Genomic DNA, 53297 nt, shown 5'->3' with positions numbered 1-53297 from the left:
CGCGGGCAAAGCCCGCGCTGCCGGGCCCAAGGCCGCTCAGGGATATCGGCGACAGCCGATGGGCCGTGGCGGGCGCGGTAGAATTTCGGGGAGGGTTTGCGTTAGTCCTCTTCGAACGGATCCCACTCGTCTTCGACCTCGGGCAGGGCTTCGGTTTCGACCTTCGCGGCCCGCTGCTCCGGGGTTTCGATGCTTTTGATCCGGGCTTTGGGAAACTGCATGAGCACAGCCTGAACCAGAGGGTGCTGCTCGGCCTGAGCTTTCAATGCCAAATCGGCTGCATCCCGCACTTCGGCGATGGTTGCGGCATCTCCGTCGGCGACGATTGACACCGCCCAGCGGTTTCCGGTCCATCGTTGTAGCGCCGTGCCGAGCCTTTGGGACAGATCCGTCGGTGCGTTGTCCGTTGGTGTGAACTCGATCCGACCGGGCGAATAGGACACGAGGCGCACGCCATTCTCAACCTCGACCAGCAGTTTCACGTCGCGGTTCGTTCGGATCAGTTCGACGACATGGTCAAAGCTGGGATACCGCGCAAGGGCTACCTGAGTGTCCTGAGCCAGTGCGGCTGTTGGCGCTCCGGCCGGGCCGCGTGCGGTCGAGGTATAGGCAGGCGGCGCAGGTTGAGCGGGAGCGTGCGACGGTACGGCCATGCCACCGCCGGGACCTCCGTTCGGTGGTGGAGGCGGCGCATCCTGCAACCGTTTGATCAGTTCCTCCGGGCTGGGCAGGTCGGCCACGTGGGTCAGACGGATCACCGCCATTTCGGCAGCCATCATGGCGTTTGGCGCGGCCGAGACCTCTTCCAGCGCTTTCAGCAGCATCTGCCACATCCGGGTCAGCACCCGCATTGGCAGGGCCTCGGCCATCTGCACGCCGCGGGCGCGCTCGTCTGGCGAAACGGTCGGGTCTTCGGCTGCATCCGGCGTGATCTTTACGACCGAGACCCAGTGGGTGATCTCGGCCAGATCGCGCAGCACGGCCAGCGGGTCGGCTCCCTCGGCATATTGCGCGCTCAGTTCGGTCAGGGCGCCCGCCGCGTCGCCGCGCAGGATCATGTCCATCAGGTCCAGCACCCGGCCGCGATCGGCCAGACCCAGCATCGCGCGCACCTGATCGGCACTGGTTTCCCCGGCCCCGTGCGAGATCGCCTGATCCAGCAGAGAGGTCGCATCACGCGCCGACCCTTCGGCTGCGCGGGTGATCAGCGCCAGCGCGTCATCCGCGATCTGGGCATTTTCGGCCGCTGCGATCTTGCTGAGCAGGCCGATCATATCCTCGGGCTCAATCCGGCGCAGGTCAAAGCGCTGACAGCGTGACAGCACCGTCACCGGTACTTTGCGAATCTCGGTTGTGGCAAAGATGAACTTCACATGCTCGGGCGGTTCCTCAAGCGTCTTGAGCAGCGCGTTGAAGGCGCTGGTCGAGAGCATGTGAACCTCGTCGATGATGTAGATCTTGTAGCGCGCACTAGCCGCGCGATAGCGGACGCTGTCGATGATCTCGCGAATATCGTTGACACCGGTGCGGCTTGCGGCGTCCATCTCCATCACGTCGACGTGGCGGCCCTCCATGATGGCCACGCAATGCTCGCACTGGCCGCAGGGTTCGGTGGTCGGCTTGCCCTCGCCATCGGGGCCGATGCAGTTCATGCCCTTGGCGATGATCCGCGCCGTGGTGGTTTTGCCGGTGCCGCGAATGCCGGTCATGATGAAGGCCTGCGCGATCCGGTCGGCCTCGAACGCGTTTTTCAGCGTGCGCACCATCGCATCCTGACCCACAAGGTCAGCAAAGGTTTCGGGGCGGTATTTGCGGGCAAGAACCTGATAGGCGGGGCTGGGCGTGTCGTTCATGTCTGCTCTGTCGGATTCGGGTTCCGATGCAGCGTAGAGACCCCCGCCGCCCGCGTCCACATCCCGCTTGGCGAATTTCCGTTTGCGTCGCAGTTTATGTACCATAGACGCGTAGGCAGGAGGGTTATCACTTGAGACTGTTCGCAATTCACGCCGTGCAGGTGGGCAACGGCACGGTTGCTCTGTCGCCATTGCCAGGGCGAGCGGGCAACTATCGGCAGGATTTTCACATCATCCGCGACTGGCAGCCCGATCTGGTGATTTCCATGACCACTGAAGGTGAGATGCTGCAGGAGGGTGCCGCCGGATTCGGCGACGATCTGCGCGCCGCGGCAATCGGCTGGGCGCATCTGCCGGTCGCGGATTTTGGCGCGCCACCGCCAGAGGTTCAGGCCGCATGGCCCGAGGTCAGCGCGGCGGCGGCACAGGTTCTGGCCCGCGGAGGGCGGGTGTTAGTACATTGCCGGGGCGGTTGCGGGCGGTCTGGGATGATCGCCCTGCGCCTTATGGTCGAACACGGCGAACGCCCCGAGGCAGCGCTGAAACGCCTGCGCGCCGTACGGCCCTGCGCCGTCGAGACCGACGGCCAGTTGGACTGGGCCGCACAGGCGCCCAGCACCCGGCCTTACCACTAGTTCAGAGCGCCGCGTGCCGTTCCGGCTGCACGACCGGGCTTTGCGCGATGATCGAGGCCTCGAGCATCGCGCAGGGCGGTGTCGGCAACAGCTTGGCCGGGCGTGTGGTGAATTCTAGGCCGAACATCATATCTGCATAGTCGTCCAGCGTTTCGATCGCGGTGTCGACATCGGTGCCGCAAAACACACGAACCTGATCTGCCTGCGCGCGAAACCGTGCGAAACAGCCCTGAGCGCAATGGGCCAGTTCGCTGCTGCCTTCGAGTTCGAAATCCGGGGTGCTCGCAGGGACAGCGGCCTCCATCGCCTGCACGACGGCACGGGCCATCTGTGCCAGGGCCGGACAGGTCTTGCCGGTTTTCTGGCACACGGTTGCGGTGAATTGATGTGTCTTTGTCTTCCAGATCATGGTGCGCCCTCCGCGCGCAAGACGGGGCGTAGATCAGGTGTGACAGCGTGCTGACGACCTGCCCGGACACCCCGCCCGAGTTTCGGTTTTGCTTCGATGGCAGGTCTCCTGACTTGCGGGTCATCGCTTTGCCGACCTTCCCAGCCTTTCGGCCAGTGGTGTTTCGGCATTGCTCACCGCTTACAGTTGCGGGGGCAGTCGCGGCCTTGGTTCGTTCCGGCATCACCGGGCAGAACCGCACCGTGTTCCCTTTTCATCCCGCCCCGAGATCGGGGTCGAGAACCATCAAGCCATCGCTAACGGGTGCGGGCGACCCGAGTCAAGCGGGCAATTTGCGCGGCCAGGTGGACGTATGGTCATAGTTGACTTGCGGACGGAAACACGGCGGACTGGAGAAAGTGAACCAATCGGTTCAAAAATCCCGGAGGCCGCACCATGCTGGACGCAACACAGACTGTTTCGACCGAGGATTTCCAGTTTCCATCAGGCGCGGGCACCTTATCCGCGCGCCTGTATCTGCCGGCGTCGGCGCCTCGGGTGGCGGTGGTCATTCATGGCGCAACCGGCGTGCCGAGGGCTTACTATCAGCACTTTGCCCGCTGGCTGGCCGAGGCGCAGGGGGTGGCCTGTCTAACTTATGATTACAGTGATTTCGGCCATTCGTTGAACGGGCCGTTGAAGGCATCGCGGGTCATGATGGCCGATTGGGCCCTGATCGACATGCCAGCCGCACGGGCTGAAATGCGACGCAGATTCCCTGACGCGCAGCAGTGGAGCATCGGGCATTCCGTCGGCGGGATGCTGGGGCCAATACAACCTGATATCGATCAGATCGACCGCATGATCTGCGTTTGCTCCGGCCCGGTGACGGTGTCGGACCATCCCTGGCCCTATCGGGCGCTGGCATTGCTGTTCTGGTACGGCCACGCGCCGCTGGCGGTGAAAGCTCTGGGCTATCTTCCGGGCAAGGCGCTGGGATTCGGGGCCGATCTGCCCGCAAGCGTCTATTGGCAGTGGCGGAGGTGGTGCACCGCGCCGCACAACTACCTGCCCGAGATCGGGATCACTCTGCCCGAGGCGCGTTGGGCGCAGTCGGAGACGCCTGTGGATCTGTTCACCTTCGAGGATGACGATGTGGTGCCGCCGAACGCGGTGTGGCGGCTGGCCGATCTGTACGGGCCGCACGCGCGCCGCCATCTGTTGTCACCTGCTGAATTCGGCCTGTCGGAGGTGGGGCATATCGGTGCCTTCGCGCGCCGCAACGCCGCCGTCTGGCCGCGACTGATCGCTTGAATTTGTTATTCAGTTTTCGGCGGGAACTAAAGTGAGAGGTTGGACATCGACCCAAGCGGGGCTCGTTGTGGCTGCTTCCTTCCGGACCTGACCAGGTTGGCGAGGCGCTCGCCCGCGCCAACCTCTCATCGGTCGATATAGGCAACGGGCGTGGAAAAGACAACCCGTCAGAGCGTCAAACGGATCAGCAAAAAGCCGTCATCGTCTTCTCCGAGCAGCTGTGGGTTGTATTTCTCAAGCTCGGCAATGTGATCGCGGGCCTTTGGGCCGGTCCGGAGCAAGGTTGTCGCCCCGGATAATGGCGCAAATCGAAAGGCGTGGGGCGCGTGTTCCAGTGGGTCGCGCGGCAGGGCACCCGAGAAATAATCTTTCAGGATGCGCTGGACGGGTTGAGCCGGCACCGGAATCGGTTCGGCCCGGTCGACAAAGGGGAAATGTCCCCCTCCGTTGGCGCGGTAATTGTTCAGTGCCACGACGAAGCGCTGGTCCGGGGTCACGGGGTGCCCTTCGAACTGGATGTCGTGAATCCGGCGATGCGCGGGGTCGGTCAGGCGACCGGCGGCGTCAAAGCGCGATGGGTGCGACAGGTCGATCTGACAGCTCAGCCCCTGCAGAACATCGAAGTTATGCCCGGCGCGGCTGGGGTCGACCAGATCGGTTTCACGGCCCGGTGTGACCTGATTGAACACCCCCGCTGACATTTCCAGCCAGTCGCCAATCTGCGCTCCGTTGACGACAACCGCCTGCAATTCGTTGGGGAACACATACAGATCGTTGATATGGCGCAGGAAAACCTGTCCCGGTGGCACATCCGTATAAAATCGCGGCCCGGCGCGCCCTCCGAATTTAGAAGGGGCCACCGCGGACAGGACAGGCAGTTTTGCAAAGGGTGTCCCCTGCAGATGCGGACGCAGGGCTGCCGCCTGCGCCGCTGCGGCCAATGCAAGCCCCCTGTCCGGGGCGCAAAAGCTGAAATAACTGTGCAGATGTTGGTCGGTCCGGCCCACCGGCTGCGCCGTGTGACGGCGTGTTTCCGAATGACCCTTGGCGAAGAGGCGCAGCAAATCGGGATCTTCTTCAACGGGCTGGGCCTCGCTGTCAGGCACCGCCGGGTAGATCGGGCGCAATTCGGTGCTGTGGTCCTGAATCACCCACCCGCCGTCCTTGACCCTGTGCAGCTTCAGATCAATCACCCCCAGATTTGATCCGGCCGGACCCGGCATGACCACCGGTTTTCCGTGAACCCGCCCTTGGACTGCATCGACATGATCCAACCCCTCATGCGCGGGGCCGGGCAGCGTCAGGTGGGAATGCCCGGCGATCACGGCGTCGATGCCGTCGATGGCGGCCATCGGGATGACAGCGTTTTCCATATCGGGTTCCGCAATGGGCGACCCCAGCCCGGTATGCGCCAGCGCAAGGATCAGATCGCAACCCTCTGCCTGCAGGTCCCGCACCTTGGAGCGGGCGCAGGTCAGGATATCGTCCAGAGTGACCCGGTCCTTTAGCCGATGGGCCTCCCATTTTGCGGTTTGTGGGGGAAGTACCGAAAACAGGCCGATCTTCAGCGCAACCTGCTGGCCCTGGTACTGGGCCGTGCGCGTCAGGATGGCATGGCTTTGCCACAGAGGATCGGCGTCCTTCCGGTGCACGCTGCTGCATACCACCGGGCAGGGGGCATCAGCCAGAACGCGATCCAGAACCTCCAGCCCAAAGCTGAAATCATGATTGCCCAGCCCGATGGCGTCATAGGCCAGATCACCAAAGGCCCGCATCAGGATATGCGGCGCATTGGCCGGTTCCGCAGCCCAGTCCCCGATCGGAGTGCCCTGTAGCGAATCTCCGTTGTCGAACAACAGAACCAACGCGCCAGCCGCCATCGCCTCATACCGCGCGGCCCGGATCAGGCTGGCGGTCCGTGTGAGCCCGATCGTGGGTTCCGGGGCGTCCGAGTAATAGTCGAAGCCGCTCAGGTTCATATGCAGATCGGATGTCGCCAAAATCCGTATCTTCAGTGTGGGGCTTGGCAGAGGAATGGAGCGTGACAAATTTCTACTTTTGGCAGTTATATGTTAAGCATTTTCCCCAAAAAGTATAATAGGTGCAACATATAACGCGTGACTGCGATCATTTGACGGCCTTCGGTTTCCGGGTGTTTGGAATTGCCATTGCAACGCTGCTGCAGCCGTGGCAGCCCTGTGCCAACGACCCAAAGGAACACTCATGAAACACGCGGAACTTGTGACGTTTGGCGGCTCGGGCCTGGAGCGTGCGGCGCATATCCGGGGGAATGCGGAACAGCTGGCACAGACGCGCGCCCATCCGCAGGCGTCGTGCGTGCTGCTTTGGCGCGGCAAACCGCTGGTTCAGGGCGAGGCGCTGGATCGGCTGGGCCTGATCCCGATGACCCATGATCTGGTCGCAAACGGGCCGGGCGGCAGCGTTGAGGAACCGGTGTTTCTGGGCGTCTCGGACGAGTCTCCAGTTTTTGCGCTCGATATCTCGAACTGGTCCCCCGAAGGTTTGGACATGTCGCAGTTGGGGGCGTTTGTCGATCGGACCGAGCAACAGCATCCGGACCTGCCGCAAGGATATGTCTTTGCTGAACTGCGCCGGATCATGACCCGCCTGTCCACCCGCGATGCGGAATTGGCCGCGGCGGCCAAGGCAGTGATCGGTTGGCATGAAACCCATCGGTTTTGCGCCCGCTGCGGCGTCGCCAGCGAAATCACACAGGCCGGGTGGCAGCGCAGTTGCCCGTCCTGCGGCGGGCAGCATTTCCCGCGCACCGATCCTGTGGTCATCATGTTGATCACGCATGGGGATTCGGTGCTGATGGGGCGGTCGCCGGGCTGGCCCGAGGGAATGTATTCCCTGCTGGCCGGTTTCGTCGAACCCGGAGAAACGCTTGAGGCTGCGGTCCGGCGCGAGGTGATGGAAGAGGCCGGGGTACCGGTCGGTGCGGTCAGCTATCTGTCCAGCCAGCCCTGGCCGTTTCCGGCCTCATTGATGTTCGGCTGCGCAGGTGAGGCGCTGTCGCGTGAGATTACCATCGATCCGGTGGAAATCGAGGATGCAATGTGGGTCAGCAAGCCCGAGATGATGCAGGCCTTTGCCGGAGAGCATCCGAAGCTGTTGCCGGCCCGCAAAGGGGCCATTGCACATTTCCTGCTGCAAAACTGGCTTGCGGATACGCTGGACTGACAGATACTGAGCCTATAGCGAAGAGAACCACGAAACGTCATGCAGTTTACAGCGCGCGAAGACATCGAAGCCCCCATCAATGCGGTGTTCGAAATGGTCGCCGATTTTGAGCGGTTCGAGCGCATGGCCATGCGTCGCGGAATCGAAGTGCGGCGCCTGTCGGGCCATATGGGGGTGGTGCCGGGCACGCAATGGGAAACCGAGTTCAAGCTGCGCGGCAAGCCCCGCCAAGTTGCAATCGAGATGGCCGAGTGCGACCCGCCGTTCTTGTTACGGTTCGACGCTATCAGCAAAGGCATGAACGGGGTGACAATCATTGAATTCCTGGCCCTGTCGCAGCGCCGCACCCGCCTGAGCGTCGACATGTCGCTTGCCGCCCGATCTCTGCCCGCGCGGCTGTTGCTGCAATCGCTGAGGCTGGGTCAGGCACGGTTCCGGCGGCAGTTTCAGCTGCGCCTGAACGAATTTGCCCGTGAAATCGAAGAGCGCTACCTGCATGGCGCTTGAGGGGGCGAGCAATGGGTGATCTGATTATCCGGCAAGCAGGGCTGGACGATGCAGAAGGAATTTCCGAGGTTCTGCAAGAGATCGCGGCCGCCGGTAAGCGCAGCCGGCCCAGTGATTTGAGTTTTGCGACCGCGAACTACCTGACCCACCCGGATCAGCTGCGGTGTACCGTGGCGGTTCGGGGCGGCTGCGTTCTGGGGTTCCAATCCATAAAGATTGCGGTCGAAGGCAACCCCTACGGTGCGCCGGTGGGCTGGGGCGTTATTGGCACGCATATCCGCCCCTCGGCCGCACGTCAGGGCGTGGGGCGGGCTTTGTTTCGTGCAACATTGGAGGTTGCGAAAGCGCGGGAACTGGCTGCGATTGACGCGACTGTTTCGCGCAACAACGCCGAAGGTTTGGCTTATTACTCAGCCATGGGCTTTGTTGATTACAGGTCGCACCACGGCGCCGTGTGCAAATCCTATACCGTCGATTGAGCCTGCTGGCTTACCCGCGCGGCTGCGCGGCCGGGTAGACGCCCAGCACTTCGACATTGGTGGTGAAATGCTCCAGCTCTTCCATGGCCAACTGCACGTTGCGGTCGTCCGGATGGCCGACGATATCGGCATAGAACTGAGTCGCGGTGAATGACCCGTCGACCATGTAGCTTTCCAGCTTGGTCATGTTGATGCCGTTGGTGGCAAAGCCCCCCATCGCCTTGTACAGCGCCGCCGGGATGTTTCGCACCTGAAAGACGAAACTGGTGATCATGCCGTGCGGGCCGCGCCGGGACTGGTCTGCCTCTGGGGACATGATCAAGAAACGGGTGGTGTTGTTGTCGTGGTCCTCGATGTGGCGGGCCAGAACGTTCAAACCGTAGATTTCCCCGGCCAATTCGCTGGCCAGTGCCGCCGAATGCAGATCGCCCTGTTCCGAGACCTCACGCGCGGCGCGGGCGTTGTCGGGGCTGACGCGGCCGCGGATGTTGTGTTCCTTCAGAAACCCGGCGCATTGCGGCAGCAGGACCAGATGCGAATGCGCCTCGGTGACATCGGTCAGAGTCGCGCCGGGCACCGCCAGCAGATTGATGTGCACGCGCACGAAGGCCTCATCAATGATATGCAGCCCGCTGTGCGGCAGAAGGCGGTGAATATCGGCCACCCGGCCATAGGTGGTGTTCTCGACCGGCAGCATCGCCAGATCGGCGTCGCCGGACCGAACCGATTCGATCACATCTTCGAACGTGCGGCAGGGCAGGGCCTCCATATCGGGGCGCGCATTGCGGCAGGCCTCGTGGCTATAGGCACCGGGTTCCCCCTGAAATGCGATACGATTGGTCATTTGATCGATTCCGTGCAACAAGTTCCAGAATTGGGCGTTTAGTCGCGGTGTCTATACCTTGCCTCTTGCGAGGGGAACCCTTAGACACCCCGCAGACAGCTGAAATGGACACGCGATCAATGTTCGACACGATGACAGTTACCAAGGCCGCCGCAGGCCTGTTTGGCACCTTCCTGGTGCTGCTTCTGGCAAAATGGGGCGCCGAGGCGCTGTACCATGCCGATGGGCATGGCGAGACGGCCTCTTATATCATCGAAACCGAAAGCGCGGGTGAAAGCGCCGACGGCGAAGAGGTGGTATTCGAAGACATGCTGGCCGCCGCCGATGCGGAAAAGGGCGCGCGCGTCTTCCGCAAATGCTCGGCGTGCCACAAGCTTGAAGATGGCGCCAACGGAACCGGCCCCTACCTGTACGGCGTCGTGGATCGTCCTGTCGCCTCGGCGAATGGCTTCGGCGGCTATTCGCCTTCGATGCAGGCCCATGGCGGCAACTGGACACCGGAAGCACTGGATGCATTCCTGACGAACCCGAAAAGCTATATCTCGGGCACTTCCATGAGCTTTGCTGGCCTGAAAAAACCGCAGGACCGCGCCGATCTGATTGCTTATCTGCAGACCATCGGCAACTGATCCTGTGATCAGCCGCACTGAATTTCAAAGCCGCTGCCCCGCGCAGCGGCTTTATTTTTGCCTAACGACATCTTCACAAAGCGTTCACGCATTCTAAACTTGAACCTGACAGTGCTGGTCATTTAGCTGGCACGCATAAGATTAATGGCAGAGGCCAAGCAGGGGATGAGCAAGATGAGATCCAACAGAGTATCCGTTCAGGCGCGCGCATTGGATTTCAGGGGTTGGGCTTATACGTCAATGCTGGGGTTGTTTCTGGTTCTGTTGGCGGCAACTCAACTGTTTGCCGAAGAAAAAAACATCAAAAGCCACGGTTTTTCCGAATTCGGCGACCTGAAATACCCCGAAGGCTTTGCCCATTTCGATTATGTGAACCCGAACGCTCCGCGGGGCGGAGAGCTGTCCTATGCCGCGCAGGGTACCTTCGACAGCTTCAACCCGTTCACGCGAAAGGGGCGTGCAGGTGCACGGTCGGCGGACCAATACGAATCCTTGATGATTCCGTCTTATGACGAGCCCGCATCGTATTACGGCCTGCTGGCAGAAAGTCTGGAGTATCCGGAAAGCCAGGAATGGGTCATCTTCAACATACGGCCCGAGGCGCGGTTCTCTGACGGTACTCCTGTGACGGCTGAGGATGTGGCGTTTTCGCATAACCTTCTGCTGGAGCAAGGGCTTAAGTCCTATGCCGATGCAGTGCGCAAACGTATCCCCCGCGTCGAAGCGCTGAGCGAGCACAGGGTCAAATTCTACTTTGCGCCGGATATCCCGAGACGTTCCTTGATCTCGGTTGCGGGGAACGTTCCGGTCTACTCGAAGGCATGGTTCGAGGCGGATCCCGAGAACAGGCGGTTGGACGAGCCTCGTTTGGTTCAGGGAATCGGATCTGCCCCGTATGTGCTGGACAGCTATGACATCAACCGGCGCATTATTTACAAGCGCAATCCGGACTATTGGGGCGATCACGTCAACGTAAACGTGGGCCGCAACAACTATGACGCCATCCGCATCGAGTATTTCAGCGACTCGATTGCCGCGATGGAAGGGTTCAAGGCCGGAACATTCACGCTGCGGCAGGAAAACAACTCGAAAAGCTGGGCGACCGCTTATGATTTCCCGGCGATTGCGAATGGCTCGATTGTCCGGGCCGAGTTGGAGGATGGGAACGTTCCCTCTGCGACCGGATTTGTCATGAACCTCGACCGCCCGCAGTTTCAGGACCCCCGTGTGCGCGAGGCGGTTCAGCTTGCCTATAACTTCGAATGGACCAATGAAAGCCTGCAATACGGGCTGTTCCAACAACGGCATTCATTCTGGGAAGGCACGCATCTTGAAGCCACTGGCCTGCCCGAAGGGCGCGAGCTTGAGGTGTTGCAATCCCTTGGCGACGCGGTGGACCCGGCGGTTCTGACCGAGGAACCGGTCACGGCGCATGAATCCCGCCCGGCCCGTCCGAATGACCGCCGCAACCTGCGCGCGGCGATGAAACTGTTGGATGAGGCCGGTTGGCTGGTTGGTGACGACGGCATCCGCCGCAACGCAAATGGCCAGGTGCTGTCGATCGAGTTCCTGTCGGATCAACCGACCTTGGACCGGATTATTCAGCCATTCGTCGACAACCTGCGCGCCTTGGGTGTGGATGCGAAGTACAACCGCGTCGACAACGCCCAATTCACCCTGCGCCGCAGGGACCGGGATTTTGACATGATCGTTGGCGGCTATCCCACGTCGCTGCAGCCTTCGACCGGCCTCTATCAGCAATTCGGGACCGAGGCGGCCTCGTATTCCGTGTTCAACCCATCGGGCGCGCATGGCCCCGACATCGAACCGCTGATTGACAACATCGTGGCCGCAACCGAAAGCGAGGAGCTTTTTGCCAATGTCCGCGCGCTGGACCGTGTGCTGCGCGCCAAGCGGATCATGGTGCCGACATGGTATCTGGGCAAATACTGGGTGGCTTATTGGAACATGTACGAATATCCGGAAAACCTGCCGCCCTATGACTTAGGCGTCCAGGACCTGTGGTGGATCAACGCCGAGAAAGAAGCCGAGTTGAAGTCCTCGGGCGCGTTGAGGTAATCCGCCCTCATGGGAGCATATATTCTAAGACGCCTGTTGCTGGTCATTCCAACCCTGCTTGGGATCATGATCGTCAACTTCACGCTGGTTCAGTTCGTCCCCGGCGGCCCGATTGAACAGATCATCGCCCAGATGGAGGGCGGTGGTGACGTGTTCGAAGGCATTGCCGGAGGCGGCAGTGATATCGAGCAACAGACCGGCGGCGTCAATGACCGCTATGTTGGTGCACGCGGCCTGCCGCCGGAATTTATCGAAGAGCTTGAGAAAGAGTTCGGCTTCGACAAACCTCCGGTCGAGCGGTTCCTTGATATGATGGGCAACTATCTGACGCTGGACTTTGGTGAGAGCTATTTCCGCTCGATCAGCGTGATTGATCTGGTGCTGGAAAAGATGCCGGTGTCGATTTCTCTGGGCCTGTGGTCGACGCTGATTGCCTATCTGGTGTCGATCCCCTTGGGCATTCGCAAGGCGGTCAAGGACGGATCGCGGTTCGACACCTGGACCAGCGGTATGATCATCGTGGCTTATGCCATCCCCGGTTTCCTTTTCGCGATCCTTCTGCTGGTGCTGTTTGCCGGTGGGTCTTACTGGCAGATTTTCCCGCTGAGGGGGCTGACCTCGGACAATTGGGACAGCCTCAGCCTGTTCGGCAAAATCGCCGACTATTTCTGGCACATCACTCTGCCGGTCATTGCCCTGACGATTTCCGCCTTTGCGACGCTCACGCTGCTGACCAAGAACTCGTTTCTGGATGAGATCAAAAAGCAATACGTCATGACCGCCCGCGCCAAGGGTTTGAGCGAGGGTAAGGTGCTGTACGGCCATGTCTTCCGCAACGCCATGCTGATCGTCATTGCGGGCTTCCCGGCCGTGTTCATTGGGGTGTTTTTCAGCGGCTCGATCATCATCGAAACCATCTTCTCGCTGGACGGTCTGGGCCGTCTGGGGTTCGAGGCCGCCGTGGCGCGGGATTACCCGGTGATTTTCGGGACGCTGTTTATCTTCGGCCTGATGAGCCTTGTCGTCGGTATCATCAGCGACCTGATGTATGTGCTGGTCGACCCGCGCATCGATTTCGAAAAGCGGGAGGGGTAAATGGCACTTTCCCCACTCAACCAGCGCCGCTGGCGCAACTTCCGCCGCAATGGCCGGGCGTTCTGGTCGCTGATCATATTTTCTGTGCTGTTCGGCCTTTCGTTGTTCGCCGAGTTCATCGCCAATGACAAACCAATTCTGGTGAAATACCGGGGTGAGTTCTACACGCCGATCTTCAATTTCTACCCGGAAACCGAGTTCGGCGGCGATTTCCAGACCGAAGCGATCTATCGCGACCCCGAGGTGCAGTGCCTGATCGACAGCGGCGGAATCGAAGACTGTTTTGATGACCCCGAAGGCATCATTGATGAGATCAAGGCCGGGACTTATCAAGCCGATGGGTTCGAACGCGGCTGGGCGATCTGGCCGCTGATCCCCTATTCCTTCAACACCAGTGTCGATCGCCCCGGGGCTGCGCCTCTGCCGCCCAACAGGCAGAACCTGCTGGGTACGGATGACACCAAACGCGATGTGCTGGCGCGGGTGATCTATGGTTTCCGCCTGTCGATCCTGTTCACGCTGATGGTCACGGGGGCGGCCAGTATCGTAGGCATCTTCGCCGGGGCCATTCAGGGCTTTTTCGGCGGCTGGCTGGACCTCGTGTTCCAACGCATCATCGAAATCTGGTCGGCCACGCCGTCGCTTTATGTGATCATCATCATGTTCGCCATTCTGGGGCGCAGTTTCTGGCTGCTGGTGGCGTTGATGATCCTGTTCAGCTGGACCGGATTGGTCGGCGTTGTGCGGGCTGAATTCCTGCGGGCGCGGAACCTTGAATATGTGCGGGCCGCGCGGGCGCTGGGCGTGGGCAACATGACCATCATGTTCCGCCACATGCTGCCCAACGCGATGGTGGCGACGCTGACCTTCATGCCGTTCATCGTGACCGGCACCATCGCAGGTCTGGCCTCATTGGACTTCCTCGGCTTTGGCCTGCCATCCTCGGCCCCGTCGCTGGGCGAGCTGACCTTGCAGGCGAAACAGAACCTGCAGGCACCGTGGCTGGCCTTCACCGCGTTCTTCACCTTTGCCATCATGCTGTCGCTGCTGGTCTTCATTTTTGAGGGCGTGCGCGACGCGTTTGATCCCAGAAAGACCTTCTCATGAGCCTGGTGGAAGTGAACAACCTCAAGGTCTCGTTCCGGCAGGACGGACAGATCAGCGCGGCGGTCAAAGGCGTGTCCTTCACCGTGGATCGCGGGGAAACCGTGGCTTTGGTGGGCGAATCCGGTTCGGGCAAGTCCGTCACCGCCCTGTCCACCGTTTCCTTGCTGGGCGAAAGCGCCATTGTCGAGGGTTCGGTCAAATACGATGGCGACGAGATGATCGGCGCCTCGCAGGATAAGCTGATGGATGTGCGCGGCAACGATATCAGTTTCATCTTTCAGGAGCCGATGACCTCGCTGAACCCGCTGCACACGATCCAGAAACAGATGGCGGAATCGCTTGCGCTGCACCAAGGGCTGACCGGTGATGCGGCGCGGGACCGGATTGTGGAACTGCTGACCAAAGTCGGCATCCGTGACCCGCAGGAACGGCTGGACAGCTACCCGCACCAGCTTTCTGGTGGGCAGAGGCAGCGGGTGATGATCGCCATGGCGTTGGCCAACAAGCCGGACATCCTGATCGCGGATGAGCCGACAACGGCGCTGGACGTCACCATTCAGGCGCAGATTCTTGAATTGCTGGCTGAACTGCAGAAATCCGAGAATATGGGGATGCTGTTCATCACACACGACCTTGGTATCGTGCGCCGCATCGCCGATCGGGTCTGTGTGATGAAGGATGGCGAGATCGTCGAGACCGGTGTGACCTCTGAGATTTTCGACAACCCGCAGCATCCCTATACGCGCAAACTACTTGGCGCCGAGCCCTCGGGCCATCCCGATCCGGTCGCTCAGGATGCCGAAGAGGTCGCCCGGACAAACCACCTGAAGGTCTGGTTCCCGATCCAGCGCGGGTTCCTGAAACGAACCGTGGGCTATGTGAAGGCGGTCAACGACGCCACGCTGAACGTCCGCGCGGGCGAGACATTGGGTATTGTCGGCGAAAGCGGCTCGGGCAAGACCACGCTGGCGCTGGCGATCATGCGGCTGATCGCGTCCGAGGGCGGGATCACCTTCCGCGATCAGGACGTGCGCCGCTGGTCCACGCGACAGCTGCGGCGGCTGCGCAAGGATATGCAGATCGTGTTTCAGGACCCGTTCGGCAGCCTCAGCCCGCGGATGACCTGCCAGCAGATCATCGCCGAGGGGCTGGCGATCCACAAGGTCGACCCACACCGTGCCCCGCGTGAACTGGTCGCCGAGGTGATGACCGAAGTGGGCCTCGACCCGGCGGCGATGGACCGCTACCCGCATGAGTTTTCGGGCGGGCAGCGCCAGCGCATCGCCATCGCGCGCGCCATGGTGCTGCGGCCCAAATTGCTGGTGCTGGACGAACCCACCAGCGCGTTGGACATGACGGTTCAGGTGCAGATCGTCGACCTGCTGCGTGATCTGCAGCGGAAATACGGGTTGGCCTATCTGTTCATCAGCCATGACCTCAAGGTCGTGCGCGCCATGTCCCACAAGGTGATCGTCATGCGGAATGGGGATGTTGTCGAAATGGGCACGGCCGAGGACTTGTTCGAAAACGCCCAGACAGACTACACCCGCGAGTTGATTGCGGCGGCCGGGTAGCATGAGGGAGCAAGGAAATGACTACATTGGGAAGGCGTTCTTTATTGGCGTCTCTTGCTTAGTTGCGTTCACAAGCGAAGAATTCTGGGATTCCCTAAAGGCTCAAATAGGTCTCTGCGTCGCAATTTTTGTGGTGTTGTTTGGCAAAACCTCTTGGGAGTGGTTCAAAACCAAACTCTAGAGGTGTAAAGGCAGAGGCGATGGCGCGTTTGGCGCCTTCGACCTCCTCAAGCTTGTTGGGCAAAGCAAATTTGCTCAAGCGCTGGCTTTCTCCTTTGCGGCCGATTTCGGCACCGGCCCGCGCAGTTCTTCATAGTGATCAAAGCTCAGCTTGACCCAGCCGGTGCCGCGCGTGGCACTGGCGAGGGTGCGGTGCAACTCATCCTCGGCCACGGCGGGAAGCTGGGCGTTGAAAATCTCCCAGCCCGAGGCGTTGGGATTGCCTTCAAAGCCCAGAACCTGACCCTGCAGTGAGCTGATGGTTGGAACCAGATCGCCGACGAAATCCGAGGGCAGGTGAATCTCGGCATTCAGAATCGGTTGCAGGACCACAGGTTTGGCCTGTGGCAAGGCCTCGCGCACGGCGTTCTTGCCCGCAGTCCGGAAGGCGTAATCCGAACTGTCTACATTGTGATGCTTGCCATCGCTGAGCGTGACCTTCACATCGACCACCGGGAAACCTTCAGGCCCTTGCGCCAGCGCGTCCTTGGCGCCGTGTTCGACCGACGGGATATAGTTCTTGGGCACCGCGCCGCCTTTGACGATCTCTTCGAACTGGAAACCCGCCCCGCGTGGCATCGGCGCGACCGAGATCACCACATCGGCAAACTGCCCAGCGCCACCGGATTGCTTGCGGTGACGGTGGCGATGTTCGACGGGTGCACGGATGGTTTCGCGATAGGCGGTTTCGACCTGTTCGGCCGCGATTTCGATGCCAAAATCCTCGGCCAGCTTGGCGGTGACGCGCCGCATGTGCTGCGGCCCTTGCGAGCCCAGAATGGCGTGGCCGCTCAGTTCGTCCTGTTCCAGATGCAGGCCGGGGTCGATCTCGACTAGACGGGTCAGGGCGTTCGACAGGCGCACATCGTCGCGTTCATGCGCTGGGGACACGATTTGGCGGAAGGCAATGGGATGGGACGAGGCCCATTCCGGCAGCGGTGCCGCCTCGGTACTGTCATAGAGGTTGCCGGGGTTCAGGTGGTCGGATTTGACCGCCAGCCCGATTTGCCCGGCAGGCAGGTCCGCGATCTGCGTCTTGGCGTCCAGCGTGGTCAGGTTGCCGACGGTTTCACCGCCCAGATTCTCATGCGCTTTGACGCCATCACCCAATCCGCGCAGCACGACGATCTTGCCGATATGTTTCTTCACATCTGCAAACCCGGCAATGGCGCGGGCGTTCTCGGCGGCCTCGTCGCGGTTGGCGGCGATATCGAACTCGGGTGCCTCATGACGCAACGCCTTCATCAGGCGGGTCAGGCCGTTGCCATGGCTGGCCGCGCCCAGACAGGCCGGGATCAGCTGGTGGTTTTGCAGCACCTGCGCGGCCAGGTCATAGACCTCGTCGCTGGGGGGCTGCTTGTCCTCGATCAGTTGTTCCAACAGATGGTCGTCGAAATCCGACAGGGTTTCCAGCAACTCGGTGCGGGCCTCCTGTTCGCGGTCCTCAACCGATTGCGGCAGTTCGATCAGGGCTGAGGGCTGCCCCTCCTGGTATTTCCACGCCCGTTCCGAGATCAGATCGACCGCGCCGATGATCGTGTCTCCCTCGCGGATCGGCACCTGGCGCAGGGCGATGTGGTGGGTGCAATAGGTCTGCAACGCCGCGATAATGTCCCGGATGCGGCCATTGGGATGATCCATGCGGTTGATGAACAGGAAACAGGGAATGCCCGCCTCTTCGACCAGCCGAAGGTAGGGGGCGCACAGGACGGCCGCGTTCGGGTCTGGCGGGACGACCACCACGGCGGCGTCCGAGATTGCCATGGCCGGGCCGACATAAGCCAGATTGTCGCCGCCGCCATCCACGTCGATCGCGCACCAGGGCTCGTCCAAGTAAGAAAAACCGTGCAAATGCACGGTTCCGGAAACGTCGAATGTTGTGGGCCGGTCGTCGAGGCGGCTGATGGCCTCGACCAGGGTTGTTTTGCCCGATTGGCTGGGGCCGAGGACGGTGAAAACGCGCATAGGTGCTGTCCCTCTTTCAAATTGCAGATCGACTGCACGAAAAAGGTAGCCTCACGCGAATGCGTCGGCGCAATTGTCTGTTACTCGGCCTGCCCCAGGTGCGGGCGAGACGTTCGCCCGCCCTGCAAGTGTGTGAAAAACCGACCCGCCGCGTCAAGCCCTGACCTCTTGACGGGTCAGATTGCTGAGCTGTGGCCGGCTTTGCTCAGATCATAGGCGTCAAAGCTGCGCGCGATCATGCGGGTCAGCGGGCGCGCCTCGGGCGGGATGAACAGCCCGTCCTCGGTGATGCGCAGCAACCCGTCAAAGGCGCTGTTGGCATCCTGATACATGCGCTGCAACTCGGCGGCTGTGATGTCGTGGTCGCGCAGAATCTCGGCGCTGTCGATCTGGAAGTCGCACATCAGTGCCTCGATCAGCCGCGAACGCAAGATGTCCTGCCCTTTGAACAGGTGCCCGCGCGAGGTCGAGAACCGCCCTTCGCGGATCGCCTTGGTATGAGCAGACGTTGCGGGCGCGTTCTGCGCATAGCCCTGCGGGAAGCGCGAGATCGAGCTGGCACCGACGCCGATCAGAACCTCGGCCTGATCGTCGGTATAGCCCTGGAAGTTCCGCTTCAGCCGTCCGGCTTTCAGTGCATGGGTCAGGCCGTCGTCCTGCGTGGCAAAGTGGTCGATGCCGATTTCGGCATAATTGTCCCACATGAACAGGCGGCGGGCGGTGTCGAACAGGTCCAGCCGCTCTTCGGGGGTGGGCAGGGCGTCCGAGGGAATCAGCTGTTGCCGCTTGGCCATCCACGGGACATGCGCATAGCCATAAAGCGCCACCCGGTCCGGGCTGAGCGACAGCAGTTTCTGTACGCTCTCCGTCATGCGGGTCTTGGTTTGATGGGGCAGGCCATACAGGATGTCGGCATTCAGGCTGTTGATCCCGCGGGCACGGATCATGTCCACCGCTTCGCGGGTGGTGTCATAGCTTTGGATGCGTCCGATGGTCTTTTGAATCTCATCGTCGAAATCCTGCACCCCGATCGAGGCGCGGTTCATACCGGCCTCGGCCAGCGCGTCCAGACGGCCTTCGTCGATCTCGTTCGGATCGATCTCGACCGAAAACTCGGCGTTCGGTCCCAGCGGCACCACGTCCAGAATCCGCGCTGCCAGATCGCGCATAAGATCCGGGTTCAGCAGGGTCGGCGTGCCGCCGCCCCAATGCAGACGCGACAGGGTGATCCCTTCGGGCAGACGCTCGGCCAGCAGGTCCAGCTCGGCCTTCAGCACGTCGACATAGGCGATGACCGGATTGTCCGTCTGCGTGCCCTGCGTGCGGCACGCGCAGAACCAGCACAGCCTGCGGCAGAAGGGGACATGGATATACAGCGATACGGAACTTCCGGGCTTGAGGCCGGAAATCCAGTTGCTATAAAGACTTGACCCCACATCATTGCTGAAGTGGGGGGCGGTGGGGTAGCTTGTATAACGCGGGACTTTCGCGTCAAATAGTCCAAGCTTTGCCAATTGAGGTTTCACTATCATGGCGGTACGTTTAGGGGACGGGCCGCCTAGTTGCATTGACCGAGATCAAGTGGAAACGCGCATGACACCGATATTCAAGATCGACCATACGAACTGTGGAGACTGCCCCATCCGGCATCGCGCAGTGTGCGCGCATTGTGATGCGAACGAGCTGGAAGAGCTTGAAGATATTAAGTATTACCGCAGTTTCGAAGCCGGTCAGACGATTATCTGGTCCGGGGATCAGATGAACTTTGTCGGCTCGGTCGTGTCGGGGATCGCCTCGCTGACCCAGACGATGGAGGATGGCCGGACACAAATGGTCGGCCTCTTGCTGCCCAGTGATTTCGTTGGTCGGCCGGGACGTGATTCTGCGCCTTATGACGTTCAGGCAACTACTGATCTGGTCATGTGCTGCTTTCGCAAAAAACCTTTCGAAGAATTAATGAACTCCACTCCGCACATCGCGCACCGGTTGCTGCAGATGACACTGGACGAGTTGGACGCCGCCCGTGAATGGATGCTGGTGCTTGGGCGCAAGACCGCGCGTGAGAAAATTGCCAGCCTGTTGTCGATCATCGCCCGCCGCGATGCCTCGATCAGCAAAAAAGGTAATACCGGCCCGATCATATTCGACCTGCCCCTGACCCGCGAGGCGATGGCGGATTACCTCGGCCTGACGCTGGAAACGGTCAGCCGGCAGATTTCGGCCCTGAAAAAGGATCAGGTGATTTTGCTGGAAGGCAAGCGCCACGTCACGATCCCCGACATGGGCCGCCTGATGGAAGAGGCCGGCGACGACTCGGATGGCGGGTTTCTGGTCTGACACGCTTGCGGCGTGACTGAGGCTGCGCGCCGTGATTAACTGGGCCTGAGTGGCGCAATCCTCAGGAGCGAAGCATGGAATTCAGTAGCATTCTGGCGATGCTGTTCATCGGCGCAATCGCCGGGTGGCTGTCGGGCAAGATCATGGAAGGCCGCGGTTTTGGTCTGATCGGCAATATCATCGTCGGTGTCGTCGGAGCGTTTCTTGCCGGATTGATCTTTCCGGCACTGGGTTTTGCTGTCGGAGGCGGCGTCTTCTCCTCCATCTTCTTCGCGACGGTCGGCGCAGTGATCCTGCTGTTCCTGATCGGGCTGGTGAAAAAGTAAAAACCGCCCCCGAGGGGCAGCTTTTGCGATCCTATTTGGCCTAGTGGGTCAGGAATACCGGTACCGTGGATTGTTCCAGCATGTTCCGCGTCGCACCACCCAGAATGGCTTCGCGGAATCGTGAATGGCCGTAGGCGCCCATCACGATCATGTCCGCTTCGGTGTCTGCGGCGTGCCGGTTCAGGATGTCCGACACGCGTGTCATGGTTTTGCTCAGCACGTCGATCTCGCATTTTACGCCGTGGCGGGCCAGCATCTGTGACAGCATTCCCCCGGGGTCCGACCGATCCGGGCCGTGGCGCGGCGGATCGATGACGACGATGCGCACCAGATCGGCTTCGATCAGGAAGGGAATGGCGCGGCGAATGGCGCGCATGGCCTCGACGCTTTCGTTCCAGCCGATCAGGATCGTGCCGGGCCGCGCGAAGGGCGCGGCGTTCTGTGGCGTGATCAGAACCGGCGCGTGACCTTCGAACATCGCTGCTTCGACGATGGGTTCGGCCTCGGCACCGCGATCCTCTCCGTAGGGTTGCGGCAGGATGACAAGGTCAGAGAACCGCGCGCGATGGGCGACGTGGCGGCCGATATCCGAAATCTGCGCCACCCCGCTTTCGGCGGACCAGCGGGTATCGGTCTTGCCCAGATAGGTTTTGGCGTAAGTCAGGATTTCCTCGGCTTCGGCATTGGCGCGGGTTAGCGTTTCCTGAAGAATCAGCGCGTTGGCACCCGCGTAGTAATACCCTGTCTGGCTGCGGTCGACGCCCAGACACAGCGCCTCGATATGGGCGTCCTGTGCGGATGCCAGCGCCGCCATCTGGGCCAGGGCCGGATCGCTCGGGCTTGTGTCCGTCATGACGGTGAGAAGAGATTTATACGCCATTTTGACCTCGTGCCTGCAGAGCGTCTTGCTGCGGCCTGATGACCCAGCCGCCAAATTACGATTGTCACAGAAATCGGGCTATTGTCTTGACACAGATCAAAGCAGTTCTGGCCTCTGTCCGACAAAACAGCAGCCAGTCAAATAAGCCCTGCGGCATATAAAGAATCGCGTGGGGCATGGCAAAGGGACGCAATATGTCAAATTACATCAAGCTGATCGTGCTTGGTCTGATCGCGATATTCGCGGCGATCGGAACCAACTATGCACGCGATTTGGCGTATCAGGTGCACGCAATTCTGGTGATGGTGATCGCCGTTGGTTTGTTCATCTGGACGCTTAGAAATACCGATGAGCCAGATATTCTCGTGGATCGCTCGGGCGAATACATGGATGGGGTCATCCGCTACGGCGTGATCGCAACCGCCTTTTGGGGCGTGGTCGGGTTCCTGGCGGGAACCTTTATTGCGTTCCAGCTGGCCTTTCCGGTGCTGAACTTCGAATGGGCGCAGGGTTACATGAACTTTGGCCGTTTGCGCCCGCTGCACACCTCGGCGGTGATTTTCGCATTTGGCGGCAACGCGCTGATCGCAACCTCGTTCTATGTTGTGCAACGCACCAGCGCCGCGCGCCTGTGGGGCGGCAATCTGGCGTGGTTCGTGTTCTGGGGCTACCAGCTGTTCATCGTGCTGGCCGCAACCGGTTATGTTCTGGGCGGAACCCAGTCGAAGGAATACGCCGAGCCTGAATGGTATGTTGACCTGTGGCTGACCATTGTCTGGGTGGCCTATCTGGCCGTGTTCCTGGGCACCGTGGTCAAGCGGAAAGAACCGCACATCTATGTGGCCAACTGGTTCTATCTGGCGTTTATCGTCACCGTTGCGATGCTGCACCTGGTCAACAACATGACCATCCCGGTCAGCATCTGGGGTTCGAAATCCGTAATCGTCTGGTCGGGCGTGCAAGACGCCATGATCCAGTGGTGGTACGGCCACAACGCCGTGGGCTTCTTCCTGACTGCGGGCTTCCTGGGCATGATGTACTATTTCATCCCGAAACAGGCCGAGCGCCCGGTGTTCTCGTACAAGCTGTCGATCATCCACTTCTGGGCGCTGATCTTCCTGTATATCTGGGCCGGTCCGCACCACCTGCACTATACCGCGCTGCCTGACTGGGCCTCGACGCTGGGCATGGTGTTCTCGGTCGTGCTGTGGATGCCTTCGTGGGGCGGTATGATCAACGGTCTGATGACCCTGTCGGGCGCATGGGACAAGCTGCGCACCGACCCGGTGATCCGGATGATGGTGATCTCGGTCGGCTTTTACGGCATGTCCACCTTTGAAGGTCCGATGATGTCGATCCGTGCTGTGAACTCGCTCAGCCACTACACCGACTGGACCATTGGTCACGTGCACTCGGGCGCGTTGGGCTGGAACGGCATGATCACCTTTGGTGCGCTGTACTTCCTGGTGCCTGTCCTGTGGAAGCGTGAGCGTCTGTACTCGCTGCAGATGGTCAGCTGGCACTTCTGGCTCGCCACTATCGGCATCGTGCTCTACGCCGCGTCGATGTGGGTGACCGGTATCATGGAAGGCCTGATGTGGCGTGAAGTGGATGCCAACGGCTTCCTGGTGAACTCGTTCGCCGATACCGTGGCGGCCAAGTTCCCGATGTATGTGGTGCGTGCTCTGGGTGGCGTGATGTTCGTCGCCGGCGCTGTGATCATGTGCTACAACCTGTGGATGACTGTGCGGAAGGCACCGGCCAAAGAGGCCAGCCTGACCGTCGCGGTCCCGGCTGAATAAGGAGGGCCGGAGCAATGGCAATTCTCGACAAACATAAGATCCTCGAGACCAACGCGACCCTCCTGCTGATCTTCAGCTTTCTGGTCGTGACCATCGGTGGCCTGGTTCAGATCACCCCGCTGTTCTACCTTGAGAACACCATCGAGAAGGTGGAGGGCATGCGCCCTTACACCCCTCTCGAAATGGCGGGGCGCGAGATCTACATCCGCGAAGGCTGCTATGTCTGCCACAGCCAGATGATCCGCCCCATGCGGGACGAGGTTGAACGCTATGGCCACTACTCGCTGGCGGCTGAGTCGATGTATGACCATCCGTTCCAGTGGGGCTCCAAACGGACCGGGCCTGACCTGGCACGTGTGGGTGGCCGTTACTCGGACCAGTGGCATGTGGACCACCTGCGTGACCCGCAGTCGGTTGTGCCGGAATCGGTGATGCCGAAATACGGCTTCCTCGAGCACCGCAAGCTGGACGGCAAGTATATCGGTGACATCATGAAGGCAAACGCCCTTGTCGGCACGCCCTATACCGAAGAGATGCTGGCAAATGCCCAGGCGGACTTCCGTGCGCAGGCCGATCCGGACAGCGACTATGACGGGCTGCTGGAACGCTATGGTGACAAGGTCAGCGTGCGCAACTTCGACGGTCAGGCTGAACTGACCGAAGCGGACGCGCTGGTGGCCTATCTGCAGATGCTGGGTACGCTGGTCGACTTCTCGACCTTTACCCCGGACGCGAACCGCTAAGGAGGGTGTGATGGAAGAATATACACTCCTGAGGCAATTCGCGGATAGCTGGATGCTGCTGCTGTTGTTTGCCTTCTTTGTCGGCATCGTCATCTGGGTTTTCCGCCCCGGTGCCAGCAAGGAATATAAGGACACCGCCAACATCCCGTTCCGGCATCAAGACAAACCCGCCACATCCGAGGAGGCGCGGCAATGAGCAAGACACCTGAAAAACTGCCGGGCGATCCTAAGACAACCGGACATAGCTGGGATGGCTTGGAAGAGTTCGACAACCCGATGCCCCGCTGGTGGCTGTGGACCTTCTACGTCACCATCATCTGGGGCGTGATCTATACGATCATGTACCCCGCATGGCCTCTGGTTCAGTCGGCAACGGCTGGTGTGACCGGCTGGTCCTCGCGCGGGGAAGTGCAGGAGGAAATGGTTTCCTTCGAAGAGGCGAACGCCCCCTGGAATGCCAAGCTGGTTGAAACACCGCTGGAGCAGATCTCGACCGATGCCGAACTGCAGCAATATGCGGTGAACGCTGGCGGCGCTGTGTTCCGGACTTGGTGCGCGCAGTGCCACGGCTCGGGTGCGCAGGGCGCGACCGGCTTCCCGAACCTGCTGGATGACGCCTGGCTGTGGGGCGGTACGCTCGAAGATATCGAGTTCACCATCGCCCACGGCATCCGGAACGAGGAAAGCGACGATGCGCGCTATTCCGAGATGCCGGCTTTTGGCGAGATTCTCGAAGGCGAAGAGATCACGCAGGTGGTTCAGTACGTCATGTCGCTGACCAATGCGCAGACCGACGATGCGGCGGCGCAGGCGGGCAAGGTTGTCTTTGAAGACAACTGTGCGGCCTGTCACGGCGAAGATGGCAAAGGCGATGTCTTCCAGGGCGCGCCGAACCTGACCGACGCCATCTGGCTCTATGGCGGCAGCCAGGAGGCTCTGACCGAAACGGTGACCTACAGCCGCTTTGGTGTGATGCCTGCCTGGGAAAACCGTCTGACCGACGCGCAAATCCGCGCTGTCACTGCCTATGTCCACCAGCTTGGTGGTGGTCAGTAAGGTTTAAAGAATACCTTCGGACGGCTTGCCGCCCGAAGGTTGAGGCACCGGCTGTTCCATCTGTTCGCGCGTTTCCTGAACAGCCGGTGCTACAACCCCAAACTAGTGTTCCGCCCCGACCCGGTCCAGAGGACCCGTTATCTTGGGCCCGAACCTGTGACGCGCAAGCTTACTTTCCACCAGGGATCATCGCGCAGCCGCTGTTTCGGTTTGTGACGCGTCTCGGTTTGGGTGGCGACCATGAAGGTTCTGGCAAAAACAGACAGCATCTGATCTCTCCTAAGTCTGGTTGCAATTGGGTTCAGGATTGATCTGCGGGTGTGAAAATGCGACTCAATTGGAAATCAAACGTGTAAGCGGGATTTACATATGGATTGGTTGCGGATGCCTTCCCTTGCGTCACTCAGGGCCTTTCATGCCTTTGCGGAAACAGGGAATGTAGTGCAAGCGGGCGCGCTGCTGAATGTCAGCCATGCTGCCATCAGCCAGCAATTGCGCGCGTTGGAGAAGCATCTTGCCGCCGCGCTGCTGGACCGAAGCGGAAAGTCCATGACCCTGACCCCCGCGGGCGAGAAGCTGGCCCGTGCCCTGCATCTTGGTTTCGGCGCCATCGGCGATGCCGTGGCCGACCTGATGCACCTGACCGAAGATCGCCCGGTTCACATTTCGCTGACCGCGTCTTTTGCGGCCTCGTGGCTGATGCCGCGCCTGCCTGCTTTTCAACTCGACCATCCCGGTATCCCTCTGGTGCTGGATCCGTCGCCTGATCTGGTCAGTCTACGCCCGGGTGGGGTGGATGTGGCGATCCGGTATGGGGACGGGAACTGGCCCGGACTGGCATCAGAACTGTTGCTGCAAAGCCCGATCGTGATTGTCGCCGCGCCGTCTCTGCTGCACGGCAGGGTGTCTATGACCCCGGACGAGCTGAGCCAGCTGCCCTGGCTTGAAGAGCTTGGAACCACCGAGGCGACCTCGTGGCTGGCCCGGCAGGGTGTCGAACACGGCCCCCGTGCCGGTCGTATCGTGTTGCCGGGCAATCTGGTGCTCGAAGGGCTGCGGGCCGGGCAGGGGGTGACCGTCACCGCGCGGCATTTCGTCGAACCCGACATAAAAACGGGCCGCCTTGTCGAGCTGTTTTGCGAACCGGGTGAACGGGGTTATCATATCGTCACCGGTGACACGCCGCTGCGGCCCGCGGTCAAGGTTTTTGTGGGATGGCTCAGGCGGCAATCCGGTCGCATGTGACAAAAGGTGTCTGTGCGATGCGCTTTTGACCCATGTCAAAGTGGGACGCGTTGTGATTTGGGACAAGATGCCTAAAAAACAGCCACATCTGGAGCCAGCTCGTGAGCGATTCCGACCCCGCCCCCAGCCTATACGTCGCTAGGGAGCCCATCTATCCCCGGCGCGTGTCCGGTCCTTTTCGAAACCTGAAATGGATCATCCTCGCGGTTACGCTAGGGATTTATTATCTGACGCCGTGGATCAGGTGGGACCGCGGCCCCAGCCTGCCGGATCAGGCGGTGCTGCTGGATCTTGCGAACCGGCGATTCTATTTCTTCTGGATCGAGATATGGCCGCACGAGTTCTATTTCGTCGCGGGCCTGCTGATCATGGCGGGCCTCGGGCTGTTCTTGTTCACCTCGGCGCTGGGGCGTGTGTGGTGCGGCTATGCCTGCCCGCAGACCGTGTGGACCGACCTTTACATTCTGGTCGAACGCTGGATCGAGGGCGACCGCAACGCCCGCCTGCGCCTGCACCGGCAGGAGAAACTGGATTTCCGCAAGGCCCGGCTGCGTCTGACCAAGTGGACCGTGTGGTTGTTGATCGGCGTGGCCACCGGTGGCGCATGGGTGTTCTATTTTGCTGACGCACCGACATTGCTGCGTGATCTGGTGACAGGCAATGCCCACCCGGTTGCCTATACAACCGTTCTGATCCTGACCGGCACGACCTTTCTGTTCGGTGGCTTCGCGCGCGAGCAGATTTGCATTTATGCCTGCCCCTGGCCGCGTATTCAGGCTGCGATGATGGACGAGGACACTCTGGTCGTCGGCTACCGCGAATGGCGCGGTGAGCCGCGCGGCAAGGGCAAGCGGACAGCGGATTCCGAGTTGGGCGACTGCATCGACTGCATGGCCTGCGTGAATGTCTGCCCGGTGGGCATCGACATCCGCGATGGCCAGCAGCTGGAATGCATCACCTGCGCGCTGTGCATCGACGCCTGCGATGACATGATGGCCAAGATCGGCAAGCCGCGCGGCCTGATCGATTATATGGCGCTCAGCGATGAAACCCGTGAACGCGCGGGCGAGCCGCCCAAGAATGTCTGGAAACACATCCTGCGGCCGCGGACCATCATGTATACGGCGATGTGGGCGGCGGTCGGCTTTGGCCTGCTGTTTGCGTTGTTCATCCGCTCGGATATCGATCTGACTGTAGCACCGGTGCGCAACCCGACCTTTGTGACCCTGTCCGACGGCACCATCCGCAACACCTATGACGTGCGCCTGCGCAACAAACATGGTGAGGATCGGCCGTTCGAGCTGACGCTGGCCGGTGATCCGGCGCTGCAGCTGCAAATCGAAGGGATCGAGGGCAGCACTGTTAATGTCACAGCGGATACGGCACAATTGACCCGCGTTTACATCATTTCGGCAAAAGGCACCGGACCTGCGGCTGCGGCCTCTACGCCTGTGCGCATCTGGGTCGAGGATGTGGAAAGCGGTGAGCGCGCCTATAAGGACACCACGTTCAATGGACGAGGAAACTAAGATGGCCGAGCGTCAGTTCACCGGAAAGCACGCCCTGGCGGTGTTCGTTGCCGCTTTTGGCGTGATCATCGCCGTCAACCTCGTGTTGGCTTATAGCGCGGTGAAGACCTTTCCGGGGCTTGAGGTGAAGAACTCGTATGTCGCCAGTCAGGAGTTCAACGAGCGCCTGCAGGAACAGCAGGCGCTGGGTTGGACCATCCGCGCCGAAATGTCCGGCGGGTTGCTGATCCTGCACATCACCGACAAGACCGGCGCCCCGGTCAAAGTGACCGAATTGCAGGCCGTCGTCGGACGCGCCACCCATGTGAAAGAGGATTTCGCGCCCGATTTCACCTTTGACGGTCAGGCCTATGCAGCCCCGGCGGCTTTGGGCAAGGGCAACTGGAACATCCGTCTGGTGGCCAAGGACAGTTCGGGTGCCGAGTTCGCGCAGCGTGTGCCGCTGTATGTGAAGGGGTGACCGGATGACGGCGCAGTTTACATCCGGCACCGCGGCCTGTCCGGGTTGCATTGCCAGCCCGGCGGAACCGGCGCGACCCATTCCGCAGGATGTGCAGATCGCGCTGTCGCTGCCGGGCATTCATTGCTCGGCCTGTATCGCTACGGTGGAACGTGAGCTGAACGGCCATCCCGGCGTGGAAGACGCGCGGGTGAACCTGACGCTCAAACGCGCGATGGTCAAAGCGGCGCCCGATCTGCGCGCTGCCGACCTGATCCCGGTGCTGGAGAATGCGGGTTTTGAAGCGCATGAGCTGGACCCCGGCGCCCTGTCGGCCACGCAGGCGGACAAGGCAGGCCGCGATCTGCTGATGCGGCTGGCTGTCGCCGGGTTTGCCTCGATGAACGTGATGCTGTTGTCGGTGTCGGTCTGGTCGGGGGCCTCGGACGCCACGCGCGACATGTTCCACTGGATTTCGGCGGCGATTGCGCTGCCCGCGATTGCCTTTTCCGCGCAGCCCTTCTTTGCCAACGCCTGGAGCGCCTTGCGCGTACGCCGTCTGAACATGGACGTGCCGATTGTGCTGGCCATCGTGCTGGCGCTGGTGACATCGCTGTGGGAAACCGCACTCAGCGGTGAGCACGCCTATTTCGACGCGGCGCTGACGCTGACCTTCTTCCTGCTGGCGGGTCGCTATCTGGATTATCGCACCCGCGCCGCCGCCCGGTCCGCGGCCGAGGAGTTAACCGCGCTTGAGGTGCCCCGCGCCATCAAGCTGGTCGATGGGGCCGAAGAAGAGGTCGCCGTGGCTACTCTGGCCGTCGGCGACCTGATCCTTGTCCGGCCCGGTGGCCGAATGCCGGTGGATGGCGAAATCGTCTCGGGCCAATCCGAACTGGATCGCTCTTTGCTGACGGGTGAAACTCTGCCGGTTTTCGCCGAAGCAGGCCTGAGCGTCAGCGCTGGTGAGGTCAACCTGACCGGCCCCCTGACCATCCGGGCGACAGCGGTGGGCGAGGATACCTCGCTGCACCGTATGGCCGATCTGGTCGCCATCGCTGAATCCGGGCGGTCGCGCTACACCTCGCTGGCGGACAAGGCGGCCAAGCTTTATGCGCCTGGCGTGCACATCCTGTCGGCGCTCAGCTTTCTGGGTTGGTATATCTATTCCGGCGATATCCGCACCGCGCTGAACATCGCTGCCGCCGTTTTGATCATCACCTGCCCCTGTGCGCTTGGTCTGGCGGTGCCTGCGGTGACCACGGCGGCCTCGGGGCGGCTGTTCCGCAAGGGGATGCTGATCAAGCACGCCACTGCGTTGGAGCGTCTGGCCGAGGTCGATACAGTTGTTTTCGACAAAACTGGCACGCTGACCTCGGGCACGCCCGAGCTGACCAATCTGGGCGATCATTCCCGCGCGGATCTTGAGATTGCTCTGGCATTGGCCGAAGCGTCCTCGCATCCGTTGTCGGTGGCTCTGACCAAAGCGACGCGGGACGCCGGGATCAAGCCGGCTACCCTCAAAGACGTCACCGAGGTGCCGGGTTATGGCACCGAGGGCAACTGGCGCGGCCAGCGGGTGCGCCTGGGGCGCGCCGCATGGACCGGCGCGGAAGAGGGCAATCAGACGGCGGCCTGGCTGTCTGTTGGTGGACAAGCCCCCGCAACCTTCCTGTTCACGGACAGCCTGCGCCCCGGCGCGGCTGAGGCGGTTCAGGCCCTGCGCGATGCGGGCAGGGATGTCATCCTGATTTCCGGTGACACGCAGGGCGCAGTGCAGGCTTTGGCCGAAAAACTGGGAATCGACAATTGGGTCGCGCAGGCCCTGCCGCAGGACAAGGCGGCCCGCGTGCAGGAGCTGAGTGATCAGGGCCGTCACGTCCTGATGGTCGGCGATGGGCTGAATGACACGGCGGCGCTGGCAGCGGCGCATGTGTCGATCTCTCCGGCCTCGGCGCTGGACGCGGCGCGGGTGGCGTCGGACATCGTGCTGCTGGGCAATGATCTTGCCCCGATCGCGGATGCCTGCGATACCGCCGTGAAGGCGACCAAACGGATTCGTGAAAACTTCCGCATCGCCACCGTGTATAATATCATCGCGGTTCCGCTGGCCGTGGTTGGCCTGGCCACGCCGCTGATTGCGGCGCTGGCGATGTCGACCTCGTCCATCACCGTGTCCCTGAACGCCCTGCGTCTGAGGTAAACCGATGGAAGTTCTGGCCTATCTGATACCGATTTCCCTGCTTTTGGGCGGGGTTGGCCTGGTGGCGTTCATCTATACGGTGCGGTCGAACCAGTATGACGATCCCGAAGGGGACGCGCGCCGTATCCTCAGCGATGAATGGGACGACAAGCCCAGGCCCTGACGGCCCTTGAAATTGCCGCAATGCCCGGTTATGTCCGGCCCATCCGCTAGCAGAGAGAACCAAGCCAAATGGCAACTATGAATCCGATCCAGTTCATTCAGCAAGTCCGTGCCGAAGTCGCAAAGGTCGTCTGGCCGACCCGGCGCGAAGTTCTGCTGACCACGGTCATGGTGTTCATCATGGCGGCGCTGACGGCCGTGTTCTTTGCGCTGGTCGATCTGGCCATTCGCGGTGGGCTTCAGGCGATCCTGGGTGTGTTCGGCTAAACCGCCTCGGGCGGGCGGAAACGCCACTGCCCCCTTGCGCCTCGCGCGATGTCAGAGTAGGTGACGCGGTATTATTCGGAATGGGCGTGCGGCGATTCGGGCTGTGCGCCGCTTTTTATTCCGGGTGATGCGATGGAAATTCAATGACGGTGCCTACGGCGATCCGAACGCACCGAAAGTAAACAAGGACGACAGGTTCATGGCGAAACGGTGGTACTCGGTCAGCGTTCTTTCGAATTTCGAAAAGAAGATCGCAGAGCAGATCCGCACGTCCGTGGCCGAGCAGGGCCTTGAGGACGATATCGACGAGGTTCTGGTGCCCACCGAAGAGGTGATCGAAGTGCGCCGGGGCAAGAAGGTCACAACCGAACGCCGCTTCATGCCCGGCTACGTGCTGGTGCATATGGAGATGTCGGATCAGGGCTATCACCTTGTGAACTCGATCAACCGCGTCACCGGTTTCCTGGGCCCGCAAGGCCGCCCGATGCCGATGCGCGACGCCGAGGTGAACCAGATCCTCAACCGCGTTCAGGAAGGTGAAGAAGCGCCCAAGCTGATGATCTCGTTCGAGGTCGGCGAGAAGGTCAAGGTCAACGATGGCCCGTTCGAAGATTTCGATGGCATGGTCGAAGGCGTGGACGACGAGAACCAGAAGCTGAAGGTCTCGGTTTCGATTTTTGGTCGGGAAACGCCGGTCGAACTGGACTTTACCCAGGTGACCAAGCAGGGCTGAGCAAGCCGCTTCAGGAATTTGAAAAGCCGCGATGCAGAACGCATCGCGGCTTTTTTTTGTTTTTAGCCGCAATCACAAGCGGCGCAGTATGGCCGACTTATTGCGTCTGGACCATGGCAGCGCGCAAGAGTTGCGGGCGGTCGGTCTGAGAGGGCAAGAAGACGGCCTGAGATCCCGCGTCCAGCGCCGACAGGCTTGCATCATACCACTGCATGGCAAGGTCGCGGCGTTTCTGTACGCCGAAACCTTCGCGTAGATGGTGGCCAATCAGTTCTCCGTAGGCGGGTTCGCCCATTGCAACCAACATCAGCGCCGAGCCAACGGCGGCATCCATGTTGTCCTCGCGGTAGCCTATAGCCAGACAAACCTTGCTTGTTGCGGCGAGATCCTCGGGGCTAAGCCCGGAATCCAACGCAAGTTTGCGCATTTGAGTTTCCGCCTCATTTTTTGAACTGAGAGACAGCGAAACAACCTGCGGCGCCAACATGTCACCAAACGAGTCGCACTGAGCGGCGACCTGATCCGGGGTCAGACCCTGGATGCCCTGCATCAAATCTTCTCCGCGCGACATCGCATAGCTACGGGCAAGGCAGAACTGTTCGCTAAGTGCAAAATCAGGATCGGACATGTTTGACAGAGTCGTGTAGCCGCCATTTGTTGATGTCTGAAGCATTACTCCGCTGCAGCGATTGGCGAGGGAAGGACCCCCGGTACCACCGGAAAACAGGCTCGGCAGGCTGGCGGTGGTTGTTTCAGTCGCGGTCGCCTCGGGTGCCGGCGCGGGTGCTGGCGCAGGCGCAGGCGCGGTCACAACCGGTGTGGGCGTTGCCTGTACCTGAGGAGCGGCTGCCAGCGCAGAACCGGTATGTACCTGCTGGCGGTAGGCCATCAGCAATGGCTGACCCGAGAGTTGAGTTGAGGCCTGACCGCCGCTGGTTCCCCAATAGTAGGCCTGCATAAGGAAGTCGCGCTGATAGGGTTGGAAATCATAGCCATTCACAGGATAACCCATGGAGGCCTGATACCGTTCGATCGCTGTGCGCGTGCCGCGTCCGACCTGACCATCGACCCGTCCGGCATTGTAGCCAAAGTAGTTGAGCGCCGTCTGTGTCTGCGCGCCCTGCGAGGTCGACGGAATACCCGACCGGTAGGTCGGTGAGGACCTTGTGGTCGTTCTGGCTTGCTGCTTTCTTTGCTGATCCTTGCCTATTGCGTACCCGATGACGCCGCCGACGACAGCGCCGCCCAGGATTTCGCCTGCGTCAGCCCGCACGATTTGCGGCGCGGTCCCTGCAAAAGAGAATGCAATGGCAAACGTTGCGATTAATCGAAAGATCATAATAAACCTCCACTAAAAACACCTATTTTTTATGACTATACCACAGGCGCGGGTCTTGATGTGAGGCAATGACAAAGACGTGCTCAACACATCGGCGCCTGCTGGATTTGGGTGTTTTTTCGAAGGGTTAGGGGCCATTGGCGCAACCGGGAAACGCGCGCGGTATCCCGAGGCTTGGCGATTTGTCATCGGTGCCGATTCGAAAACTCAAAGCGGAACGCTCGTCCCCTTGCCAACCCCTACATTCCCCTGTAAACGCCGCCTCTATCGTCTTCGGGCGAGATTCTCTCGTGGGAGGTTGCAGGGATCGCGATCCCGGATCGGACCACGCAACATAAACCGGGTGGGACGCGTTCCACCTACGTTGAAAGGAAAACCAAATGGCCAAGAAGCTTGCTGGTACAATGAAGCTGCAGGTTCCTGCAGGTCAGGCAAACCCGTCGCCGCCAGTTGGTCCGGCGCTGGGTCAGCGCGGCATCAACATCATGGAATTCTGCAAGGCGTTCAACGCCAAGACCGCAGACATGGAGCCCGGCGCTCCGTGCCCGACCGTGATCACCTACTATCAGGACAAGTCCTTCACCATGGACATCAAGACGCCGCCCGCGTCTTATTACCTGAAAAAAGCAGCTGGTCTGAAGCCGGTCGGCAAGCGTAACCGTCCCCGTGGCGCGGAAAACCCCGGTCGTGAGACCGTGGCCACCGTGACCTCGAAGCAGGTTCGCGAAATCGCCGAAGCCAAAATGAAAGATCTGAACGCCAACGACGTCGAAGGCGCAATGCAGATCATCCTGGGCTCGGCCCGCTCCATGGGCATCGAGGTGAAGTAAGATGGCAAAACTCGGTAAACGTACCCGCGCTGCGCGCGAAGCTTTCGCCGGCAAGGAAAACCTGTCGGTCGAAGAAGCTGTTGCCCTGGTCAAAGCCAACGCAACCTCGAAATTCGACGAGACCATCGAAATCGCGCTGAACCTGGGCGTTGACACCCGTCACGCTGACCAGATGGTTCGCGGCGTTGTCGGCCTGCCGAACGGCACCGGCAAAGCGATGCGCGTTGCTGTTTTTGCTCGTGGCCCGAAAGCTGACGAAGCGAAAGAAGCAGGCGCGGATATCGTTGGCGCAGAAGACCTGATGGAAACCATTCAGGGCGGCACCATCGAATTCGACCGCTGCATTGCCACCCCGGACATGATGCCGATCGTCGGCCGTCTGGGTAAGGTTCTGGGCCCCCGCAACCTGATGCCGAACCCCAAGGTCGGCACCGTGACCATGGACGTGAAAGCGGCCGTGGAAGCAGCCAAGGGCGGTGAAGTTCAGTTCAAGGCGGAAAAAGGCGGCGTTGTGCACGCTGGCGTTGGCAAAGCGTCTTTCGACGAAGCCAAGCTGGCCGAAAACGTCCGTGCCTTCGTCTCGGCTGTTGCCAAGGCTAAGCCGTCGGGCGCCAAGGGCACCTACATGAAGAAAATCGCGCTGAGCTCGACCATGGGCCCGGGCGTGACTCTGGATGTGGCGGCTGCATCGGGCGAATAAGCCCAAAACTACCGCTTAGACAGAATGAACCCGGGTTGTGGATGCAACCCGGGTTTTTCTGTTTCTGATCTCCGTTGGTTCAGAGGTAGGCGCGGAGTACGCTGGCCTCGCGCGCGCCAATTGTTGCCGCCGCAGTGTGCCGGAACGCGTCGCTGGCGTGCTGGATCGACGGAAACAGCGCAAGAATTTCCGTTTGCTGTGGTGACGAGAGCGCTTTTTTCGCGGTGTCGCCGTAATAGTAGCTTTCGGTAAGTGCGCCGTTCGAGCGGACGATGTGGTGACGGTCAAACATGAAATGCGTGTAGGTCACATGGTCCATCTCGCGGATGGAAATGCCCGGAAGACCGCAAAGATGCTTGGCTGCCACGAAGACCTCGGGCGAGGCGAACAGCATGTCGGTCGCGGGTGATTGAATCAGGACCCGGTGCTGCTGTGACAAAACCAGTTCCCGCGTATTTCCGATTGCGCCCGGTTCAATGACAACCGGAGCAAATGCGCCGAAGCCGGGAACCTCGGTTGTGCCGATCCAAAGGATTGGCTGAAGCCCGCTGTCCCGGGTCCAGACGTGCTGACCACGCTTGAGAGATTGAACCTCGGCCTCTCCTTCAGCGGTTTCAATCAGAGTTCCCGCCCCGAAGCACGTGATGTAGTCCGAATAAGAGGAGCTACCCGAATTGGATCCGCTGATCTTGACATACGAAGTGCCGGGTGTCAGGGGCGCCGAAGTTGCATAGCCCCAGACATCCTGTGTGATCCCGTTCTGGGAAAACACATAGATATCAATCTCTGGTCCGGTGGGGTTTCCGTTGATGTCCAGCGCCCGCACCGTGATGATGGACTCGGATTCAACCTGTGTGCCGTTGGTGACAATTCCACCGCCATTGGTAATAACGTGACCCGATTCCTGATCGTCATTGAAGACAGCCCGGCTGCCACTGGTGTCATCCAGTGTGACCGTGGTTCCCGTGCCGCCGGAATATTGAAAAACGGTCCCGTTCGGAGTGTCGGAATTGTTGATGATCGGATCGCCGACAATTCCCGGATCAGAGCTTGACGTAACAACCAGGCTGGAACTGTCCTGGGCGAAAAAACTGCGAAGTACCATTTAGCAAAGAGACCTTTAAAACGCCTGTTTTCGCGGGTCTTTCGTCAAAGACCGGCTACTGTTTGATCTGGGTATAAAACGGCCCTGATGTAAACAGTCAACCTGAGATTGGCGTTAACAACGGCGTTATCAAACAGTGGCCGGGGCCTCGCCCTAACCCTGCTTGAAGGCGAGGTGTAGCCGATCACCCAGACGCTTCCGTCGATCCTCTTCGTAGGGGCTGCAGGTGTGATCGACGTGCCACGACGCCAGCCAGTCTTTCAGAAGGCGTCCGCGGATGCAGAAATCCAATATCCCCATATGGATCGGATGCCGATAGCGGCGAAAGAACATGTCCTTGTTCGGTTTCACAATGCCGCTGCGGTCCACATCAGAAGGGTCCGCATCGCGGAAGATATCCGATTTGAGGAAGTCGACGATGTCGTAGACGGCGAGCTTCTCGCGCACCTCGGTGAAATCCAGCCCGATCATCTCGCCCTTGCCGACAATCAGGTTCTGGCCGTGAAAGTCGCCGTGCGAAAACACCCGTGTTTCGGGGATACCCTTCAGCTGCAGCGCCGAGCTTTCCAGGATTTCCGCCATCTGGGTGCCTGCTGTCCGGATGTGCGGCGGCACCGATGGCAGCAGATCGTTGATGGTGTCAGTCATCCAGCGCGGGCGGAACTCATATTCCGTGGCAGGTTGAAAGCCATGCAGATCGTGCAGCCACGCCCCGGCGCGGCGGTAAATCCGGGCAACCTGATCGTCGTCTGTGCTGTTGTGGATCACGTCGACGGCGGTGGGCCGGTCGATGAATTCGGATACAAAGAACATGTTCCCCGGTGACAGGTAATGGGGGTGCACCACGCGCGATGTCTCGTGCTGGTCGAAATACCGCGCCAGCCGGGTCAGAATATCGAATTCTGTCTGCAGCCGGCCGGTTTCGGGCGAGGTGGTGTCGATCTTTATCGCATAGTCCCGCAAAGGTCCTTGTGCCCGAAGAACCAGTCGCGTGTCGGGAAAGCCGTGCGACCGGTATACGCAATCGAATTGCAACGCCCCGTCCAGCCCGGCATGGCGCGCGAACTCTGCGACAAACTCGGTTGCGCGCCTGTGTTCATCTTCTGTGAGAGTTGGCATAGGGGGTAAAAGCTGGACACGAAGCAAGGGGTTTGGTTGACTGGACCCCAGCGCGCAGGCCATGTCAATCGCTGACAGGGGCCGATGCGCGGCGGCATGGTCTTGCCAAACCGCTCGGACGGTCAATTTACCCCTTGGAAACCCCGGCCATCTGCCCTAAAGAGAGCTGCGGAGTAAAGCGTGCGATTCGTCGTGCGCTTTATTTCGTTTCGTCCAAGACGGTGGGTGGGTCCATCTGGCCCCTTAATTCCCTGCCTGAGACGGGTAAGACCAAAGAATTCTGAGGGTCACGATCCTCGGGCGAGTTTTGGCCAATCCCGTAACAACGGACCTGAACGCCGGGGCGCAAGCCACGGCAAATATGAGCCGGGGTGAGATATCGCCCCTAACTTGGAGAGAACTGTGGATAGAGCCCAGAAAGAGAAAGTGGTCGAGGAACTCGGCCAAATCTTCGAAAGCTCTGGCGTCGTAGTGGTATCGCACTACGCCGGTCTGACAGTTGCCGAGATGCAGGACCTTCGCGCACGTGCTCGTGACGCGGGTGGCTCCGTGCGTGTTGCCAAGAACAGGCTCGCCAAAATCGCCCTTGAGGGTAAGCCGTGTGAAAGCATGGCCGACCTGCTGACAGGGATGACCGTTCTGACCTATTCCGAGGACCCCGTGGCAGCAGCCAAGGTGGCCGAGGACTTCGCCAAGGATAACAAGAATTTTGAAATCCTCGGCGGTGCAATGGGCGAGAACGCTCTGGACCGCAAAGGCGTTGAAGCCGTTTCGAAAATGCCGTCGCGTGAGGAGCTTATTGCTTCGATCGTGGGCTGCATTGGCGCACCTGCTTCGAACATCGCCGGCGCGATTGGCGCACCTGCAAGCAACATCGCAAGCATCCTTTCCACCATCGAAGAGAAGGCGGAAGCTGCGTAAGCGGTTGGCACTGAATGATCTGCGTGGGGCATTTGCCCTGACGTTGGAACACACACTGTAAACGGAAAGAGCTGATAAAATGGCTGATCTGAAAGCACTCGCAGAAAGCATCGTGGGTCTGACCCTGCTGGAAGCACAAGAACTGAAAACCATCCTCAAAGACGAATACGGCATCGAGCCCGCAGCTGGCGGCGCCGTAATGGTTGCAGCTGGCGGCGACGCCGGTGGCGCAGCTGAGGAAGAAAAAACCGAATTCGACGTCGTTCTGAAGAACGCCGGCGCATCGAAAATCAACGTCATCAAAGAAGTTCGCGGCATCACCGGCCTGGGCCTGAAAGAAGCCAAGGAACTGGTCGAAGCTGGCGGCAAGATCAAAGAAGGCGTGGACAAAGCAGAAGCAGAAGACGTCAAAGCCAAGCTGGAAGCAGCTGGCGCCGAAGTCGAGCTGGCCTAAGCTTGGTCTCTGGTGCATCGCTGATGCGCCGAAAAATTTGGCTGGGTCCGGAGAAATCCGGGTCCAGCCGAACCTGTCTTAGAAAGGGCCTCATGGGGTGGGGCGTTTTCTAAGACGCGGTTCTTGGATCGGGAGGCTGCCTTCGGGACGGTGGCCATGAATTGATCCGGACGTGTCGTCTCGAATGTGCAAGATGCCGGGGCCCGACGGTGTCTTTGCCCGCTGAGAACATCGAAAGGTGACATCTGACATGGCTCAAACGTTCCTTGGCCAGAAACGTCTTCGTAAATATTACGGCAAAATCCGCGAAGTTTTGGAAATGCCGAACCTCATTGAGGTGCAGAAATCTTCTTATGATCTTTTCCTGCGCTCCGGCGATGCAGAGCAGCCCACAGACGGCGAAGGCATCAAAGGTGTGTTCCAGTCGGTTTTCCCGATCAAGGATTTTAACGAAACCTCCGTTCTGGAGTTCGTGAAATACGATCTGGAAAAACCTAAATATGACGTCGAAGAGTGCATGCAGCGCGACATGACCTACAGCGCACCGCTGAAGGTCACTCTGCGCCTGATCGTGTTTGATGTCGATGAAGACACCGGCGCCAAATCGGTCAAGGACATCAAGGAACAGGACGTGTTCATGGGCGACATGCCCCTGATGACACCGAACGGCACGTTCATCGTGAACGGTACCGAGCGTGTGATCGTGTCCCAGATGCACCGTTCGCCCGGTGTGTTCTTTGACCACGACAAGGGCAAGACCCATTCTTCGGGCAAGCTGCTGTTTGCCTGCCGCATCATCCCGTATCGCGGCAGCTGGCTGGACTTTGAGTTCGACGCCAAGGACATCGTGTTCGCCCGTATCGACCGTCGCCGCAAGCTGCCTGTGACCACCCTGCTGTATGCGCTGGGCCTGGATCAGGAAGCGATCATGGACGCGTATTACAACACCGTGTCCTACAAGCTGGACAAGAAGAAGGGCTGGATCACGCCGTTCTTCCCCGAACGTGTCCGCGGTACCCGTCCGACCTATGACCTGATCGACGCCAAATCCGGTGAAGTGATTGCCGAAGCGGGCAAGAAAGTCACCCCGCGCGCGGTCAAGAAGCTGATCGACGAAGGCAAAGTTACCGACCTGCTGGTTCCGTTCGATCACATCGTTGGCAAATACGTCGCCAAGGATGTCATCAATGAAGAAAACGGCGCGATCTATGTCGAAGCCGGTGATGAGCTGACCCTGGAATACGACAAGGACGGCGACCTGATCGGCGGCACCGTCAAGGAACTGATCGATGCGGGCATCACCGACATCCCGGTTCTGGACATCGACAACGTCAACGTTGGCCCCTACATGCGCAACACAATGGCTCAGGACAAGAACCTGAACCGTGAAAGCGCGCTGATGGACATCTACCGCGTCATGCGCCCGGGCGAGCCGCCCACCGTCGAGGCTGCGTCGGCCCTGTTCGACACGCTGTTCTTCGACAGCGAGCGTTATGACCTGTCCGCCGTTGGCCGTGTGAAGATGAACATGCGTCTGGCTCTGGACGCGCCGGACACTCTGCGCACCCTGCGCCGCGAAGACATCGTGGCCTGCATCAAGGCGCTGGTGGAACTGCGTGATGGCAAAGGCGACGTGGACGATATCGACCACCTCGGCAACCGTCGTGTGCGTTCGGTCGGCGAACTGATGGAAAACCAGTACCGCGTCGGTCTGCTGCGCATGGAGCGCGCGATCAAAGAGCGTATGTCGTCGGTCGAGATCGACACTGTCATGCCGCAGGACCTGATTAACGCGAAACCGGCGGCCGCTGCGGTTCGTGAATTCTTCGGCAGCTCGCAGCTGTCGCAGTTCATGGACCAGACCAACCCGCTGTCGGAAGTTACTCACAAACGCCGCCTCTCGGCGCTTGGCCCGGGTGGTCTGACACGTGAGCGTGCGGGCTTTGAGGTTCGCGACGTACACCCGACCCACTATGGCCGGATGTGCCCGATTGAAACGCCCGAAGGTCCGAACATTGGTCTGATCAACTCGCTGGCAACCTTTGCCCGCGTGAACAAGTATGGCTTCATTGAAACACCGTATCGCGTCGTCAAAGACGCCGAGGTGACCGATGAGGTTCACTACATGTCCGCGACCGAGGAAATGCGTCACACCGTGGCGCAGGCGAACGCGACTCTGGACGCTGATGGCAAGTTCATCAACGATCTGGTGTCGACCCGTCAGGCCGGTGACTACACCCTCGCCCCGCGCGAGAATGTGGACCTGATCGACGTGTCGCCGAAACAGCTGGTTTCGGTCGCTGCATCGCTCATCCCGTTCCTTGAAAATGACGACGCCAACCGCGCTCTGATGGGCTCGAACATGCAACGTCAGGCGGTTCCGCTGCTGCGCGCCGAAGCGCCGCTGGTCGGTACCGGGATCGAGGAAAAGGTTGCGATCGACTCAGGCGCTGCGATTCAGGCGAAACGCGCTGGTATCATCGACCAGGTCGATGCCCAGCGTATTGTTATCCGCGCCACTGAAGATCTGGAACTGGGCGACGCTGGCGTTGACATCTATCGTCTACGCAAATTCCAGCGTTCGAACCAGAACACCTGCATCAACCAGCGTCCGCTGATCAAGGTGGGTGACACCGTCCAGAAGGGCGAGGTCATTGCCGACGGTCCGTCGACCGATATGGGTGAGCTGGCCCTTGGCAAGAACGTGGTCGTCGCGTTCATGCCGTGGAACGGTTACAACTACGAAGACTCGATCCTGATCTCGGAACGTATCGCGCGTGACGACGTCTTTACCTCGGTCCATATCGAGGAATTCGAAGTCGCCGCCCGTGACACCAAGCTGGGTCCGGAAGAGATCACCCGCGATATTCCGAACGTCGGTGAAGAAGCGCTGCGCAACCTCGACGAGGCGGGCATCGTTTACATCGGCGCGGATGTTGAGCCGGGCGATATTCTGGTCGGCAAGATCACTCCGAAGGGCGAAAGCCCGATGACCCCGGAAGAAAAGCTGCTGCGCGCCATCTTTGGTGAAAAAGCATCTGACGTGCGCGACACCTCGCTGCGCGTGAAGCCGGGCGATTACGGTACGGTCGTGGAAGTCCGCGTCTTCAACCGTCACGGCGTCGAGAAAGACGAGCGTGCGCTGCAGATCGAGCGTGAGGAAGTCGAACGTCTGGCCCGTGACCGGGACGACGAACTGGCGATCCTGGACCGCAACATCTATGCGCGTCTGCAGGGCCTGATCCTGGGTAAAACCGCTGTCAAAGGCCCGAAAGGCGTCAAGGCAGGGTCGGTGATCACCGAGGACCTGCTGGACACCCTGACCCGTGGTCAGTGGTGGCAGCTGGCGCTGGAAGGTGAGCAGGACGCACAGATCGTAGAGGCTCTGAACGAGCAGTACGAAGTGCAAAAGCGCGCTCTGGACGCCCGTTTCGAAGACAAGGTCGAGAAAGTTCGCCGTGGCGACGACCTGCCGCCGGGTGTGATGAAGATGGTCAAAGTCTTCATCGCCGTTAAGCGCAAGCTGCAGCCGGGCGACAAGATGGCCGGTCGTCACGGGAACAAAGGTGTGATCTCCAAGGTTGTTCCGATGGAAGACATGCCGTTCCTGGCCGATGGTACGCCGGTTGACTTCTGTCTGAACCCGCTGGGTGTGCCGTCGCGTATGAACGTTGGTCAGATCCTTGAAACCCACATGGGTTGGGCCGCGCGCGGTCTGGGTCTGAACATCGATGATGCTCTGGGTGAATACCGCCGGTCCGGCGACCTGACCCCGGTTCGCGAGGCGATGAAACTGGCCTATGGCGAAAATGTCTACGAAGAAGGCATTGTCGACATGGACGAGGATGGCCTGATCGAGGCTGCGGGCAACGTGACCCGCGGTGTTCCGATCGCAACCCCGGTCTTTGACGGTGCCAAAGAGGCTGACGTCAACGACGCGCTGGTGCGTGCGGGCTTCTCGGAAAGCGGTCAGTCGGTTTTGTTCGACGGTCGTACGGGTGAGCAATTTGCACGCCCCGTAACCGTGGGCATCAAGTACCTGCTGAAACTGCACCACTTGGTGGATGACAAAATCCACGCGCGTTCGACCGGGCCGTACAGCCTGGTTACCCAGCAGCCGCTGGGAGGTAAGGCGCAGTTCGGTGGTCAGCGCTTTGGTGAGATGGAGGTCTGGGCTCTGGAAGCTTACGGCGCCGCCTACACCCTGCAGGAGATGCTTACCGTGAAATCGGATGACGTCGCCGGCCGGACCAAGGTCTATGAGTCGATCGTCAAGGGCGAGGATAACTTTGAAGCGGGCGTACCGGAATCGTTCAACGTTCTGGTGAAAGAAGTCCGTGGCCTCGGCCTGAATATGGAACTCCTGGATGCGGAGGTTGAGGAGTAAGGGCGCTGCCCTTTCTCCCGTCCCCCCTTCCGCAAGATTTGAGGTAACAAATGAACCAGGAAATCACCAACAACCCGTTCAACCCGCTGACGCCCCCGAAGGTTTTCGACGAGATCAAGGTCTCGCTGGCGTCGCCCGAGCGGATCCTGTCTTGGTCCTATGGCGAGATCAAGAAACCCGAAACCATCAACTACCGGACGTTCAAGCCCGAGCGTGACGGCCTGTTCTGCGCGCGTATCTTTGGCCCGATCAAAGATTACGAATGTCTGTGCGGCAAATATAAGCGGATGAAGTATCGCGGCGTTGTCTGCGAGAAATGCGGTGTCGAAGTCACCCTGCAGAAAGTCCGCCGCGAGCGTATGGGCCATATCGAACTGGCCGCGCCTGTTGCACACATCTGGTTCCTGAAATCGCTGCCGTCCCGCATCGGTCTGATGCTGGACATGACGCTGCGCGATCTGGAACGCGTTCTGTACTTTGAAAACTATGTTGTCATCGAGCCCGGTCTGACCGACCTGACCTACGGCCAGATGCTGACCGAAGAAGAGTACATGGATGCGCAGGATGCCTATGGCATGGACGCGTTCACCGCGAATATCGGTGCTGAAGCCATCCGCGAGATGCTGGCCCAGATCGATCTGGAAGCCGAAGCCGAGCAGCTGCGCGCCGATCTGGCCGAAGCAACCGGCGAACTGAAGCCCAAGAAGATCATCAAGCGTCTGAAGGTTGTTGAATCCTTCCTCGAGTCGGGCAACCGGCCCGAGTGGATGGTGATGACCGTGATCCCGGTCATCCCGCCGGAACTGCGTCCGCTGGTTCCGCTGGATGGTGGTCGCTTTGCGACGTCGGATCTGAACGATCTGTATCGCCGTGTCATCAACCGGAACAACCGTCTGAAGCGTCTGATCGAGCTGCGCGCGCCTGACATCATCGTCCGCAACGAAAAGCGGATGCTGCAGGAATCCGTGGATGCTCTGTTCGACAACGGCCGTCGTGGCCGCGTGATCACCGGTGCCAACAAGCGTCCGCTGAAATCGCTGTCGGACATGCTGAAAGGTAAGCAAGGCCGCTTCCGTCAGAACCTTCTGGGTAAGCGCGTCGACTTCTCGGGTCGTTCGGTCATCGTGACCGGCCCGGAACTCAAGCTGCACCAGTGTGGCCTGCCCAAGAAGATGGCGCTGGAGCTGTTCAAGCCGTTCATCTACTCGCGTCTTGAAGCCAAGGGTCTGTCTTCGACCGTGAAACAGGCGAAGAAACTGGTCGAGAAAGAACGTCCCGAAGTGTGGGATATCCTCGACGAGGTGATCCGCGAACACCCTGTCATGCTGAACCGTGCGCCGACGCTGCACCGTCTTGGCATTCAGGCGTTCGAGCCGGTCCTGATCGAAGGTAAAGCCATCCAGCTGCACCCGCTGGTCTGTTCGGCCTTTAACGCCGACTTCGACGGTGACCAGATGGCCGTTCACGTGCCGCTGAGCCTTGAGGCGCAGCTGGAAGCGCGTGTTCTGATGATGTCGACGAACAACGTTCTGTCGCCCGCAAACGGCGCGCCGATCATCGTTCCGTCGCAGGATATGATCCTCGGTCTGTACTACGTGACCCTGGAACGTGAGGGCATGCCGGGCGAAGGCAAAGTGTTTGGTTCGATCGAAGAAGTTCAGCACGCGCTGGACGCGGGTGAAGTGCATCTGCACACCAAGATCACCGCGCGGATCACGCAGATCGACGATGAAGGCAACGAAGTTCAGAAGCGTTATGAAACCACTCCGGGCCGTCTGCGCCTGGGTGCGCTGCTGCCGATGAACAACAAGGCGCCGTTCGAACTGGTCAACCGTCTGCTGCGGAAGAAAGAAGTGCAGCAGGTGATCGACACCGTCTACCGCTACTGCGGTCAGAAAGAGTCGGTTATCTTCTGTGACCAGATCATGTCGATGGGCTTCAAAGAAGCGTTCAAGGCGGGCATCTCGTTCGGTAAGGACGACATGGTCATCCCGGACGACAAGTGGGGCATCGTTGATGACACCCGCGGTCAGGTGAAAGACTTTGAACAACAGTACATGGACGGCCTGATCACTCAGGGCGAAAAGTACAACAAGGTTGTTGATGCATGGTCGAAATGTAACGACCGCGTCACCGAGGCGATGATGTCGACGATTTCGTCGTCGGATCGGGCAAAGGATGGGTCTGAGCAGGAACCGAACTCGGTCTACATGATGGCCCACTCGGGCGCGCGTGGCTCGGTCACTCAGATGAAACAGCTGGGCGGTATGCGTGGCCTGATGGCCAAGCCGAACGGTGACATCATCGAGACGCCGATCATCTCGAACTTCAAGGAAGGCCTGACCGTTCTTGAATACTTCAACTCGACCCACGGTGCCCGTAAGGGTCTGTCGGATACCGCTCTGAAGACGGCGAACTCGGGTTACCTGACCCGTCGTCTGGTGGACGTGGCACAGGACTGCATCGTTCGTGAGATCGACTGTGGCACCGAGCGTGCGATTACTGCCGAAGCCGCCGTGAACGACGGTGAGGTTGTCGCCTCGCTGGCCGAACGTGTGCTGGGCCGTGTCGCGGCTGACGACGTTCTGCGTCCGGGTACGGATGAGGTTCTGGTGGCCGCTGGTCAGCTGATCGACGAACGTATGGCTGACACCATCGATGAGGCTGCTGTTGCCTCGATGCGCATCCGCTCGCCTCTGACCTGTGAGTCCGAGGAAGGCGTCTGCGCCACCTGCTACGGTCGTGACCTTGCGCGCGGTACCATGGTGAACACGGGTGAGGCTGTCGGCATCATCGCCGCGCAGTCGATCGGTGAACCCGGTACACAGCTGACCATGCGGACCTTCCACATCGGTGGTGTTGCGCAAGGTGGTCAGCAGTCGTTCCAGGAAGCCAGCCAGGACGGTGTCGTTTCCTTCGAGAACCCGCAGATTCTGGTCAATGCGGCAGGCGAAAGCCTGGTCATGGGCCGGAACATGAAGCTGGTGATCAAGGACGAGCATGGCGAAGAGCGTGCCAGCCACAAGCTGGGCTATGGCTCCAAGCTGTTCGTCAAGGACGGCACCAAAGTGGCCCGTGGCGACAAGCTGTTCGAATGGGACCCGTACACTCTGCCGATCATCGCCGAAAAAGCCGGTACTGCGAAATATGTTGACCTTGTTTCGGGCCTGGCTGTCCGTGACGAGACTGACGAAGCCACCGGTATGACCCAGAAGATCGTGATCGACTGGCGCGCCGCCCCCAAAGGCAGCGACCTCAAGCCCGAGATCATTCTGGTCGGTGAAGATGGCGAGCCGGTCCGCAACGATGCGGGCAACCCGGTTCACTATCCGATGTCGGTGGACGCGATCCTGTCGGTCGAAGATGGCCAGACCATCAAGGCCGGTGACGTTGTCGCGCGTATCCCGCGTGAAGGCGCCAAGACCAAGGACATCACCGGTGGTCTGCCGCGTGTGGCCGAACTGTTCGAAGCGCGTCGTCCGAAAGATCACGCGATCATCGCAGAAGCCGATGGTTACGTGCGCTTTGGCCGCGACTACAAGAACAAGCGCCGCATCAGCATCGAACCGGCTGACGAGTCCATGGAGACCATCGAGTACATGGTGCCCAAGGGCAAGCACATCCCGGTCGCCGAAGGGGACTTCATCCAGAAGGGTGAATATCTGATGGACGGTAACCCGGCTCCGCATGACATCCTGTCCATCATGGGTGTCGAAGCGCTGGCGGATTACATGATCGACGAGGTGCAGGACGTCTACCGCTTGCAGGGTGTGAAGATCAACGACAAGCACATCGAGGTCATCGTGCGCCAGATGCTGCAGAAGTGGGAGATCCTGGATTCAGGCGACACCACCCTGCTGAAAGGCGAGCATGTCGACAAGCAAGAGTTCGACGCGGCCAACGAGAAGACCATCTCGCGCGGCGGCCGTCCGGCTCAGGGCGAGCCGATCCTTCTGGGGATCACCAAAGCCTCGCTGCAGACGCGTTCGTTCATCTCGGCGGCGTCGTTCCAGGAAACCACCCGCGTGCTGACCGAAGCCTCGGTTCAGGGCAAGAAGGACAAGCTGGTGGGCCTGAAAGAGAACGTCATCGTCGGCCGCCTGATCCCGGCCGGTACCGGTGGTGCGACCCAGGCCGTGCGCCAGGTTGCCCAGTCGCGCGACAACGTCGTGATCGAAGCCCGCCGGGAAGAGGCCGAAGCCGCCGCTGCCCTGGCTGCGCCGATGGTCGAAGACGACATGGTCGGCGACGAACTGGACGTTCTGGTGGAGACCCCGGAAAGCCGCGAGTAAGCGCTTTGGCATAATTTCAGGAAAGGCCCTGCGGAAACGCGGGGCCTTTTTTTGATCAAGGTTCAGACTGATGCCGGCTTGAAGTAAAAGCTCCCAACAAAATTTGCGCGGCACAAGACGACCGCTGTAGAGTGTTGCAAAGCCCGAGTGAGTTTTGCCACCCGTTTCAGTTGATTTTATGCTCTGTTTGGAAACCGATGCGTCTAATTCTCTGCAATTCTCATATCGAACTAGCTGAACTTCCTGATCTTCCAGATGAAACATTCGTTTTTCTTTGCTTTGAGGATTTCTCTGTAGGTCCTCTTGCCGAATGGAAGGACCCGGAGAAATTTCAGGAAGAGCGCGCAGAATTTTGGGACAATACTCCGTCACTTGATCTGCCGGATGGTAGCAAAATGGACTATTTTGTCTGGCTTCAGATTTTACCGAGATATGATCTTGTCGAACTCCATCAAAAAGGGGTTGACCTTAGTATGGTGCCGGAGCCGTATGAGTTTGATGATCTAGCTCATCAGGCATCGACCATCGAAGTTTGGGGCGATTTTTCAGCGCGGGAATGTATTTGGCGGTGGTATCTTTCTGCGTTGCTTCCACGCATTGGGGTTGACCAGAACCGTGTTTCGTTCCGCTTTTTCCCGAAAGGCATGCGCAATAAAGAAGGTCAAGATTATTGGTCCGATTTGCTGCTGAACGCTGAAAGCACACGCATACCAGCCGTCCGGCTATCACCGTCCGAATGGTGTAAGATGCAGCGGTATTGGGAGGCCGTGGTGAAGCTGCCAAATTCGCCTGATCCAGTTGATCCGGAATGTGCATGCTCACACATTGCACGCTTTCAATGTTCTCGCGGCACGCTATCCAGATTCTGTGACGGGCCTCACAAATTTGCAGACGCGGTTACTGAGAGCAGCCAAAACAGACTGGGCAAAAATGGCGCGTGTAGTTGGTGACGCCATGGTGGCGGGCTGGGGGCAAAACGATCCTGTCGGGGATGCGGTTTTACAGGCTGAGTTGGTGGCAATGTCGTAGATGTCCCCACCTTTGATTGAGATTGAAGGCTCGGGCCATATGCGTTTCTGCCAGGTGCGGTTGGCTCCGCAAGGTGCGAAGAAGCGACGCATTTTGAAAACGGACGTTGGTAAGGAATAGTTTCGCAGAGATAGAGACTTCGAGCCATACGTGCCCGTTCATCGCGTTCGGCCCGCATTTTTATGAGCTTTGGGCTGCAGGCGGCAATTGCCGCCCAGAACTTTCCCGATGAGTTGACAGCCTCGTGGTCAACAGGGCCAATAGTCAAGCTATTTTGGACTGGACGTTATTGAAATGACCCCAAACGTAAAAGGCGCGCTGCTTATGATGGGCAGCATGGCGGCCTTTACCTTCAATGATGCGCTGATCAAGGCCGCCGGGGCGGAGGTGCCATTGTTCCAGATGGTGGCCATGCGTGGGGTTCTGGCGACGGTTCTGGTGTACCTGCTGGCGCGGCATTTAGGGGCGCTGCATCTGAACTTTCCGCGTCATGACAAGTGGCTGGTGGCGGCTCGGTGTGTGGCTGAGCTGTCGGCTACGTTCTTTTTTCTGACCGCGCTGCTGCATATGCCTTTGGCCAATGTGACGGCCGTTCTGCAAGCCTTGCCGCTGACGGTGACCCTCGGCGCGGTGGTGTTCTTCGGTGAACAGATCGGCTGGCGGCGGGTTCTGGCCATTGTGCTGGGGTTCCTCGGAATGCTGCTGATCGTACGACCGGGCCCCGAGGGGTTCAGCATCTATGCCATCTACGCGCTGATCGCCGTTGTGTCGGTCACGATCCGCGATCTGATCACGCGGCGCATGTCGATCCATGTGCCCTCGTTGGCCGTTACATTGGCGACCTCGTTCACCATCACCGTTGCGGCCGGGTGCGCATCGCTCGCGTCAGGCTGGCAGCCGGTCCCGACGGGCGCCGGGCTGATGGTTGCCTGTGCCGCGGTGTTCGTGCTGACCGGTTACCTGTGCAGCGTCATGGTGATGCGCGTTGGAGACGTCGGATTTGTCGCGCCGTTCCGCTATTCCAGCCTGATCTGGGCGCTGGCCCTGGGCTGGCTGGTGTTCGGAGACTGGCCGGATGCGGTCACTTTGTTCGGGGCAGCGTTGGTGGTGGGGGCCGGACTATTCACGCTGTTCCGCGAGCGGCACTCTCACGCCACAGAATGAGCCCGCCGGACTGCGTCCTGCTCGATAGCATAGCGGGCGATGAATTCGCCCTCCTGCTCGGGTGTCAGCGGGGACAATTCTGTGGTGCTGTTGCGGGCATGGGGTGAATCGTTGAACTGGTTCAGCGTACGCACCCACATTGGCGCGTCCGGATAGCTGATCACCGGCATGAAGTTCCCGATGCGATGATGGGCGAAATTCATGATCGTCTGCTCGCAGCCGCCGCGCACATGCATGGCGAACCCAACGCCCAGCAGAGGGCGAAACACTTGTGCGGCCCGAATGCCATCCGGGCCGAAACGGGCCAGGAACCCTTGATTATAGTCGATGGCGACGGTTTTGTTGTTCGCCATTAGAGCTTCACCCTCGACCGCGGCGATGCGCAGGCGTTCGACGAAATCCACCGAGACGGCGTCGTCATCGTCGTGACGGAACTGCAGGCACGGCGCGCTGGGGTTGTCGCGCGCCGCGTTCAGGATCTGTTTCATCACTTTACGGTGCCGGACGGGTTCGCGCGCGATGATCCGGACCTGTTTCATGCCAGAAGTCAGATCGTGCAGTCGGTCAAAGGCAGGTTTCGGCAGACACTCCCCGATCACGATCAGGAACTGAAAATCCTCATCGGTCTGTTCCTTGAAACAGGGCAGGGTGGTGGTTTCGAACAGGCGGAACCGCTCTTCCAGACGGGCCGGGTTGTAGAGATACCGCCGGCGTTCCTCGATCGTGTCATGTTCGACCTGAAAGCCGCCAAGGGCGGGGTAGGAAAAGCGGCAGAGGCCTATGACTTGCATGAATCATCCGTGGTGCAGACCGTTGAGCTGACTATGCCTGCGCGCTGGGAAACCCGCAACGCGCAACGGGCTAGAAAACGCATGACCGGGCAGGTAAGTGGGGGTGCGACTAGCGTGACTTCCTGACAAGGAGTTACTGTTGACACTTGGCCCGACTCCCCCTATTACGCGCGTCATCTCGGTACCGGGGGCCGCCCCATAACCGATTTCAGTAATGAACTGGTCAAGGCCCGGACACTTTTATCGTTCGCGCCCTCTGATAACAAACCGCGACGTTCACCTCGGAATGGGAACGCTCGCGGGTTTTGCGCTTGTGGACGCATGAGTGCAGCGAATTTAACCGCACGCAACCCGCGTGCATGTCATGTGTGTTGCAAAACGGGGAAGAAACCGGAATGCCAACTATTCAACAGCTGATCCGCAAACCGCGGCAGCCCAAAGTAAAACGCTCGAAGTCCATGCACCTGGAGCAGTGCCCGCAGAAACGCGGCGTCTGCACCCGCGTGTACACCACCACACCGAAGAAACCGAACTCGGCGATGCGTAAGGTTGCCAAAGTGCGCCTGACCAACGGGTTCGAGGTCATCTCGTACATCCCCGGTGAAAGCCACAACCTGCAGGAACACTCGGTTGTTCTGATCCGTGGCGGCCGTGTGAAAGACCTTCCCGGTGTGCGTTACCACATCCTGCGCGGTGTTCTGGATACTCAGGGCGTCAAAGATCGTAAGCAACGCCGTTCGAAATACGGCGCGAAGCGTCCCAAGTAAGAAGGAGAGGCTGATATGTCACGTCGTCACGCCGCCGAAAAACGCGAAGTCCTGCCTGACGCCAAATTTGGCGACAAGGTTCTGACCAAATTCATGAACAACCTGATGATCGACGGCAAGAAGTCGGTCGCAGAGCGCATCGTTTACAACGCCTTTGACCGCGTTGAGACCAAGATCAAGCGCGCCCCGGTCGAAGTGTTCCACGAAGCGCTCGACAACATCAAACCGTCGGTCGAGGTTCGCTCGCGCCGGGTTGGTGGTGCAACCTATCAGGTTCCGGTCGAGGTTCGCCCCGAACGCCGCGAAGCACTGGCCATCCGCTGGCTGATCACTGCTGCGCGCGGCCGCAACGAAAACACCATGGAAGAACGCCTCGCCGGTGAACTGCTGGACGCTGTACAGTCCCGCGGTACCGCCGTGAAGAAGCGCGAAGACACCCACAAGATGGCCGAGGCGAACAAAGCCTTCAGCCACTATCGCTGGTAATTCAGAGGCTTATCAAAAATGGCACGCGAATATCCGCTCGAACTTTACCGTAACTTCGGTATCATGGCGCACATCGACGCAGGTAAGACCACCTGCTCGGAGCGTATCCTGTATTACACTGGTAAATCCCACAACATCGGTGAGGTGCACGATGGTGCAGCCACCATGGACTGGATGGAGCAGGAGCAGGAACGCGGCATCACCATCACTTCGGCTGCGACCACCACTTTCTGGGAACGCACCGAGGACGGTCAGACCGCCGAAACTCCCAAGCACCGCCTGAACATCATCGACACCCCCGGCCACGTTGACTTCACCATCGAAGTCGAACGCTCGCTGGCGGTTCTCGACGGTGCCGTCTGCGTTCTGGACGCAAACGCCGGTGTTGAGCCCCAGACCGAAACCGTGTGGCGTCAGGCTGACCGCTACAAGGTTCCGCGTATGGTTTTCGTCAACAAGATGGACAAGATCGGCGCAGACTTCTTCAATTGCGTTCGCATGATCGAAGACCGCACCGGCGCACGCGCTGTTCCGGTTGGTATTCCGATCGGCGCCGAGACCGAGCTGGAAGGTCTGGTCGACCTGGTCACCATGGAAGAGTGGCTGTGGCAGGGCGAAGATCTGGGCGCAAGCTGGATCAAAGCTCCGATCCGCGACAGCCTGAAAGACATGGCTGACGAATGGCGCGGCAAGATGATCGAAGCGGCCGTCGAAATGGACGACGACGCGATGATGGAATACCTGGAAGGCAATGAGCCCGACGTTCCGACCCTGCGCAAACTGCTGCGCAAAGGTACGCTGGAAATCGCGTTCGTTCCGGTTCTGGGTGGTTCGGCGTTCAAGAACAAAGGCGTTCAGCCGCTGCTCAACGCTGTGATCGACTATCTGCCCAGCCCGCTGGACGTTGTCGACTACATGGGCTTCAAGCCCGGCGACGAGGACGAAGTTCGTGACATCGCCCGTCGTGCAGACGACGACATGGCCTTCTCGGGTCTGGCGTTCAAAATCATGAACGACCCCTTCGTTGGTTCGCTGACCTTCACCCGGATCTACTCGGGCACCATGAACAAAGGTGACTCGATCCTGAACTCGACCAAAGGCAAGAAAGAGCGCATCGGTCGTATGATGATGATGCACTCGAACAACCGGGAAGAGATCGAAGAAGCGTTTGCAGGCGACATCATCGCGCTGGCGGGTCTGAAAGACACCACCACCGGTGACACCCTGTGTGACGCGAAGGATCCGGTGGTTCTGGAAACCATGACCTTCCCCGATCCGGTGATCGAGATCGCGGTTGAGCCCAAAACCAAGGGCGACCAAGAGAAGATGTCCCAGGGTCTGGCCCGTCTGGCCGCCGAAGACCCGTCCTTCCGCGTGGAAACCGACCTGGAATCGGGTCAGACCATCATGAAGGGCATGGGCGAACTTCACCTGGACATCCTGGTTGACCGTCTGAAGCGCGAGTTCAAGGTTGAAGCGAACATCGGTGCACCGCAGGTGGCCTATCGTGAAACCATCTCGATGCCGGTCGAGCACACCTACACCCACAAGAAACAGTCGGGTGGTTCGGGTCAGTTCGCGGAAGTCAAGCTGGAGATCCAGCCGACCGAAGCGGGCGAAGGCTATTCGTTCGAAAGCCGCATCGTTGGTGGTGCCGTTCCGAAGGAATACATCCCGGGTGTTGAAAAAGGCATCAACTCGGTCATGGATAGCGGCCCGCTGGCTGGCTTCCCAGTGATCGACTTCAAGGTTGCCCTGCTGGACGGTAAGTTCCACGACGTTGACTCGAGCGTGCTGGCGTTCGAAATTGCATCGCGGATGTGTATGCGTGAAGGCATGCGCAAAGCAGGCGCGAAACTGCTGGAACCGATCATGAAGGTCGAAGTGATCACCCCGGAAGAATACACCGGCGGTATCATCGGCGACCTGACCTCGCGTCGGGGCCAGGTGTCGGGCCAAGAGCCGCGCGGCAACGCCATCGCGATCGATGCGAACGTTCCGCTGGCGAACATGTTCGGCTACATCAACACTCTGCGTTCGATGTCGTCGGGCCGTGCCCAGTTCACCATGCAGTTCTCGCACTACGATCCGGTTCCGCAGAACATCTCGGACGAGATTCAGGCGAAATACGCATAAGCGAAGATTTGAGGGAGCTCCGGTCTGGGGCTCCCTTCATTACCGACAAAGGAGGCCATCATGGCAAAGGAAAAGTTTGAGCGTACAAAACCGCACGTCAACATCGGCACGATTGGCCACGTTGACCATGGTAAAACGACGCTGACCGCAGCGATCACCAAGT

The 53297-nt window shown here is 59.9% G+C and carries 47 protein-coding genes, 1 other RNA gene and 1 riboswitch; of the genes, 35 read left to right on the top strand and 13 right to left on the bottom strand.

Annotated elements, in window-relative coordinates; all coding sequences use genetic code 11:
* Positions 1-101: 101 nt before the first annotated feature.
* On the bottom strand, positions 102-1853 hold the full coding sequence (locus ACR0NT_RS18780) for a DNA polymerase III subunit gamma/tau (RefSeq protein WP_170447212.1): 1752 nt from the start codon (positions 1851-1853) through the stop codon (positions 102-104).
* A gap of 131 nt (positions 1854-1984) precedes the next feature.
* Here ACR0NT_RS18780 and ACR0NT_RS18775 point away from each other — a divergent pair, with 131 nt between their 5' ends.
* Entirely contained in the window at positions 1985-2488 is a 504-nt protein-coding gene (locus tag ACR0NT_RS18775; RefSeq protein WP_170673220.1) for a phosphatase domain-containing protein, read from the top strand.
* A gap of 1 nt (position 2489) precedes the next feature.
* Here ACR0NT_RS18775 and ACR0NT_RS18770 read toward each other — a convergent pair whose 3' ends face one another.
* Positions 2490-2897, bottom strand: coding sequence for a hypothetical protein (locus ACR0NT_RS18770; protein WP_170673223.1), 408 nt, complete (start codon positions 2895-2897; stop codon positions 2490-2492).
* A gap of 81 nt (positions 2898-2978) precedes the next feature.
* A riboswitch (cobalamin riboswitch) is annotated at positions 2979-3199 on the bottom strand.
* A 133-nt stretch (positions 3200-3332) separates the two neighbouring features.
* On the opposite strand from ACR0NT_RS18770, the gene ACR0NT_RS18765 reads away from it, so the two are divergent.
* The gene (locus ACR0NT_RS18765) at positions 3333-4190 is read left to right on the top strand and encodes an alpha/beta hydrolase family protein (protein ID WP_170673225.1); all 858 of its coding nucleotides are present in this window, start codon (positions 3333-3335) and stop codon (positions 4188-4190) included.
* Positions 4191-4219: 29 nt separating this feature from the next.
* Here ACR0NT_RS18765 and ffs read toward each other — a convergent pair.
* Positions 4220-4318: signal recognition particle sRNA small type (gene ffs / locus ACR0NT_RS18760), an RNA gene on the bottom strand.
* A gap of 39 nt (positions 4319-4357) precedes the next feature.
* Positions 4358-6238: a bifunctional 2',3'-cyclic-nucleotide 2'-phosphodiesterase/3'-nucleotidase gene (locus tag ACR0NT_RS18755; RefSeq protein ID WP_480443489.1), complete on the bottom strand. Its 1881-nt coding sequence runs from the start codon at positions 6236-6238 to the stop codon at positions 4358-4360.
* Positions 6239-6413: 175 nt separating this feature from the next.
* Here ACR0NT_RS18755 and nudC point away from each other — a divergent pair, with 175 nt between their 5' ends.
* Genes nudC through ACR0NT_RS18740 form a run of 3 tightly spaced genes read left to right on the top strand, consistent with a single transcriptional unit; the run spans position 6414 to position 8380 of the window.
* Positions 6414-7394, top strand: a complete 981-nt coding sequence (gene nudC / locus ACR0NT_RS18750; protein WP_170446929.1) for an NAD(+) diphosphatase — start codon at positions 6414-6416, stop codon at positions 7392-7394.
* Between the two features lie 39 nt (positions 7395-7433).
* On the top strand, positions 7434-7901 hold the full coding sequence (locus ACR0NT_RS18745; protein WP_170673228.1) for an SRPBCC family protein: 468 nt from the start codon (positions 7434-7436) through the stop codon (positions 7899-7901).
* An 11-nt stretch (positions 7902-7912) separates the two neighbouring features.
* On the top strand, positions 7913-8380 hold the full coding sequence (locus ACR0NT_RS18740; RefSeq protein WP_170673231.1) for a GNAT family N-acetyltransferase: 468 nt from the start codon (positions 7913-7915) through the stop codon (positions 8378-8380).
* Positions 8381-8390: 10 nt separating this feature from the next.
* Here ACR0NT_RS18740 and ACR0NT_RS18735 read toward each other — a convergent pair whose 3' ends face one another.
* Complete coding sequence (locus tag ACR0NT_RS18735; protein ID WP_170673234.1) at positions 8391-9224, bottom strand: prephenate dehydratase; 834 nt, start codon at positions 9222-9224, stop codon at positions 8391-8393.
* A gap of 119 nt (positions 9225-9343) precedes the next feature.
* On the opposite strand from ACR0NT_RS18735, the gene ACR0NT_RS18730 reads away from it, so the two are divergent.
* The 5 genes from ACR0NT_RS18730 to ACR0NT_RS18710 all read left to right on the top strand — a co-directional run bounded on the left by ACR0NT_RS18730 (position 9344) and on the right by ACR0NT_RS18710 (position 15708).
* On the top strand, positions 9344-9853 hold the full coding sequence (locus ACR0NT_RS18730; protein WP_170447208.1) for a c-type cytochrome: 510 nt from the start codon (positions 9344-9346) through the stop codon (positions 9851-9853).
* Between the two features lie 174 nt (positions 9854-10027).
* Positions 10028-11932, top strand: coding sequence for an extracellular solute-binding protein (locus tag ACR0NT_RS18725; protein ID WP_170446920.1), 1905 nt, complete (start codon positions 10028-10030; stop codon positions 11930-11932).
* 9 nt (positions 11933-11941) lie between these two features.
* Positions 11942-13027 (top strand): microcin C ABC transporter permease YejB, encoded by a 1086-nt coding sequence (locus ACR0NT_RS18720; protein WP_170446918.1) that lies wholly within the window; start codon positions 11942-11944, stop codon positions 13025-13027.
* On the top strand, positions 13028-14134 hold the full coding sequence (locus tag ACR0NT_RS18715) for an ABC transporter permease (protein WP_170446916.1): 1107 nt from the start codon (positions 13028-13030) through the stop codon (positions 14132-14134).
* A complete protein-coding gene (locus tag ACR0NT_RS18710) occupies positions 14131-15708 on the top strand; it encodes an ABC transporter ATP-binding protein (RefSeq protein ID WP_170673236.1) in 1578 nt (525 codons plus the stop codon). The genes ACR0NT_RS18715 and ACR0NT_RS18710 overlap by 4 nt, the downstream gene beginning before the upstream one ends.
* Positions 15709-15802: 94 nt before the next feature.
* On the opposite strand, the gene ACR0NT_RS18705 is transcribed toward ACR0NT_RS18710, so the two are convergent.
* From ACR0NT_RS18705 to hemN, 3 genes are all read right to left on the bottom strand, one after another.
* Positions 15803-15967, bottom strand: coding sequence for a hypothetical protein (locus ACR0NT_RS18705; protein WP_170673241.1), 165 nt, complete (start codon positions 15965-15967; stop codon positions 15803-15805).
* Positions 15964-17892 carry an elongation factor G gene (locus ACR0NT_RS18700; protein ID WP_170673244.1) on the bottom strand — a complete coding sequence of 643 codons (1929 nt, stop codon included), beginning with the start codon at positions 17890-17892 and terminating at the stop codon, positions 15964-15966. Before ACR0NT_RS18700 ends, ACR0NT_RS18705 begins: the two co-directional genes overlap by 4 nt.
* A gap of 176 nt (positions 17893-18068) precedes the next feature.
* Positions 18069-19424 carry an oxygen-independent coproporphyrinogen III oxidase gene (hemN, locus tag ACR0NT_RS18695; RefSeq protein WP_170446910.1) on the bottom strand — a complete coding sequence of 452 codons (1356 nt, stop codon included), beginning with the start codon at positions 19422-19424 and terminating at the stop codon, positions 18069-18071.
* Positions 19425-19485: 61 nt separating this feature from the next.
* Between hemN and fnrL the strand changes: the two genes are divergently transcribed.
* The gene (gene fnrL, locus ACR0NT_RS18690) at positions 19486-20229 is read left to right on the top strand and encodes a transcriptional regulator FnrL (RefSeq protein WP_170446908.1); all 744 of its coding nucleotides are present in this window, start codon (positions 19486-19488) and stop codon (positions 20227-20229) included.
* A 74-nt stretch (positions 20230-20303) separates the two neighbouring features.
* Positions 20304-20555, top strand: coding sequence for a GlsB/YeaQ/YmgE family stress response membrane protein (locus ACR0NT_RS18685; protein ID WP_170673247.1), 252 nt, complete (start codon positions 20304-20306; stop codon positions 20553-20555).
* A gap of 40 nt (positions 20556-20595) precedes the next feature.
* Here the strand turns inward: ACR0NT_RS18685 and ACR0NT_RS18680 are convergent, their stop codons facing one another.
* Entirely contained in the window at positions 20596-21435 is an 840-nt protein-coding gene (locus ACR0NT_RS18680; RefSeq protein WP_170673250.1) for a universal stress protein, read from the bottom strand.
* Between the two features lie 194 nt (positions 21436-21629).
* Between ACR0NT_RS18680 and ccoN the strand changes: the two genes are divergently transcribed.
* From ccoN to nusG, 11 genes are all read left to right on the top strand, one after another.
* Complete coding sequence (gene ccoN, locus ACR0NT_RS18675) at positions 21630-23237, top strand: cytochrome-c oxidase, cbb3-type subunit I (RefSeq protein WP_170446901.1); 1608 nt, start codon at positions 21630-21632, stop codon at positions 23235-23237.
* A 14-nt stretch (positions 23238-23251) separates the two neighbouring features.
* Positions 23252-23980: a cytochrome-c oxidase, cbb3-type subunit II gene (gene ccoO / locus ACR0NT_RS18670; RefSeq protein ID WP_170446899.1), complete on the top strand. Its 729-nt coding sequence runs from the start codon at positions 23252-23254 to the stop codon at positions 23978-23980.
* Positions 23981-23990: 10 nt separating this feature from the next.
* The gene (locus tag ACR0NT_RS18665; protein WP_170328812.1) at positions 23991-24176 is read left to right on the top strand and encodes a cbb3-type cytochrome c oxidase subunit 3; all 186 of its coding nucleotides are present in this window, start codon (positions 23991-23993) and stop codon (positions 24174-24176) included.
* Positions 24173-25036 carry a cytochrome-c oxidase, cbb3-type subunit III gene (gene ccoP, locus ACR0NT_RS18660; RefSeq protein WP_170673253.1) on the top strand — a complete coding sequence of 288 codons (864 nt, stop codon included), beginning with the start codon at positions 24173-24175 and terminating at the stop codon, positions 25034-25036. Before ACR0NT_RS18665 ends, ccoP begins: the two co-directional genes overlap by 4 nt.
* A gap of 369 nt (positions 25037-25405) precedes the next feature.
* Positions 25406-26281, top strand: a complete 876-nt coding sequence (locus tag ACR0NT_RS18655; protein ID WP_170673256.1) for a LysR family transcriptional regulator — start codon at positions 25406-25408, stop codon at positions 26279-26281.
* A 101-nt stretch (positions 26282-26382) separates the two neighbouring features.
* Positions 26383-27810 (top strand): cytochrome c oxidase accessory protein CcoG, encoded by a 1428-nt coding sequence (gene ccoG, locus ACR0NT_RS18650; protein WP_170673258.1) that lies wholly within the window; start codon positions 26383-26385, stop codon positions 27808-27810.
* A 1-nt stretch (position 27811) separates the two neighbouring features.
* Positions 27812-28270: a FixH family protein gene (locus ACR0NT_RS18645; RefSeq protein WP_170673338.1), complete on the top strand. Its 459-nt coding sequence runs from the start codon at positions 27812-27814 to the stop codon at positions 28268-28270.
* A 4-nt stretch (positions 28271-28274) separates the two neighbouring features.
* The gene (locus tag ACR0NT_RS18640; protein ID WP_170673261.1) at positions 28275-30452 is read left to right on the top strand and encodes a heavy metal translocating P-type ATPase; all 2178 of its coding nucleotides are present in this window, start codon (positions 28275-28277) and stop codon (positions 30450-30452) included.
* A gap of 4 nt (positions 30453-30456) precedes the next feature.
* Positions 30457-30615: a cbb3-type cytochrome oxidase assembly protein CcoS gene (gene ccoS, locus ACR0NT_RS18635; protein ID WP_170328799.1), complete on the top strand. Its 159-nt coding sequence runs from the start codon at positions 30457-30459 to the stop codon at positions 30613-30615.
* 68 nt (positions 30616-30683) lie between these two features.
* Positions 30684-30881 carry a preprotein translocase subunit SecE gene (secE, locus tag ACR0NT_RS18630; RefSeq protein WP_170446889.1) on the top strand — a complete coding sequence of 66 codons (198 nt, stop codon included), beginning with the start codon at positions 30684-30686 and terminating at the stop codon, positions 30879-30881.
* A 199-nt stretch (positions 30882-31080) separates the two neighbouring features.
* Complete coding sequence (gene nusG, locus ACR0NT_RS18625; RefSeq protein ID WP_170385962.1) at positions 31081-31614, top strand: transcription termination/antitermination protein NusG; 534 nt, start codon at positions 31081-31083, stop codon at positions 31612-31614.
* A gap of 97 nt (positions 31615-31711) precedes the next feature.
* Here the strand turns inward: nusG and ACR0NT_RS18620 are convergent, their stop codons facing one another.
* On the bottom strand, positions 31712-32953 hold the full coding sequence (locus ACR0NT_RS18620) for a peptidoglycan-binding domain-containing protein (RefSeq protein WP_170673264.1): 1242 nt from the start codon (positions 32951-32953) through the stop codon (positions 31712-31714).
* 380 nt (positions 32954-33333) lie between these two features.
* Between ACR0NT_RS18620 and rplK the strand changes: the two genes are divergently transcribed.
* Positions 33334-33783 (top strand): 50S ribosomal protein L11, encoded by a 450-nt coding sequence (gene rplK / locus ACR0NT_RS18615; protein ID WP_010440985.1) that lies wholly within the window; start codon positions 33334-33336, stop codon positions 33781-33783.
* Position 33784: 1 nt separating this feature from the next.
* A complete protein-coding gene (gene rplA, locus ACR0NT_RS18610) occupies positions 33785-34483 on the top strand; it encodes a 50S ribosomal protein L1 (protein ID WP_170446884.1) in 699 nt (232 codons plus the stop codon).
* 79 nt (positions 34484-34562) lie between these two features.
* On the opposite strand, the gene ACR0NT_RS18605 is transcribed toward rplA, so the two are convergent.
* Positions 34563-35588: a Hint domain-containing protein gene (locus tag ACR0NT_RS18605; RefSeq protein WP_170673267.1), complete on the bottom strand. Its 1026-nt coding sequence runs from the start codon at positions 35586-35588 to the stop codon at positions 34563-34565.
* Positions 35589-35741: 153 nt separating this feature from the next.
* Positions 35742-36707, bottom strand: a complete 966-nt coding sequence (locus ACR0NT_RS18600; protein WP_170673270.1) for a phosphotransferase — start codon at positions 36705-36707, stop codon at positions 35742-35744.
* A 402-nt stretch (positions 36708-37109) separates the two neighbouring features.
* Here ACR0NT_RS18600 and rplJ point away from each other — a divergent pair, with 402 nt between their 5' ends.
* The 6 genes from rplJ to ACR0NT_RS18570 all read left to right on the top strand — a co-directional run bounded on the left by rplJ (position 37110) and on the right by ACR0NT_RS18570 (position 48954).
* A complete protein-coding gene (rplJ, locus tag ACR0NT_RS18595) occupies positions 37110-37628 on the top strand; it encodes a 50S ribosomal protein L10 (protein WP_170446878.1) in 519 nt (172 codons plus the stop codon).
* A 79-nt stretch (positions 37629-37707) separates the two neighbouring features.
* Entirely contained in the window at positions 37708-38082 is a 375-nt protein-coding gene (gene rplL / locus ACR0NT_RS18590) for a 50S ribosomal protein L7/L12 (protein WP_170446876.1), read from the top strand.
* A 250-nt stretch (positions 38083-38332) separates the two neighbouring features.
* A complete protein-coding gene (gene rpoB, locus ACR0NT_RS18585; protein ID WP_170446874.1) occupies positions 38333-42469 on the top strand; it encodes a DNA-directed RNA polymerase subunit beta in 4137 nt (1378 codons plus the stop codon).
* A gap of 50 nt (positions 42470-42519) precedes the next feature.
* Positions 42520-46761: a DNA-directed RNA polymerase subunit beta' gene (gene rpoC / locus ACR0NT_RS18580; protein ID WP_170446871.1), complete on the top strand. Its 4242-nt coding sequence runs from the start codon at positions 42520-42522 to the stop codon at positions 46759-46761.
* Between the two features lie 197 nt (positions 46762-46958).
* Positions 46959-47711 (top strand): hypothetical protein, encoded by a 753-nt coding sequence (locus ACR0NT_RS18575; protein ID WP_170446869.1) that lies wholly within the window; start codon positions 46959-46961, stop codon positions 47709-47711.
* A 373-nt stretch (positions 47712-48084) separates the two neighbouring features.
* Positions 48085-48954 carry a DMT family transporter gene (locus tag ACR0NT_RS18570; RefSeq protein WP_170673273.1) on the top strand — a complete coding sequence of 290 codons (870 nt, stop codon included), beginning with the start codon at positions 48085-48087 and terminating at the stop codon, positions 48952-48954.
* Here ACR0NT_RS18570 and ACR0NT_RS18565 read toward each other — a convergent pair.
* Positions 48939-49745, bottom strand: a complete 807-nt coding sequence (locus ACR0NT_RS18565; protein WP_170673276.1) for a putative rhamnosyl transferase — start codon at positions 49743-49745, stop codon at positions 48939-48941. The two genes, ACR0NT_RS18570 and ACR0NT_RS18565, sit on opposite strands and share 16 nt — an antisense overlap.
* Before the next feature lie 395 nt (positions 49746-50140).
* Between ACR0NT_RS18565 and rpsL the strand changes: the two genes are divergently transcribed.
* From rpsL to ACR0NT_RS18545, 4 genes are all read left to right on the top strand, one after another.
* Positions 50141-50512 carry a 30S ribosomal protein S12 gene (rpsL, locus tag ACR0NT_RS18560; protein ID WP_005621086.1) on the top strand — a complete coding sequence of 124 codons (372 nt, stop codon included), beginning with the start codon at positions 50141-50143 and terminating at the stop codon, positions 50510-50512.
* Between the two features lie 15 nt (positions 50513-50527).
* On the top strand, positions 50528-50998 hold the full coding sequence (gene rpsG, locus ACR0NT_RS18555) for a 30S ribosomal protein S7 (RefSeq protein WP_170446863.1): 471 nt from the start codon (positions 50528-50530) through the stop codon (positions 50996-50998).
* Positions 50999-51016: 18 nt separating this feature from the next.
* Positions 51017-53134 carry an elongation factor G gene (fusA, locus tag ACR0NT_RS18550; protein WP_170446861.1) on the top strand — a complete coding sequence of 706 codons (2118 nt, stop codon included), beginning with the start codon at positions 51017-51019 and terminating at the stop codon, positions 53132-53134.
* 60 nt (positions 53135-53194) lie between these two features.
* A partial coding sequence (locus ACR0NT_RS18545) for a GTP-binding protein (RefSeq protein WP_377181647.1) occupies positions 53195-53297 on the top strand: 103 nt, incomplete at its 3' end.

Source organism: Ruegeria sp. AB10 (genome assembly GCF_056542745.1).
Note: the sequence above shows the minus strand (reverse complement) of the source record. Positions and strands in the feature narration are given on the sequence as shown.

Coding starts and splice junctions, on each gene's coding strand:
- ACR0NT_RS18780 (WP_170447212.1), bottom strand. CDS start 1,853: ATGAACGACACGCCCAGCCCCGCCTATCAGGTTCTTGCCCGCAAATAC.
- ACR0NT_RS18770 (WP_170673223.1), bottom strand. CDS start 2,897: ATGATCTGGAAGACAAAGACACATCAATTCACCGCAACCGTGTGCCAG.
- ACR0NT_RS18765 (WP_170673225.1), top strand. CDS start 3,333: ATGCTGGACGCAACACAGACTGTTTCGACCGAGGATTTCCAGTTTCCA.
- nudC (WP_170446929.1), top strand. CDS start 6,414: ATGAAACACGCGGAACTTGTGACGTTTGGCGGCTCGGGCCTGGAGCGT.
- ACR0NT_RS18745 (WP_170673228.1), top strand. CDS start 7,434: ATGCAGTTTACAGCGCGCGAAGACATCGAAGCCCCCATCAATGCGGTG.
- ACR0NT_RS18740 (WP_170673231.1), top strand. CDS start 7,913: ATGGGTGATCTGATTATCCGGCAAGCAGGGCTGGACGATGCAGAAGGA.
- ACR0NT_RS18735 (WP_170673234.1), bottom strand. CDS start 9,224: ATGACCAATCGTATCGCATTTCAGGGGGAACCCGGTGCCTATAGCCAC.
- ACR0NT_RS18730 (WP_170447208.1), top strand. CDS start 9,344: ATGTTCGACACGATGACAGTTACCAAGGCCGCCGCAGGCCTGTTTGGC.
- ACR0NT_RS18725 (WP_170446920.1), top strand. CDS start 10,028: ATGAGATCCAACAGAGTATCCGTTCAGGCGCGCGCATTGGATTTCAGG.
- ACR0NT_RS18720 (WP_170446918.1), top strand. CDS start 11,942: ATGGGAGCATATATTCTAAGACGCCTGTTGCTGGTCATTCCAACCCTG.
- ACR0NT_RS18715 (WP_170446916.1), top strand. CDS start 13,028: ATGGCACTTTCCCCACTCAACCAGCGCCGCTGGCGCAACTTCCGCCGC.
- ACR0NT_RS18710 (WP_170673236.1), top strand. CDS start 14,131: ATGAGCCTGGTGGAAGTGAACAACCTCAAGGTCTCGTTCCGGCAGGAC.
- ACR0NT_RS18700 (WP_170673244.1), bottom strand. CDS start 17,892: ATGCGCGTTTTCACCGTCCTCGGCCCCAGCCAATCGGGCAAAACAACC.
- hemN (WP_170446910.1), bottom strand. CDS start 19,424: ATGATAGTGAAACCTCAATTGGCAAAGCTTGGACTATTTGACGCGAAA.
- fnrL (WP_170446908.1), top strand. CDS start 19,486: ATGACACCGATATTCAAGATCGACCATACGAACTGTGGAGACTGCCCC.
- ACR0NT_RS18685 (WP_170673247.1), top strand. CDS start 20,304: ATGGAATTCAGTAGCATTCTGGCGATGCTGTTCATCGGCGCAATCGCC.
- ACR0NT_RS18680 (WP_170673250.1), bottom strand. CDS start 21,435: ATGGCGTATAAATCTCTTCTCACCGTCATGACGGACACAAGCCCGAGC.
- ccoN (WP_170446901.1), top strand. CDS start 21,630: ATGTCAAATTACATCAAGCTGATCGTGCTTGGTCTGATCGCGATATTC.
- ccoO (WP_170446899.1), top strand. CDS start 23,252: ATGGCAATTCTCGACAAACATAAGATCCTCGAGACCAACGCGACCCTC.
- ACR0NT_RS18665 (WP_170328812.1), top strand. CDS start 23,991: ATGGAAGAATATACACTCCTGAGGCAATTCGCGGATAGCTGGATGCTG.
- ccoP (WP_170673253.1), top strand. CDS start 24,173: ATGAGCAAGACACCTGAAAAACTGCCGGGCGATCCTAAGACAACCGGA.
- ACR0NT_RS18655 (WP_170673256.1), top strand. CDS start 25,406: ATGGATTGGTTGCGGATGCCTTCCCTTGCGTCACTCAGGGCCTTTCAT.
- ACR0NT_RS18645 (WP_170673338.1), top strand. CDS start 27,812: ATGGCCGAGCGTCAGTTCACCGGAAAGCACGCCCTGGCGGTGTTCGTT.
- ACR0NT_RS18640 (WP_170673261.1), top strand. CDS start 28,275: ATGACGGCGCAGTTTACATCCGGCACCGCGGCCTGTCCGGGTTGCATT.
- ccoS (WP_170328799.1), top strand. CDS start 30,457: ATGGAAGTTCTGGCCTATCTGATACCGATTTCCCTGCTTTTGGGCGGG.
- secE (WP_170446889.1), top strand. CDS start 30,684: ATGGCAACTATGAATCCGATCCAGTTCATTCAGCAAGTCCGTGCCGAA.
- nusG (WP_170385962.1), top strand. CDS start 31,081: ATGGCGAAACGGTGGTACTCGGTCAGCGTTCTTTCGAATTTCGAAAAG.
- ACR0NT_RS18620 (WP_170673264.1), bottom strand. CDS start 32,953: ATGATCTTTCGATTAATCGCAACGTTTGCCATTGCATTCTCTTTTGCA.
- rplK (WP_010440985.1), top strand. CDS start 33,334: ATGGCCAAGAAGCTTGCTGGTACAATGAAGCTGCAGGTTCCTGCAGGT.
- rplA (WP_170446884.1), top strand. CDS start 33,785: ATGGCAAAACTCGGTAAACGTACCCGCGCTGCGCGCGAAGCTTTCGCC.
- ACR0NT_RS18605 (WP_170673267.1), bottom strand. CDS start 35,588: ATGGTACTTCGCAGTTTTTTCGCCCAGGACAGTTCCAGCCTGGTTGTT.
- ACR0NT_RS18600 (WP_170673270.1), bottom strand. CDS start 36,707: ATGCCAACTCTCACAGAAGATGAACACAGGCGCGCAACCGAGTTTGTC.
- rplL (WP_170446876.1), top strand. CDS start 37,708: ATGGCTGATCTGAAAGCACTCGCAGAAAGCATCGTGGGTCTGACCCTG.
- rpoB (WP_170446874.1), top strand. CDS start 38,333: ATGGCTCAAACGTTCCTTGGCCAGAAACGTCTTCGTAAATATTACGGC.
- rpoC (WP_170446871.1), top strand. CDS start 42,520: ATGAACCAGGAAATCACCAACAACCCGTTCAACCCGCTGACGCCCCCG.
- ACR0NT_RS18575 (WP_170446869.1), top strand. CDS start 46,959: ATGCGTCTAATTCTCTGCAATTCTCATATCGAACTAGCTGAACTTCCT.
- ACR0NT_RS18570 (WP_170673273.1), top strand. CDS start 48,085: ATGACCCCAAACGTAAAAGGCGCGCTGCTTATGATGGGCAGCATGGCG.
- ACR0NT_RS18565 (WP_170673276.1), bottom strand. CDS start 49,745: ATGCAAGTCATAGGCCTCTGCCGCTTTTCCTACCCCGCCCTTGGCGGC.
- rpsL (WP_005621086.1), top strand. CDS start 50,141: ATGCCAACTATTCAACAGCTGATCCGCAAACCGCGGCAGCCCAAAGTA.
- rpsG (WP_170446863.1), top strand. CDS start 50,528: ATGTCACGTCGTCACGCCGCCGAAAAACGCGAAGTCCTGCCTGACGCC.
- fusA (WP_170446861.1), top strand. CDS start 51,017: ATGGCACGCGAATATCCGCTCGAACTTTACCGTAACTTCGGTATCATG.